At 42.4% G+C, this 42,781-nt stretch carries 51 protein-coding genes, 1 pseudogene and 1 riboswitch; of the genes and pseudogenes, 36 read left to right on the plus strand and 16 right to left on the minus strand.

What is annotated here, in order from left to right:
- The coding region (locus CVP04_RS09845) for a virulence RhuM family protein (RefSeq protein WP_100297346.1) at positions 1–802 on the plus strand (802 nt) is incomplete at its 5' end.
- A gap of 79 nt (positions 803–881) precedes the next feature.
- On the opposite strand, the gene CVP04_RS09850 is transcribed toward CVP04_RS09845, so the two are convergent.
- A complete protein-coding gene (locus CVP04_RS09850; protein WP_243385293.1) occupies positions 882–1,517 on the minus strand; it encodes a DsbA family protein in 636 nt (211 codons plus the stop codon).
- A gap of 275 nt (positions 1,518–1,792) precedes the next feature.
- On the opposite strand from CVP04_RS09850, the gene CVP04_RS09855 reads away from it, so the two are divergent.
- Positions 1,793–2,557: an NADPH-dependent oxidoreductase gene (locus CVP04_RS09855; protein ID WP_100297347.1), complete on the plus strand. Its 765-nt coding sequence runs from the start codon at positions 1,793–1,795 to the stop codon at positions 2,555–2,557.
- Between the two features lie 196 nt (positions 2,558–2,753).
- Here CVP04_RS09855 and CVP04_RS09860 read toward each other — a convergent pair whose 3' ends face one another.
- Positions 2,754–3,260, minus strand: a complete 507-nt coding sequence (locus CVP04_RS09860; protein ID WP_243385296.1) for an efflux RND transporter permease subunit — start codon at positions 3,258–3,260, stop codon at positions 2,754–2,756.
- 26 nt (positions 3,261–3,286) lie between these two features.
- Positions 3,287–3,820 carry a TetR/AcrR family transcriptional regulator gene (locus CVP04_RS09865; RefSeq protein ID WP_100297348.1) on the minus strand — a complete coding sequence of 178 codons (534 nt, stop codon included), beginning with the start codon at positions 3,818–3,820 and terminating at the stop codon, positions 3,287–3,289.
- Positions 3,821–3,963: 143 nt separating this feature from the next.
- Between CVP04_RS09865 and CVP04_RS09870 the strand changes: the two genes are divergently transcribed.
- Both CVP04_RS09870 and CVP04_RS09875 read left to right on the plus strand, forming a co-directional pair.
- The gene (locus tag CVP04_RS09870) at positions 3,964–4,188 is read left to right on the plus strand and encodes a glycine zipper domain-containing protein (RefSeq protein WP_100297349.1); all 225 of its coding nucleotides are present in this window, start codon (positions 3,964–3,966) and stop codon (positions 4,186–4,188) included.
- Between the two features lie 153 nt (positions 4,189–4,341).
- Positions 4,342–5,184 carry a poly(ethylene terephthalate) hydrolase family protein gene (locus tag CVP04_RS09875; RefSeq protein ID WP_100297350.1) on the plus strand — a complete coding sequence of 281 codons (843 nt, stop codon included), beginning with the start codon at positions 4,342–4,344 and terminating at the stop codon, positions 5,182–5,184.
- A gap of 47 nt (positions 5,185–5,231) precedes the next feature.
- Here the strand turns inward: CVP04_RS09875 and CVP04_RS12445 are convergent, their stop codons facing one another.
- From CVP04_RS12445 to CVP04_RS09885, 3 genes are read right to left on the minus strand one after another with little or no spacing between them, the layout of a single operon-like run.
- On the minus strand, positions 5,232–6,704 hold the full coding sequence (locus tag CVP04_RS12445) for an efflux RND transporter permease subunit (protein ID WP_207761639.1): 1,473 nt from the start codon (positions 6,702–6,704) through the stop codon (positions 5,232–5,234).
- An 11-nt stretch (positions 6,705–6,715) separates the two neighbouring features.
- Positions 6,716–8,344 carry an efflux RND transporter permease subunit gene (locus CVP04_RS12450; protein WP_207761640.1) on the minus strand — a complete coding sequence of 543 codons (1,629 nt, stop codon included), beginning with the start codon at positions 8,342–8,344 and terminating at the stop codon, positions 6,716–6,718.
- 3 nt (positions 8,345–8,347) lie between these two features.
- A complete protein-coding gene (locus CVP04_RS09885; protein WP_100297351.1) occupies positions 8,348–9,460 on the minus strand; it encodes an efflux RND transporter periplasmic adaptor subunit in 1,113 nt (370 codons plus the stop codon).
- 149 nt (positions 9,461–9,609) lie between these two features.
- Between CVP04_RS09885 and CVP04_RS09890 the strand changes: the two genes are divergently transcribed.
- Positions 9,610–10,071 carry a MarR family winged helix-turn-helix transcriptional regulator gene (locus CVP04_RS09890; protein WP_100297352.1) on the plus strand — a complete coding sequence of 154 codons (462 nt, stop codon included), beginning with the start codon at positions 9,610–9,612 and terminating at the stop codon, positions 10,069–10,071.
- Complete coding sequence (locus CVP04_RS09895; protein ID WP_100297353.1) at positions 10,055–10,912, plus strand: ABC transporter six-transmembrane domain-containing protein; 858 nt, start codon at positions 10,055–10,057, stop codon at positions 10,910–10,912. The genes CVP04_RS09890 and CVP04_RS09895 overlap by 17 nt, the downstream gene beginning before the upstream one ends.
- Before the next feature lie 136 nt (positions 10,913–11,048).
- Here CVP04_RS09895 and CVP04_RS09900 read toward each other — a convergent pair whose 3' ends face one another.
- Positions 11,049–11,489, minus strand: coding sequence for a winged helix-turn-helix transcriptional regulator (locus CVP04_RS09900; RefSeq protein ID WP_207761641.1), 441 nt, complete (start codon positions 11,487–11,489; stop codon positions 11,049–11,051).
- On the opposite strand from CVP04_RS09900, the gene CVP04_RS12270 reads away from it, so the two are divergent.
- Genes CVP04_RS12270 through CVP04_RS12275 form a run of 5 tightly spaced genes read left to right on the plus strand, consistent with a single transcriptional unit; the run spans position 11,467 to position 12,739 of the window.
- Positions 11,467–11,697, plus strand: a complete 231-nt coding sequence (locus CVP04_RS12270) for a hypothetical protein (RefSeq protein WP_100297355.1) — start codon at positions 11,467–11,469, stop codon at positions 11,695–11,697. The genes CVP04_RS09900 and CVP04_RS12270 overlap by 23 nt on opposite strands.
- An 11-nt stretch (positions 11,698–11,708) precedes the next feature.
- Positions 11,709–12,008, plus strand: coding sequence for a tautomerase family protein (locus tag CVP04_RS09910; RefSeq protein ID WP_207761642.1), 300 nt, complete (start codon positions 11,709–11,711; stop codon positions 12,006–12,008).
- Positions 12,009–12,037: 29 nt separating this feature from the next.
- On the plus strand, positions 12,038–12,304 hold the full coding sequence (locus tag CVP04_RS09915) for an alpha/beta fold hydrolase (protein WP_100297356.1): 267 nt from the start codon (positions 12,038–12,040) through the stop codon (positions 12,302–12,304).
- A gap of 14 nt (positions 12,305–12,318) precedes the next feature.
- The gene (locus CVP04_RS09920; RefSeq protein ID WP_100297357.1) at positions 12,319–12,615 is read left to right on the plus strand and encodes a hypothetical protein; all 297 of its coding nucleotides are present in this window, start codon (positions 12,319–12,321) and stop codon (positions 12,613–12,615) included.
- On the plus strand, positions 12,590–12,739 hold the full coding sequence (locus tag CVP04_RS12275) for a hypothetical protein (protein WP_165772791.1): 150 nt from the start codon (positions 12,590–12,592) through the stop codon (positions 12,737–12,739). Before CVP04_RS09920 ends, CVP04_RS12275 begins: the two co-directional genes overlap by 26 nt.
- A gap of 51 nt (positions 12,740–12,790) precedes the next feature.
- Here CVP04_RS12275 and rhuM read toward each other — a convergent pair whose 3' ends face one another.
- Positions 12,791–13,783, minus strand: a complete 993-nt coding sequence (gene rhuM, locus CVP04_RS09925; RefSeq protein ID WP_100297358.1) for a RhuM family protein — start codon at positions 13,781–13,783, stop codon at positions 12,791–12,793.
- A gap of 246 nt (positions 13,784–14,029) precedes the next feature.
- Here rhuM and CVP04_RS09930 point away from each other — a divergent pair.
- Together CVP04_RS09930 and CVP04_RS09935 are read left to right on the plus strand one after the other, a co-directional pair.
- Positions 14,030–14,269, plus strand: a pseudogene (locus CVP04_RS09930) (alpha/beta hydrolase); the annotation flags it as partial.
- Complete coding sequence (locus tag CVP04_RS09935) at positions 14,220–14,795, plus strand: carboxymuconolactone decarboxylase family protein (RefSeq protein WP_133118486.1); 576 nt, start codon at positions 14,220–14,222, stop codon at positions 14,793–14,795. The pseudogene CVP04_RS09930 and the gene CVP04_RS09935, both read left to right, overlap by 50 nt.
- A 34-nt stretch (positions 14,796–14,829) precedes the next feature.
- Here the strand turns inward: CVP04_RS09935 and CVP04_RS09940 are convergent, their stop codons facing one another.
- On the minus strand, positions 14,830–15,267 hold the full coding sequence (locus CVP04_RS09940) for a MarR family winged helix-turn-helix transcriptional regulator (RefSeq protein WP_100297360.1): 438 nt from the start codon (positions 15,265–15,267) through the stop codon (positions 14,830–14,832).
- Positions 15,257–16,678, minus strand: a complete 1,422-nt coding sequence (locus tag CVP04_RS09945) for an MFS transporter (RefSeq protein WP_100297361.1) — start codon at positions 16,676–16,678, stop codon at positions 15,257–15,259. The genes CVP04_RS09940 and CVP04_RS09945 overlap by 11 nt, the downstream gene beginning before the upstream one ends.
- Before the next feature lie 211 nt (positions 16,679–16,889).
- Between CVP04_RS09945 and gyrB the strand changes: the two genes are divergently transcribed.
- The 22 genes from gyrB to rplQ all read left to right on the plus strand — a co-directional run bounded on the left by gyrB (position 16,890) and on the right by rplQ (position 34,849).
- Positions 16,890–19,328 carry a DNA topoisomerase (ATP-hydrolyzing) subunit B gene (gene gyrB, locus CVP04_RS09950; protein ID WP_100297362.1) on the plus strand — a complete coding sequence of 813 codons (2,439 nt, stop codon included), beginning with the start codon at positions 16,890–16,892 and terminating at the stop codon, positions 19,326–19,328.
- A gap of 180 nt (positions 19,329–19,508) precedes the next feature.
- Positions 19,509–21,839 carry a TonB-dependent hemoglobin/transferrin/lactoferrin family receptor gene (locus tag CVP04_RS09955; protein ID WP_100297363.1) on the plus strand — a complete coding sequence of 777 codons (2,331 nt, stop codon included), beginning with the start codon at positions 19,509–19,511 and terminating at the stop codon, positions 21,837–21,839.
- 58 nt (positions 21,840–21,897) lie between these two features.
- Positions 21,898–23,643 (plus strand): ABC transporter ATP-binding protein/permease, encoded by a 1,746-nt coding sequence (locus CVP04_RS09960; RefSeq protein WP_100297364.1) that lies wholly within the window; start codon positions 21,898–21,900, stop codon positions 23,641–23,643.
- Positions 23,636–25,294 carry an amino acid ABC transporter ATP-binding/permease protein gene (locus CVP04_RS09965; RefSeq protein WP_100297365.1) on the plus strand — a complete coding sequence of 553 codons (1,659 nt, stop codon included), beginning with the start codon at positions 23,636–23,638 and terminating at the stop codon, positions 25,292–25,294. The genes CVP04_RS09960 and CVP04_RS09965 overlap by 8 nt, the downstream gene beginning before the upstream one ends.
- A gap of 198 nt (positions 25,295–25,492) precedes the next feature.
- Positions 25,493–26,113, plus strand: coding sequence for a PIN domain-containing protein (locus CVP04_RS09970; RefSeq protein ID WP_100297366.1), 621 nt, complete (start codon positions 25,493–25,495; stop codon positions 26,111–26,113).
- Positions 26,114–26,306: 193 nt separating this feature from the next.
- A complete protein-coding gene (gene rplN, locus CVP04_RS09975; RefSeq protein ID WP_100297367.1) occupies positions 26,307–26,678 on the plus strand; it encodes a 50S ribosomal protein L14 in 372 nt (123 codons plus the stop codon).
- 13 nt (positions 26,679–26,691) lie between these two features.
- Positions 26,692–27,003, plus strand: coding sequence for a 50S ribosomal protein L24 (rplX, locus tag CVP04_RS09980; protein WP_100297368.1), 312 nt, complete (start codon positions 26,692–26,694; stop codon positions 27,001–27,003).
- Positions 27,004–27,023: 20 nt separating this feature from the next.
- Positions 27,024–27,563 (plus strand): 50S ribosomal protein L5, encoded by a 540-nt coding sequence (gene rplE / locus CVP04_RS09985; protein WP_100297369.1) that lies wholly within the window; start codon positions 27,024–27,026, stop codon positions 27,561–27,563.
- Between the two features lie 12 nt (positions 27,564–27,575).
- A complete protein-coding gene (gene rpsN, locus CVP04_RS09990; protein ID WP_100297370.1) occupies positions 27,576–27,881 on the plus strand; it encodes a 30S ribosomal protein S14 in 306 nt (101 codons plus the stop codon).
- A 36-nt stretch (positions 27,882–27,917) separates the two neighbouring features.
- Positions 27,918–28,310: a 30S ribosomal protein S8 gene (gene rpsH, locus CVP04_RS09995; protein WP_077426960.1), complete on the plus strand. Its 393-nt coding sequence runs from the start codon at positions 27,918–27,920 to the stop codon at positions 28,308–28,310.
- Positions 28,311–28,325: 15 nt separating this feature from the next.
- Positions 28,326–28,859 carry a 50S ribosomal protein L6 gene (gene rplF / locus CVP04_RS10000; RefSeq protein ID WP_100297371.1) on the plus strand — a complete coding sequence of 178 codons (534 nt, stop codon included), beginning with the start codon at positions 28,326–28,328 and terminating at the stop codon, positions 28,857–28,859.
- Positions 28,860–28,872: 13 nt separating this feature from the next.
- Positions 28,873–29,226 (plus strand): 50S ribosomal protein L18, encoded by a 354-nt coding sequence (gene rplR, locus CVP04_RS10005; RefSeq protein ID WP_100297372.1) that lies wholly within the window; start codon positions 28,873–28,875, stop codon positions 29,224–29,226.
- Positions 29,227–29,241: 15 nt separating this feature from the next.
- Positions 29,242–29,742, plus strand: a complete 501-nt coding sequence (rpsE, locus tag CVP04_RS10010; RefSeq protein ID WP_100297373.1) for a 30S ribosomal protein S5 — start codon at positions 29,242–29,244, stop codon at positions 29,740–29,742.
- Positions 29,743–29,748: 6 nt separating this feature from the next.
- Positions 29,749–29,928 carry a 50S ribosomal protein L30 gene (rpmD, locus tag CVP04_RS10015; RefSeq protein ID WP_005543631.1) on the plus strand — a complete coding sequence of 60 codons (180 nt, stop codon included), beginning with the start codon at positions 29,749–29,751 and terminating at the stop codon, positions 29,926–29,928.
- A gap of 4 nt (positions 29,929–29,932) precedes the next feature.
- The gene (rplO, locus tag CVP04_RS10020) at positions 29,933–30,367 is read left to right on the plus strand and encodes a 50S ribosomal protein L15 (protein WP_100297374.1); all 435 of its coding nucleotides are present in this window, start codon (positions 29,933–29,935) and stop codon (positions 30,365–30,367) included.
- Positions 30,368–30,374: 7 nt separating this feature from the next.
- Positions 30,375–31,700, plus strand: a complete 1,326-nt coding sequence (gene secY, locus CVP04_RS10025) for a preprotein translocase subunit SecY (RefSeq protein ID WP_100297375.1) — start codon at positions 30,375–30,377, stop codon at positions 31,698–31,700.
- A gap of 27 nt (positions 31,701–31,727) precedes the next feature.
- Complete coding sequence (gene rpmJ, locus CVP04_RS10030) at positions 31,728–31,841, plus strand: 50S ribosomal protein L36 (RefSeq protein WP_005548767.1); 114 nt, start codon at positions 31,728–31,730, stop codon at positions 31,839–31,841.
- A 141-nt stretch (positions 31,842–31,982) separates the two neighbouring features.
- Positions 31,983–32,339 (plus strand): 30S ribosomal protein S13, encoded by a 357-nt coding sequence (rpsM, locus tag CVP04_RS10035; protein ID WP_077542385.1) that lies wholly within the window; start codon positions 31,983–31,985, stop codon positions 32,337–32,339.
- Between the two features lie 16 nt (positions 32,340–32,355).
- On the plus strand, positions 32,356–32,745 hold the full coding sequence (gene rpsK / locus CVP04_RS10040; RefSeq protein ID WP_005701868.1) for a 30S ribosomal protein S11: 390 nt from the start codon (positions 32,356–32,358) through the stop codon (positions 32,743–32,745).
- Between the two features lie 29 nt (positions 32,746–32,774).
- Positions 32,775–33,395 carry a 30S ribosomal protein S4 gene (rpsD, locus tag CVP04_RS10045; RefSeq protein ID WP_100297376.1) on the plus strand — a complete coding sequence of 207 codons (621 nt, stop codon included), beginning with the start codon at positions 32,775–32,777 and terminating at the stop codon, positions 33,393–33,395.
- Positions 33,396–33,427: 32 nt separating this feature from the next.
- Complete coding sequence (locus CVP04_RS10050) at positions 33,428–34,417, plus strand: DNA-directed RNA polymerase subunit alpha (RefSeq protein WP_100297377.1); 990 nt, start codon at positions 33,428–33,430, stop codon at positions 34,415–34,417.
- Positions 34,418–34,456: 39 nt separating this feature from the next.
- Positions 34,457–34,849: a 50S ribosomal protein L17 gene (rplQ, locus tag CVP04_RS10055; RefSeq protein WP_100297378.1), complete on the plus strand. Its 393-nt coding sequence runs from the start codon at positions 34,457–34,459 to the stop codon at positions 34,847–34,849.
- Positions 34,850–35,233: 384 nt separating this feature from the next.
- Here the strand turns inward: rplQ and CVP04_RS10060 are convergent, their stop codons facing one another.
- The 3 genes from CVP04_RS10060 to ubiK are packed head-to-tail and all read right to left on the minus strand — an operon-like array spanning position 35,234 to position 37,523.
- On the minus strand, positions 35,234–35,926 hold the full coding sequence (locus tag CVP04_RS10060; RefSeq protein ID WP_100297388.1) for a metallophosphoesterase family protein: 693 nt from the start codon (positions 35,924–35,926) through the stop codon (positions 35,234–35,236).
- Positions 35,927–35,931: 5 nt separating this feature from the next.
- Complete coding sequence (gene nadR, locus CVP04_RS10065; RefSeq protein WP_100297379.1) at positions 35,932–37,212, minus strand: multifunctional transcriptional regulator/nicotinamide-nucleotide adenylyltransferase/ribosylnicotinamide kinase NadR; 1,281 nt, start codon at positions 37,210–37,212, stop codon at positions 35,932–35,934.
- A 59-nt stretch (positions 37,213–37,271) separates the two neighbouring features.
- A complete protein-coding gene (gene ubiK / locus CVP04_RS10070) occupies positions 37,272–37,523 on the minus strand; it encodes a ubiquinone biosynthesis accessory factor UbiK (protein ID WP_100297380.1) in 252 nt (83 codons plus the stop codon).
- Between the two features lie 95 nt (positions 37,524–37,618).
- A riboswitch (FMN riboswitch) is annotated at positions 37,619–37,762 on the plus strand.
- Between the two features lie 166 nt (positions 37,763–37,928).
- Here ubiK and ribB point away from each other — a divergent pair.
- A complete protein-coding gene (gene ribB / locus CVP04_RS10075) occupies positions 37,929–38,573 on the plus strand; it encodes a 3,4-dihydroxy-2-butanone-4-phosphate synthase (protein ID WP_100297381.1) in 645 nt (214 codons plus the stop codon).
- A 56-nt stretch (positions 38,574–38,629) separates the two neighbouring features.
- Here ribB and CVP04_RS10080 read toward each other — a convergent pair whose 3' ends face one another.
- From CVP04_RS10080 to xylG, 3 genes are all read right to left on the minus strand, one after another.
- Positions 38,630–39,802 (minus strand): XylR family transcriptional regulator, encoded by a 1,173-nt coding sequence (locus tag CVP04_RS10080; RefSeq protein ID WP_100297382.1) that lies wholly within the window; start codon positions 39,800–39,802, stop codon positions 38,630–38,632.
- A gap of 169 nt (positions 39,803–39,971) precedes the next feature.
- Positions 39,972–41,099: a sugar ABC transporter permease gene (locus CVP04_RS10085; protein WP_100297383.1), complete on the minus strand. Its 1,128-nt coding sequence runs from the start codon at positions 41,097–41,099 to the stop codon at positions 39,972–39,974.
- A 3-nt stretch (positions 41,100–41,102) separates the two neighbouring features.
- On the minus strand, positions 41,103–42,617 hold the full coding sequence (xylG, locus tag CVP04_RS10090) for a D-xylose ABC transporter ATP-binding protein (protein WP_100297384.1): 1,515 nt from the start codon (positions 42,615–42,617) through the stop codon (positions 41,103–41,105).
- Between the last annotated feature and the right edge of the window lie 164 nt (positions 42,618–42,781).

Below are 42,781 nucleotides of genomic sequence, written 5' to 3' on the forward strand. Positions count from 1 at the left end.
CTGCTACATAATACCGTTAAATCGTCAACAATTATCCTCTTTGTTTGGTCGAGATACTAAAACCATAGGTAAGCATATTAACAATGTGTTTAGCGAAGGGGAGCTTGAAAAAAGTTCAACTGTCGCAAATTTTGCGATAGTTCAAAATGAAGGTGGTAGAAATGTAGAAAGACAAATTGAATTTTACAATCTTGATGTCATCATTTCCGTCGGTTATCGAGTAAAATCCAAGCAAGGCACGCAATTTCGCATTTGGGCAACACGCATTTTGCGAGATTATCTACTAAAAGGTTATTCCATCAATAACCGAATGAACCGTTTGGAAGATAATCTGGATAAGCTTAATAAAAAAGTGAATGAAATTGACTTACAAATCAATACCCATCTTATCCCAACCCAAGGCGTATTTTTTGACGGACAAATTTTTGATGCTTATGAATTAACGTCCAAAATTATCCGTTCAGCGAAAAAAGAAATTATCTTAATAGACAATTATGTCAATGAAACAACGCTTACCCATTTATCCAAAAAGCAAGCCAATATAAAAGCCATTATATTCACAGCAAAACTAACGAATGAGCTGAAATTAGACATTCAAAAAGCCAACGAACAATACGGCAATTTTGAGCTGAAATCCTTTGCCAAAAGCCACAACCGATTTTTAATTATTGATAATGAAGAAGTCTATCATTTGGGGGCATCGCTGAAAGATTTAGGCAAAAAATGGTTCGCTTTTTCTAAAATGGATAAAAATTCGGTGGCGGAAATTCTTAAGGCAGTAGCCTGTGAGAAATCATTGTGATTTATGACAATTCAAGGCAAATAAAAAACCGCTTGAAATTTCACTTTCAGGCGGTTTTCCGTTAAACGGACAATTATATTTATTTGCCAATCTCTTGAAGTGCGGTCAATAATTTCTCTGGATCTTGGTAGAGGAACTGGTTTGGAATAATGCCCTGTTCTTCGCCTTTATGCAAAATCACATTCGGCACGCCTTGCACTTGGTGAAGGCTTGCAAGCTGTTGCCCCTGTTCAATTTGTTGCTCAACCATTTGCTTGGTGGCTTCCGTTTGGCATAATTCTACTGCCTTGCCTAAACCAAGCATTTCCAGCACTTCAGTAATTACCGCAAAATCCGTGTTATCTCGTCCGCTGATATAACGCACTTCTTGCAACGCATTCAATGCCTTCATCTCTTGCTCAGGTGCAATTTGGCGAACCGCCGCTAAAGCAAGCAAGATGTTGTAACTGTCGAAATTGCTTTCTGTTTCTAAAATATTGTGCAGATAATCTTCGCTAAACTGCTGCCCTGTGAGTTTGTTAATGCGTTGATCGTTTGTCCACGCGTGGTGAGCAAACTCCGCCGTCATTTTGCGACCTGTTCCGCTAAATAAGCCTGTTGGTTGTAATACAAGCGGGTAGTTTTCCGCAATTTTTTGCAAAACCGGTGAAGCCCCATAACACCAACCGCAAAGGGGATCATAAAGGTAAGTGAATTGGATATTTTTGCTTTTCATTTTTATTCCTATTGGTAAATGTGGTTTGATATGGGGCTATTATAGAGAAACAATAATAGGGTCAAGGTAACAATTTAAGCCTAATCATATAGTACAAAATCTTAAATTTGTACTGTTATTGGGATTTTATAGATGACGTTGTCTGTTATCAAAACGGTTTTTTGACTATACTTTTGTTCATTGGCTCGTAGGGCGCACCGGTGTATGTCCGTTGAGGATATATTAATTCAGGCTGACACATCGATCCGCCTCTACATAAACATAAGGAAAAAACAATGAACCCAACAATCGAATTACAATTAAACCACCGCAGTATCCGCCGTTTTAAAGAGCAACCATTAACTCGGGAAGAAGTGGATTTATTGGTTAAAGTGGCGGCAAGTGCTTCAACCAGTAGCTATATGCAAGCCTGTTCGATTATCAGTATTACCGATCCGAAATTAAAACACGAGCTTCATCAAATTGGTGCGCAAGCCTTTGGTAAGCAAGAATATATTCGTGATAACGGGCATTTATTTGTGTTTGTGGCAGATACGGCACGTAATGCGGAAATTGCCGAAGAACAAGGGCAAGAGCCAATTTATCAAGGCAGTGCCGACCGTTTTTTAGCAGCGGTTTATGATGCAACGATTGCCAGCCAAAATTTAGTTGTTGCCGCAGAAAGTTTGGGAATGGGGGTTATCTATTTGGGCAGTATTTTGAATGATACGCAAAAAGTTGTAGAGTTATTACAGCTGCCAAAATACACCTTTCCCGTCTTTGCATTAGCAGTCGGTTATCCTGATCAAACACCGGACGCCAAACCACGTTTACCGGCAGCGATCACGCATATGGAAAACCGTTATGTGCCAATTCGTGAACGTAAAGCAGAATTAGCGGAATACGACCAACAATTAAGCGAATACTATCAAGCTCGTGGCGATAACGCCCGTGCGGAAACTTTCAGCCATATGGCAACGCAATACACCCGCAGCCAATTTGCCAAACGCCCGGATATCGCTAAGGTGATTAAAAGCCAAGGGTTTTTAGGGGAGATTTAGTCGCTGTCGGTTAAGAGCTACAAGTGTTTCATCTTAATTTTTCGATCAGCATCGAAAAAATAAAAAAGAGCGGTCGGATCTTAAAGAAATTTTGCAAATTTCCCTAAAAATCCAACCGCTTACCAACTTAGCGCTGTTCCGCCCTATCCCTATCTTCCTGCGTTACCGAAGTCAATTTCGCTAACTTTGGTGCTAGTCAAGTTTTTAGATCGTCCATTAAGGAATACATCACCGGCACAAAAATTAAGCTTAATAGCGTAGAAGCAATCAATCCGCAAATCACTGCCACCGCCATTGGTGCTCGAAACGCAGCGCCTGATCCGCCTGCAAATACGGCTGGCACCATACCTGCCACCATTGCGATGGTCGTCATAATAATCGGGCGGACACGTTCGCTGCCTGATTGGATTAGGGCGGTGAAACGCTCCATTCCTTGAGCTCGTTTTTCGATCACGAAGTCCACCAGTAAAATTGAGTTCTTAGTTACGATACCCATCAGCATTAAAATCCCAATTACAGACGACATATCCAACGCCGCACCGTAGGCGAGTAAGCCTAATGCCGCACCGCCGATAGAGAGCGGTAGTGCCATTAAAATCGTGAGCGGTTGTAGGAAATCACGGAACAGGATAATCAATACCATCAGCACCATTAAGATACCAAAGCCCATTGCGATTCCGAATTTTTCAAACATCTCGTTCATATATTCGCCGTCGTGCAGGTTTAGCCTTATATTCCCCTTTCCAAATCCCACTCACGCCCGATTTTTTGCACCAATTTCCCCACTTTCTCTGCCATTTCTTCCGCGCTTTCCACACGTCCACGGCGTATCCATTCATCTAACGCCCCAAATACAAAGCCCATAATCAGTGAATTATGATAAGCCGTTTGATTATCCAATTCAGGTTTTGCACCGCAACAAGCGTGAATATAGTTGAGAAAAATATGCGATAAATTATTTTTATATAGCAAATCCACCACATCACCTACTTGGTTGATGGAGTGAAATATCCCTAAAAAGATGTGGTGTGTGTTTTGTTTAATCGCTAATTTTTCTGCCACAAAAGGAAATGTTGTGACTTGCAAATAATCAATCAGCACCGCTTCTTTGCTTTCAAAATGGCGATAAAAAGAAATGCGGCCGACACCTGCCATCGCGGTAATTTCGCTGATGCTGATCTCATCAAATTTTTTGGTTTCAATCAATTTGATTAACGCACCTGCAATGCTTTCTCGCACCACGGTTTTGAGTTTTTTCTTCATAATGTTACAAAAACGCCTTTTTGTTTCAGTTTGGGAAAGGGGGGATTGTTTAATGAAATTCGGCTCTCTATAATGCGCCGCATTGTTACAGATGTAACATATTTTGGAAAGCATTTTTTCTTAACCATAGAAGGATTAACCTTATGAAAAATTTAGTTAAATTAGCGGGTATTAGTGCATTAGCATTTGCTGTAACGGCGTGTGGGCATATGGACAAACAAGAACGCCGTGTTGCAGCAGGGGCAGCAATCGGTGCAGTTGCAGGCTATGCGATTACAGGCGATGCAACAGGTGCAATGGCAGGTGCAGCTGTTGGTGGTGTAGCGGGTAATCAGTACGATCACCACAGAGAAAAGAAAAACCAGTAATATAAAGATAGCCGTTTAAACGATGGTGTTTAAACGGTTTTGTTATTTTCAGAAATGATTAAAAAAGGATCAACAATGAAAAAATGCCTTCTTATCGCTTTAGGCGTGATTACACTTGGTGGCTTAATCGCTTGCTAAGCCCTTGAAAAACTGTTGGCAATTACGGAAGAAAAAATCGCCCAAGTGCAAACCAATTCCCCGCTTGAAAAGCAATATAGCCAAATGGGGAAATATGCAGTTCTATCCGCTAAATTCCCTGCCAATGACAATATTGCTCAAACCTACACCGTGTATTATCCACAAAATGCAGGTAATTATCCGCTTGTGGTTATGGTAAACGGTTCGGGGACGCCTGTTTCCCGTTATGAAGCGGTATTGAAACATTTGGCAAGTTACGGTTTTGTCGTGATTGGCGATGAAAACGGTACAGCGTGGAGCGGTGCAACATCATCTAAAACTTTGGATTTTGCCCTTGCTCAAAATAAAGATAGCAACAGCGTGCTATTTAACAAAATTAACCCCAATAAAATCGGCACATCAGGGCATTCGCAAGGTGGTGTCGGCGTGGTGAATTTGGCAACTAATCAGCCAAACGGTCATTTAATCCGTTCCATTTATGGGGCAAGCACCACTAAATATGGTTTAGCAATGGGCTTAAAATGGCCTTATGATGTAAGCCTTATCAACGTGCCATATATGATGATTGCAGGCGGACACGAAAGCGATGCAGGCGATGGCAAAGACTACAACAAAGGCATTGCGCCGATTATGTCGCTACAAGAAAACTATGCGAAAGTGGCTGCCCCTGCTCTAATGGCTCAACGTAAAGATGTAGATCACGGCGGAATGCTTTGGCAACCAAACGGCTATATGGTAGCGTGGTTCTTATATACCCTAAATGGCGATAATCAGGCAAAACAAGTCTTTGTAGGGCAAAACGCCGAGATTAAGAAAAATGCAAATTGGCAAAATGTGCAGAGTAAAGGCTTGAATTAATGATTAAAAACGCTGTTTTCTGAATGTTAAGAAAACAGCGTTTTTTATTAGCCTTCTTCCGCCCTATCCCTATCTTCCTGCGTAACCGAAGTCAATTTCGCTAACTTCGGTGCAAGCCAGTTGCGTAGGTCGTCCATTAAGGAATACATCACAGGCACGAAGATCAAACTTAATAAGGTTGAAGCTATCAATCCACAAATTACTGCTACCGCCATTGGTGCTCGGAATGCGGCGCCTGATCCGCCAGCAAATACCGCTGGTAACATACCTGCCACCATTGCGATGGTCGTCATAATAATCGGGCGGACACGTTCTGAGCCTGATTGGATTAAGGCTTTGGCACGTTCCATTCCTTGCGCACGTTTTTCAATCACGAAATCCACCAGCAAGATCGAGTTTTTGGTCACGATGCCCATCAACATTAAAATTCCAATCACCGACGACATATCCAGCGCCGCACCGTAGGCGAGTAAGCCTAATGCCGCACCGCCGATAGAGAGCGGTAGTGCCATTAAAATCGTAAGCGGCTGTAGGAAATCACGGAACAGGATAATCAATACCATCAGCACCATTAAAATGCCGAACCCCATTGCCATTCCGAATTTTTCAAACATCTCATTCATATATTCGCCGTCGCCGTAGTCGGGCATACGCACGCCGTCGGGCAGGTTTTGCAAGATCGGCAGTTCGTTTACTTGGCTTAATGCCGTACCCACCGTGTAGCCTGTGGCTAAATCCGCTTCAATGGCGATGCGGCGTTCTCGGTCGAAACGCTCTAAACTTGCCGACCCTTCGCTAAAGGATAACTTCGCCACGGCATTGAGCGGTACGGTTGTGCCGTTGTTGGTTGCCACTTGCAGATGTTGCAACACGTTTAAGTCGTTGCGTTCTTGCTCGCTTAACAACACACGCACAGGCACTTGGCGGTCGGCAAAGGTAAAGCGTGCGCTGTTGCCGTCGGTGTCGCCCATTGTGGCAATGCGAAGTACGTTGCCCACCGCTTGCGGTGTTACGCCTAGGCGTGCGGCTTCTTCAGGCAAGAGCGTAACTTGCAATTCCGATTTAACAAGCGGTGCTTTTACTTGTATATTTTCCAACCCTGCAATGCTTTGCATTTGCGTTTTGAGTTGCTGGGCGACTTCGTTGAGTTTAACAGGGTCATTACCTGTTAATAACACCGACACATCACGTTGCGCCATTGAATTGCGGAAGGCAAAACGCATATCGGAAAATTGTGCCAATTCCGACCGCACTTTGTCTTCAAACTCTTTTTGCGTAATACTGCGTTCACTGTGCGGTTTTAGGCGGATTAACACTTCCGCTTTCGACGGCTCGCCACCGCCACCAATGGTTGTGAAGACAAGTGCGACTTCATCGTGGGCACGCAAAGTGCGGTCGATTTTTTGCAAATATTCATCGGTTTGTGCAAGCGTGGTGCTTGGCGGTAATTCGATGTCAATTTGGCTCGCCCCTGTATCGCCTTTCGGCATAAAGCCTGTTGGTAAGAGTGGTACAATCACCACAGAAGCCGCTAGGAATCCCCCCCAATTATCATCGTCGTTTTACGAAAACGCAGGGCTTTTTCCAATAAATTCAAATAAGCCTGTTTTAAGCGACTGGTTTTCTCTACGTTGTCCGCTTTCGGTTTATGCGGTTGCATAATGTAGGCGGCAAGCAACGGTGTAGCAAGGCGTGCCACCAATAACGATGCCAATACTGCCGCTGAAACGGTAATACCGAATTGGGTGAAGTACATTCCTGTTGTCCCACCCACAAAGCTCACAGGTAGGAACACCGCCACAATGGTGAGCGTAATCGCCAACACCGCAAAACCGATAGCATCTGATGCGTCAAGAGCCGCTTGGAACGGGCGTTTGCCTTGGTGCAAATGCTGTTCGATATTCTCAATTTCTACAATGGCATCGTCCACCAAAATCCCGATTACAAGGGTAATGGCTAGTAATGAAATAGCGTTGAGTGTGTAATCCAGCAGATACATCACCGCAAAGGTCGGCAAAATCGACAACGGCAACGCAATCGCCGCAACCAGCGTCGCTCGCCAATTTCGCAGGAAGAAGAACACCACCAATACGGTTAAAAACGCCCCTTCCAGTAAGGTGCTGATTGCCACATCATAGTTCTCTTTTGTGGCATCTACGCTGTTATGCACTTCTTGAATATGCACGTCTGGATATTGCTCGTTCAAACTTTGCACCGCACTTTGCACCCGCTCGGCAACTGCCGTATCGCTGGTGCCTTTGGCACGGAAAACGCTAAAGCCCAACACTTCACGCCCGTTTAATCGGGTACGGCTACGCACTTCGCTATGGCTGTCTTTAATGGTCGCAATTTCAGAGAGTTTCACCTTACGCCCATCAGAAAGCGAAATCGGCAAGTTCGTTAAATCCGCCACCGCTTGACGACTGCCCACCACCCGAATAGATTGCTCTAAGCCGTTTAACTGGGTGCGACCTGCCGGTAAATTGGCGTGGGTTTGTGCCAGTTGCTGACTGACTTGCTCGGCAGTAATGCCCAACGCATTTAAACGACTGACTTGCTCGGCAGTAATGCCCAACGCATTTAAACGGTCGGCTTTCAATTCCACACGGATTTCCTGCTTTTCACCGCCCAAACGTTTCACCTGTTGCACGCCGGGAAGCGCCAACAGCTGACGGCTCACGGTTTCATCAATAAACCACGCCAGTTCCGTTTGATCCCTATTCGGCGACTGCACCGCATAATAGGCAAGCGCACCGCCTTCAACGTCCACCCGTTCCACCACAGGATTAGTAATGCTTTGTGGCAGATCATCACGAATTTGGGTAATGGCGTTACGCACATCGTTCACCGCACGGTCGGTATCTACACCCAGCTGAAATTCCACCATCGTAGTGGAAGAGCCTTCGGTGATGGTCGAAGTAATATGACGCACGCCAGCCATTCCCGACACTGCATTTTCCACACGGCGAGTAACGGAATTTTCCAGCTCATCAGGCGATGCCCCCGATTGCGACACCGACACATTGACAATCGGAAAGCTCACGTTCGGGTTGGCGTTAATCGGCAATTTTTGGAAGGCAAAAATCCCCATCACCGTCAGCACAATAAACAACACAATGGTTGGAATAGGACGGCGAATAGCCCAAGAAGATAACTGCATTTTTTATTCCTTATCCTTAACTAATTGCGGTGAAACCACATCACCCACATCTAAAAATGCGCCTGCTTGTTTAACGAGCTGATCGTTGTGATCCACGCCTGAACGCACTTCCACCCAACTTTGATATTGCGAACCCACAGTAACGGCACGGCGTTCCACCTTGCCTTGCCCGTTAACCACCATTACGCTACTTTGCCCGTCTTTAAACGACACCGCAGAAAACGGCACGGCAAAGGCGACATTCTGCTTAGGCAGAGCAATTTCCACTTCGCCAAACGCCCCAATCGGCATTTGGGCATCTTTATCAAAAGCCACACGGATTTTGCCTAAACGGCTTTTCGCATCAATTTCGGGAAAAATCAAACGGATCTGACCGCTTGCGTGCGTGCTGTCTTTCAAACTCGCCGTTAATCCTGTTGCTAACGGCACTAATTCATCGGTTGTGGCATCGACTTCCAATTCCGTTACGCCATCTTTGGCAAGATGAAATAGAGCGTTGCTGCCCGTTAAAGATCCTACTTCCGCTGTGCGTTTAGTAATCACGCCATCAAAAGGTGCAATAATTTCCGCTTTTCCCCGTTGGTGACGACTGTCTTCAAGCTGTGCCTGAATTTGAGCGATTTCCGCTTTCGCCGCTTGCACGCTTGCTTTTGCGCTATCCGCTTTTGCTTTTTGTTGATCTAGCTCTTGATGGCTTACCGCATCGGATTTAATTAACGCTTGATAACGTTTTAAAGTGGCATTTGCTTCTTTCAACGCACTTTCTTGTGCGTTCAAATTGGCTTTAGCACGAGTAAGACTTGCTTGATTTTGTTGCAGTTGCGACTGCACATTGGTGTTCTCTAACGTCGCCAGCACCTGCCCTTTTTTCACATTTGCGCCTACGTCTACCAACACCGACAAAATTTGTTGCCCCTGCAACGCCGTGCTAATCGCAATTTCATCTCTCGCCACCCAAGAACCTGAAAGTTGCAAAGTTCTGGCAAATTCTATTGATTGCGGTTGTATTACATTGACTTTCATTGCCGAAGTCGTTGTTTTATTTTCTTCCATATTTTCGTTACACGCAGTTAAAAGCACCGCCGATAAAGCTAATGCTAAAATCTTTTTTCTCATTTATTAGTCCTAAAATTAACTTTAATAGCGGCGAATTATAGTTATTTTTAAGACTAAATCAAGTAAATTTTAAGACTAATTTATCTTGCCTTTTCAAAAAATATCATTAAAATACACCGCACTTTTAAGTCAAAAATAGGAATATTGAAATGAGTTTGTTTGAAGAATTTGAACAACACATTATGAAGATAGAAAGCAATATAGACAGTTGGATTAGTAAACTCGGCTTAAGTTACAACCACTTTGCCGTGCTTTATTCATTAATGTATAGCGAAGAGAAAAATGATCTTTGTACCCAAAAGAAAATCTGTGATGAGTGGTATATCCCAAAACAAACTGTTTTCAACATTTGCAAAGAATATCGTGAAAAAGGCTGGATTGAATTTGCCGAAAGTGCACAAGATAAACGGGAAAAAATCCTGCGTTTAACCGACATCGGCAGAGAGTACGCTAAGCCGATTTATCAGATGAGTTCGCAATTAAGCGATAAAATCTTTGCCAAATTCGGCAAACGTAAAACCGCACAGTTATTTGCTCTTTTAACGGAATTAGACGAACTGTGTAAAACAGAAATTGATAAAATTGAAAGAAAGAATGAAAACCCAATCTAATTTATTTATTACACTTAAAAATATCGCTGTGACGCACCGCAAAAAGTTGTTTTATACCTTTTCGTTGGTCGGTGTCGAAAATCTTTCCTTAATGCTTTATCCGGTGATTGCTGGGGTGGCGATTAATGCTGTCGTGGCAGGCGAAGTGTGGAAAACCTTGATTTATGTGCTGCTCGTGCTCGTTGTCTGGGGAGTCGGTTCGGCTCGCCGTGCGGTAGATACCCGCACTTTCGTGCGAATTTATGCCGAACTTGTTGTGCCGGTGATTATGAACGAACGTCAAAATAACGGTTCAACTTCAACAACAACCGCTCGTGTGGCGTTATCGCGTGAGTTCGTCAATTTCTTTGAACAGCATTTACCGACCTTTATCACCGCCTTTTTCTCTATTATCGGCTCGGTAGTAATGCTGCTGGCGATTGAGTTTTGGTCGGGCGTGATCGCATTGATTATTTTAGCGGTGTTCGGGGCTTTAATGCCGAAATATATCAAAGCGAACGATCATTTATATTTCAGGCTGAATAACCGCTTAGAAAAAGAAGTGGACTTAATCGAACGTACAAAGCAAAGTGAATTGCTTAAACATTATGATGTGGTTTCTCGCCTGCGTATTGCTATTTCCAACCGCGAAGCTTTTAGTTTTCTCGCGATTGGCTTGGCGGTAGCGGTATTATTCGGCGTAACGCTGACGATGATGACCCTTAAAGGCTATGGTAGTGCAGGGCATATTTACGCGGTGATTACCTATATGTGGACATTCGCTATCAGTCTTGATGATATGCCTCGCTTGGTGGAGGAGTATTCGCAGCTGAAGGATATTGGGAATAGGATTGATGTGTAAAAGTGCGGTGGTTTTTTGAGATTTTTTTATTTGCTACGTTCACGATATTATCACTGTCGGCATAGCCATTGTGCAACGCAATCCTTTGTGAAAATTGCAAAAAACTTAAGAAAATTCCACCGCACTTTTGTTCATCTTACGCTTTCCTTACTGCGCTAATCTCATCTAGCCCGATTTCTTCTCCGGTATCTTCGTCTAATAGTGTCAATCGTATAGGATTTCCCGTCGCTTTATTGACAAAATGCAACGGGACATTTTCCCAGCCGGATAAATTCCATTTTGTGCCGATTTTCGCCATCGCTAGCACCAGCCACGCCATATCTTTTCCTTGTTCGGTAAGCTGATATTCATAGCGGTCAGGGCGGGTTTGGTAAAGTTGTTTTTCTACTAATCCATTGTTTTCCAACTCTTTTAAGCGAGAAGTGAGCGTGGCGTTGGTGATGTTGCTGGATTTTTGTAAATCGCTGTAACGGTTGATGCCGAGCAGTAAATCCCGTAACAGCAAGCCCGTCCATTTGTCGCCCAATACGCCGAGCACATCGGCAACGGGGCAGGTGAAAACCGAATTTTTCGACAACAAAAAAGTGCCGTTCCCTGAAACGTCATTTATGAGCGCTGAAACCTTGGTAGATATCACCCTTGCGGCACTCGATCAACAAGAGTGGATCTGCTACCCGAACCTAGAAGACTACGGTTTATGGGAACAATTTGATGCTGCTCGTGGCAACTTAGCCAAAGTCGTTTCTGTCAGCGGACAGTCAGTAACCTGTTATCAATCTAAATAAGGAAAATTATTATGCCAATGTGGAAAATTTATCACCCGAAAAATGCGTTCGGCGAGCAAGACAAACGTGAAATTGCCAATAAAATCACCGCAGTTTATGCGATTTTTTTACCATATTTTTATGTAAACGTGTTTTTCGGTCCGATTGATGCGGAAGATTGTTACATAGGCGGCAAGCCGAATGGCGATTTTGTGCGTGTGACAATTAATCATATCGCGAAATCCATTAAAGATCCGGAAGAGAAAAAGCTGTTTCTCAATGCGTGCAACCGTATTCTTGACCCTTATGTCGCATTCTGCTCAACCATTTAACCGGTGTTTTGGAAGATTGAGAGCCACGAGTGGTTGATGGGCTTGCGAGCCAACATCACGTGGTCATTTTCGATAACCGTGGTGTCGACGGCTCGGGCGGCGTAACGCCGAATAGCGTAGGCGAAATGACAGACGATGCGGCGACGTTTATTGATACATTCGGCTTTACCAAAGTTAATCTGCTCGGTTTTTCGCTCGACGGCTGCGTAGCACAAGCCTTAGTGCTACAACGCCCTGAATTAGTCGAACGCTTAATTTTAGCCGGTACAGCCCCGCAGGCTGTGGCGCAGACGTAGACGGCAAGGGCACTATGGGGCAGCTATTTATGGAAGCGGTAACCCAAGCTACTCAACAGCAAAAACACCCGAAACAGTTGTTGTTTTTTACCCAAACTGAAAAGGGTCAAACGGTAGCAGGGGCGTATTTAAAATGCTTGCAAGAACGCACGGAAGAATGTGATTTAGCTATCAGCCGAGAAAATGTGCAAGCACAAATCACCGCCCTTGTCCATTGGGGAATGGAAGAGAAAGCAGATCTTTCAAACATCAGCATTCCAACTTTTATCGCCAACGGCGACCGTGATGTTCCCAACTTCTGCATCCTTTGAGTTGTTGCAACGTCTTCCGAATACACAACTTGCCATTTACCCGGATGCAGGACTCGGCGGGATTTTTCAGTATGACGAATTGTTTGTTGAACAAACGTTGGCGTTTTTAGCGGATAGATTTTAAGGAAAAGTGCGGTGGATTTTGTAAATTTTTTGCAGGATCTCACCGCTTGCATCAACGATATTTAACCGCTTGATTTAATTCTTCCAATTCATTCAGGTCAGCAACTTCCGCCTGTTTAAGCAGCCATTCTCCGCGTTTTTGTTGGAAGAGATCATATTGCTGATAGGCGATTTGTTCCATTTGCTTATGGGTTCGTTCGCCTTTGCCAATCAACACATTAAAACCGTTATCTTCAATAATGCTATCAACCCGATTTCGCCAAAAGCTAAGCGTTAAATCTTGGCGATTTTTGGCTCGTAACTCACCGCTTTCTAAGAAAATTACAGTGAGACGGTTTAAAGTATCAATTTCATCACTGGTTAAATAATTTTTTGCCACAATTACATCGCCCTTGCGTACCGTTGCTCCTTTCCACGTGGTTAAGCCCATATTCGGTAATGCGGCATTTGCTCTGGAAATAATAAGCTCGGCAGCGGTTTGTTGTGTAACGGCATAAATCAATTTGTTTTGTGTTTCGGCGAAAAACATTTGAGTGGCTTTGTCGGTTTTATCGTAATCGCTGGAAAGCTGAAATAAGGCACGCACTTTTTGATAAAACCGCATTTCACTGGCTCGAATATCTCGAATTTGCTCAAGCAATTCATCAAAATAATCGGGGCGACCTTGCGGATTTTTTAAGCGGTCGCTATCCATTACATAGCCTTTTTCTAAATAGGTTTGTAGATGATTATTTGCCCAACGGCGAAATTGCACGCCACGTTTAGATCGCACTCGAAAGCCAATAGCTAAAATCATTGCAAGGGAATAATGTTTTACTTGATATTGCTTGCCATCAGAAGCAGTTACTAAGAAATCCTTAGTAACTGAACTTTCATATAACTCATTGTCATTAAAGATATTTTTAATGTGAGTGATTATATTTTCAACAGAGGTGTCAAAAAGGTTAGCAAGCTGTTTTTGACTAAGCCAAATATCATTATGCTGAACCAATAACTCTACTTTGGTTTTGCCGTCATCGGTATTGTAGATAATCAGATTATCCATAAATTATTTCCTGTGGTTATATTTCAAACATCTTCGCGATGTCACAAAATAATGTGTTTATATACAGTTATTATTGTACGCCTTATAACCAATTTATTCAAACTTGAGTTGCTTTGAATTTCTCTATTATTGAACAAAATTCACAACCCCTTTTCGATTTCCCTATCTAATCACAACAATCACTTCCCGTTATACTGCTTGCCATTGAAACAAATACAACATTTGAAACATATTTAGGAGAGCAAAATGTTTAAAAAAACCTTATTAGCAACCTTACTTTTTATCGGCACAACAGGAGCGACGATGGCGGCAGATTACACAAAAAATCCGTTTACCTTAACTTACGACAATGCGATTACCGAAAACGTGCAAGGTAAGGTCAATATTCACCCTGTGAAATACACCCAAGCACAAACAGGTATTGAAGTGGTGGCGAATGTTTATACACCGGCGAATTTCGACCCGAATAAAAAATACCCGACAATCTAGCGAATCGGATCAATCGCAACCAAGCGTACAATGGCAAGAGTGTGCGGAATTAACGGAAAGCAAAAAAGCCGTATTGGAAAAACAGAGCGAACAGCCTTTAACCAAAGGGCAATTATTGCTTATCCACATTGCAGGCTTGACTGCCAAAGGCGATGTCACCCAGCTGAAATCCGCTTTGTATTATCAACAGGGTGTCGAAACGCTCGCTACCTTAACCAACGCCCCGACCCAACGTCCGATTTTCGACTTTGCACCGGCGTTAGATTATTCCATCAAATCGCACCTATATGGCTACCTATTCAGCCGCACGGATTTATTAAGTGCGGTGGATAGAGAGCTGGTCACCATCGGCGCATTATCCGAACTCGGCGGCGTAAACGGACAGCTTCGCTCGCATCTAACCGCGGTGAAAAACTTAGGCTTTAATCTACAACATTTTGAGCAAGTGATCAGCACCGTTTCTGAAACATTCAGTCAAGAAAGTGGCAAAAATGTGGCGAATATGTTGAAGGAAGTGAAGTAATTCGAAGATAAATCGGGCGATTGCCCGATTTTGACTATTCTCCCATCTGTTCCCTAAACAACCGACTTATCTCAATAAACTCCCGCAACAAATTTTCACTCCGCTCCTTGCCGAATTGGGTGAAAACGTGGTTTTCTATTTCATCTAAACCTTGCACAATCGGCTTGGCAAAGGCTCTGCCTTGCTCGGTTAGCGAAAGCAATTTTTCGCGTTTATCTTCCGTTTCGGTGTAACTTAAAATTCCATCGGCTAAATATTGCTTGCAGATGGTGGAAATCGTCTGTTTTGGGAGCGCCCATTCATCGCAAATCTGCTTTTGTGTACGTTGTGAATGACGACTAAGCGAATGTAACACCGCAAGCTGATTGTAATTAATGCCTTGTTTTCTTGCCCACGTTTGATAATAGTGAGCAATGGCAGAAAACAGTTGCCCGAATTGATCAGCTTGAGTTGCTTGTGATTTAGTGTCCATTTTTCTCTCCGTTAAGATCGTATAAGGTGCGAATTTTGGTGGCTAAAAACAGCACGATAAACGCAAAAATCACCGAAATGCCTATCGACAGTTGTACTCCGTCGAGCATTGTTAAAAGTGCGGTCGGTTTTGTGGAAATTTGTTCACCGATTTGGACAACGCCAATAAAAAACGCCACGCCCAGTGCGCCCGAAATCGGCATAATCATTCCGGCAATGGCTGTGCCGTGCGGATTTTGTGCTTTGCTTAAATGGTTTAATCCGTGCGTTTCGCCCGTTGCCGCCGCAGAAACCGATACGGCAAACAAGGCAAAAATACAGGCAAGCACAGCTTCTGCGGTGTTTTCTGTTATCAATAACCAAAGTAAGCTCATTGCCAAGCTCATCACAACACCACTAATCAGCAACACAGGGCGACCGCCTTTTTTATCTAAAATCGTGCCAAAGATTGGTGCAAAAACGGCTTCTGCTATACTTGCCGGCATTAGCACAAATCCTGTCACCGTTGCAGAAAAGAGCAATACTTGCTGCATATACATCGGCAGTAAAAATTCCAGCCCCATAAAAAGTGCATAAGCGAAGAAGACAATGATCATCGAATAGCGAAATTGCGCTACTTTGAATACTCGCAAGTCTAACAATGGCGTTCCTAGGCTAAATTGGCGTTTTGCAAAAAATGCGATAAAACTGACCGCTAGCACCAATAATCCCACAAACTGCCAAAGCGCAAGTTGGGTAAATTGGCTGGTGGTATAGACAAGGCTGCCGAAACCGATAAAAGATTGCAGCACGGAGATGACATCAATTTTCGGGCGAGTTTGCTCCATTAAATTGTGTTTGAGCGTGAAGGCAATCATCAACATTGCCAACAATACAAAAGGCACGGTCGCTAAGAAGAGATAACGCCAACCGAGTGTATCCACGATAATGCCCGAAAGGGTTGGACCAATCGCAGGAGCAACGGTAAAAATCACCATCACTAAACTCATCGCACGCCCACGTTTTTCAGGCGGGAAAATAGCGAGTATCGCATTGATTAACAACGGCACGGCACAAGCGGCGGATAAGGCTTGAATTAAACGCCCGCCCAGCAGCATCGGGAAATTAACGGCAAAAGCACAAATCAGCGAACCGAGCAGAAAAATTCCTAGCGTTAGCAACGCCATTGTTTTGGTTTTAAACCACAGCAAAATACTGGCGGTTAAAGGTGTGAAAGCGCCCATTACCAAAAAGAAACCTGTGGTCATCCACTGAATACTTTGTTTGGAAACCGCAAATTCGTGCATTAACGTAGTTAAAGCCACATTCAGCAAGGTTTCGTTGAGATAACCTAAAAAGGCGGCGATAAATAGCGCACTGACAACGGTTTTAGTCGGGAAATTCGGATCTTGTGAGAAATAGTGTTGAGTCATAAATAGTCCTGAGTAATACTAAGTTGTAAATTTTAGTCGTGTTTAGGACTAAAAGCAAGGTGAAATAAATGCTAATTTTATCTCGCTAAGCGCATAAGCGTTTTACTTCGTTAAAACATTGCGAAATTTAACCGCACTTTATCTTTAGCCAAAAGCGCAAAAATTTGCTATAATCCGCTCAATTTTTATTAATAAAAAACAGAGAAATTTTATGTCAGACAATACTCCTGAAAACTATGGTGCGAATAGTATAAAAGTCTTAAAAGGGCTTGACGCGGTGCGTAAACGTCCGGGAATGTACATCGGCGATACCGATGACGGAACCGGTTTACATCATATGGTCTTTGAAGTGGTGGATAACGCAATCGACGAAGCGCTGGCGGGCTATTGTAAGGATATTATCGTGACGATTCATTCCGACAATTCGGTCTCCGTGCAAGACGACGGTCGGGGCATTCCGGTGGATATTCACCCGGAGGAAGGTGTGTCCGCAGCGGAAGTGATTATGACGGTGTTGCACGCCGGCGGTAAATTTGACGATAACTCATACAAAGTCTCAGGCGGATTGCACGGCGTGGGGGTTTCGGTGGTAAATGCGTTATCCGATAAATTGCAATTAACCGTGCGTCGCCAAGGGCACGTTCACGAACAATTTTATCATTTGGGCGAACCGCAAGCGCCGTTGGCGGTGATCGGCGAAACGGAACAAACCGGTACGACGGTACGTTTTTGGCCGAGTCCGCAAATTTTCACCAACATCGAATTTGAATACGATATTTTGGCGAAACGTCTGCGCGAATTGTCTTTCTTAAATTCGGGCGTGTCGATCAAATTGTTTGATAAACGTTCCGATAAACAAGATCATTTCCATTACGAAGGCGGAATCCAAGCGTTCGTTGAATATTTGAATAAAAATAAAAATCCGATTCACCAAAAACCGTTTTATTTCTCGACGGAAAAAGATTCTATCGGTGTGGAAGTTGCGTTGCAGTGGAACGAAGGCTATCAATCGGAAAACATTCATTGTTTTACCAACAATATTCCGCAACGCGACGGCGGAACGCATTTAGCCGGTTTCCGCGGTGCGCTTACCCGAACTTTGAATGCTTATATGGAGAAATCCGGCTTAAATAAAAAAGGCAAAAGTGATAAAGATAAAGTAGAAACTTCCGGTGACGATGCCCGCGAAGGCTTGGTGGCGATTATTTCCGTAAAAGTGCCGGATCCGAAATTTTCTTCGCAAACGAAAGATAAATTGGTGTCATCCGAAGTTAAAGGTGCGGTTGAATCGGCGATGAACGAACGCTTACAAGAATATTTGGAAGAGAACCCGAACGACGCGAAAATTATCGCTACGAAAATTGTGGATGCGGCGCGTGCGCGTGAAGCGGCTCGTAAAGCGCGCGAAATGACGCGGCGCAAAGGTGCTTTAGATATTGCCGGTTTACCGGGTAAACTTGCCGATTGTCAGGAACGCGATCCTGCTTTATCCGAACTTTACCTCGTGGAAGGGGATTCTGCGGGCGGTTCGGCAAAACAAGGACGAAACCGCAAAAATCAGGCAATTTTGCCGTTAAAAGGGAAAATTCTGAACGTTGAAAAAGCGCGTTTTGACAAAATGCTTTCCTCGCAAGAAGTGGGAACGCTGATTACTGCGCTCGGTTGCGGTATCGGACGCGATGAATATAATCCGGACAAATTGCGTTATCACAGCATTATTATTATGACCGATGCGGACGTGGACGGCGCGCATATCAGCACGTTATTACTGACATTCTTCTATCGCCAAATGCCGGAGTTAATCGAACGCGGACACATTTATATTGCGCAGCCGCCGCTATATAAAGTGAAAAAAGGCAAAAACGAAGAATACATTAAAGATGATGAAGCGATGGCGCAATACGAATTGAATATCGCTTTGGACGGTGCCTCGTTACATATTAATGAAAACGCACCGGCAATGGGCGGAGAGGCGTTGGAAAAACTGGTCGCCGAATATAATTCGGTGCAGAAAATGATCGCACGCTTAGCCCGTCATTATCCGGAAAGTTTATTAAAAGAATTGATTTATCAGCCCGTATTAACGACCGAACTAATGCAAAGCGAAAGTGCGGTGGAATTTTGGGCGAAATCTTTAACGGATAAGTTGGTGGAGAAAGAAACCAGCGGTAATCATTACGCTTATCGCATCCAATTTAATAGCGAACGCCACTTATATGAAGTGGTGTTAACTGTGCGTACCCACGGTATTGATACCGACTATTGGCTCAACTTCCAATTCGCCAACGGCAATGAATATGCGTGCATTGTCAAATTAGGCGCGCAGTTAAACGGCTTGTTGGAAGAAGGTGCTTATGTGGCGCGCGGTGAACGTCGTCAGCCGGTCGTATCTTTTGAACAAGCGGTCGAATGGTTGGTGAAAGAATCGCGCCGCGGTTTAATGGTACAACGTTATAAAGGGTTAGGCGAAATGAATCCGGAACAACTTTGGGAAACCACAATGGATCCGGAAGCCAGAACAATGCTAAAAGTCACCATTAAAGATGCGGTTGCCGCCGACCAATTATTCACCACACTAATGGGCGATGAAGTCGAACCTCGCCGTGAATTTATCGAAGCAAACGCGTTAAGAGCGAATTTGGACGTATAATTTTCATCGACTGACAAAAACCACCGATTTGTGTGAACAAACGGTGGTTTTTTTATATCATTTAAAATTGATAATAATTATCATTTGATTTATTGAGATTTCTCTTTATAATTAATTTTCAACGAAAAATAACAATATGCTGCGGGAATTTCATCCGCATTAATTTTTAGGAGATCTTAAATGTCTGAAAAATTCGCTGTTTTAGCGATTTCATTGATTGGCTTCGCCTTCTGCGCGAACAGTTCGGCGAATACGCCTTTGCCGCAAGAGAGTTTAAACGAAATTTCCGTGGTGTCGGAAACGGAACAAAAACCGGCGGTTATTCAAAAAAATCATAAAACGATTCAACACGAAATGATTCGCGATGTACGCGATTTGGTTCGTTACACTGCCGATGTGGGCATTAGTGACAACGGGCGATTTTTGAAAGGATTTTCAATGCGCGGCGTGGAAGGTAATCGCGTGGGTATTAGCATTGACGGCGTAAACTTACCGGACAGTGAAGAAAATACATTATATGCGCGCTACGGCAATTTTAACGCTTCGCGTTTAAGTATCGATACGGAATTAGTCAAAAATATCGATATTGTCCGCGGGGCGGATTCTTTTCGATCCGGCAGCGGCGCCTTGGGTGGTACGGTTAATTACCAAACCTTAGAAGCGTCGGATTTAGTCAAAGCCGGTAAGCGGTTCGGTGCGTTATTGCGCACCGGTTATGCAAGTAAAAACAGCGAATGGGTTCGAACGTTGGGGGCGGCTTATACGGGAGAAAAATTCGATGCTATTTTTCTTTATTCGCAACGTACTGGACACGAAATGAAAAGCAACGGTCACGGGCCGGAAACGCAATCTTCTTCCAGCCAACATCCCGATCCGTCCACTCACCGCTTTCATAGCTATTTAGCGAAATTCGGCTATCAAATTAACGAACGACATCGAATCGGTTTAGGCGTGAACGGGCAAATCGGCAATCGTTACACCGATGAACGAAGTTATGCGTTATTCGGCAGCCAATGGCGCGAAGCGGATGATGAAACGAAGCGTATTAATGCGAATTTGCACTACATTTATACGCCGTTATCGGATTATATCGCGTTTTTCAAAGCCGACTGGGATTATCAAAAAACAGATTTAGCGGCAGTGAATTATAAAGGCGGATTACATTGGCAAACAAAAGAAAAGCAGTTAGACGAAATTTTTGATCGCCGAATGAAAACCGAATTTAAGCGATTTACACTGAGTTCGGAAAGCTTGCCGTTGTCTTTCCTTGGCGGTGAGCATATTTTCAGCGCTAATACCGCAGTATCCGAACGAGAATTTAAAAATATCAATCACGACACCAACCGTTTCGGGCTGGATAGCCGCTACACCATTCAACGTCCGGTAAAAACCGTGCAATATCATATCGGGCTAAAAGACGATGCGACTTGGTCGCCGGTTTTTGCAAGCGGTTGGTCACCGATTTTCGCCGCACACCTTGGTTTGGGTTATGATTATATTCAAGTCAAACCGCAAGCCTTAAATGCCCAATGCAGTAATGCTTGTCTTGCCGAAGGCGAGCCGAAGTCAAATCGATTTTCCAATTTCTCCTTTTTACTGGGAACGGATGTGCAATTTAATCCGACTTGGCAAGCGGGTTATCAGCTCGCTAGCGGTTATCGCGTGCCGACCGCTTCGGAAATGTATTTCACTTTCACTAATGCATACGGCACGTGGAAATCCAATCCGAATCTAACATCGGAACGTAGCCTGAATCATACGCTGTTTATTCGTGCCCAAAATGATCTGGGGAGATTGGAATTGAACCTCTATCACAGCCGTTACAAAGATTTTTTATTCGAACAAGAAAGTATTATCGAACAAACCCTTTACGGACGGACTTATCAAACACCGATGCAACAATCGGTCAACCTTGATCGCGCGCATATTAACGGTCTCGAATTGAACGGCGACGTGCATTTGAATCGTCTTACGACTTTGATTCCTTCCGGCTTCAAACTATACGGCGCCTTGGGTTACAGTAAGGGAAAATTATCCAATGCCGCGAGTTTATTATCCATTCAACCGCTTAAAGCCGTCATCGGTTTGGATTATCTGGAACCGAACGGAAAATGGGGCATTTTCAGCCGGTTAACTTATTTAGGCGGTAAAAAAGCCAAGGATGCGCGAACCTTTGAAAACAAAACGCGTTGTTTGGTATGGGAATTCGACGCGTGGTTCGGTCAGGATATTTGTATGAAAGAAGAACTTTATCAAACGATCGAAACCTATAAATATCTAAATAAATCTGCATATGTGTTTGATTTATTCGGCTTTTATCATCTTACCGACGACATTACCTTAAGAGCGGGGGTTTATAACTTGTTTAATCGTCAATATCACACTTGGGACGCATTGCGCGGAATCAATGCACACAGCACCACCAATAGTGTGGATCGCAACGGTGTCGGGTTAGCGCGTTTTTATGCGCCGGGACGTAATTACAGCGCTTCGTTGGAAATTCGCTTTTAACTGCATTATATCGAGGTTTTAGTTATAACATATTGAATAGTAAGGAGTAATTTATTCAATGATGATTGATAAACGGTTAATCAATACCGTTCCCGACAGCAAAAAGTACATTGCGCAAACCGTATTATGGAACTGGATATCCCTCTTTTGCGCCGTTATTAGTGCGATTGTCTTTGCCGAAAGTTTACAACTGGCTTGGCGGCAAGCTCTCACGCCGCAAAGTGCGGTGATTTTTTTAGCAGTTTTAATTTTCGCATTAATTATGCGCGTTATCGCCGGCAAGAAAGCCGTGCAAGCGTCTTATTACGCCAGCCGAGAAGTGAAACACCGATTACGTCGCTTAATTTATCGCAAATTGTCGGCAATGCCTTTAGCGCAAGCAAATCGGCAATCCACTGCGTCGTTGATTCAAATTGCGTCGGAAGGGGTTGAACAGATAGAAATTTATTTCGGTCGTTATTTGCCGCAACTGTTTTACAGTTTGTTAGCACCGATGACATTATTTGCATTTTTAGTCGGTTTTAATGCACCGACAGCCTTGATTTTATTGGGTTGCGTGCCCTTAATCCCGATGTCGATAATTGCGGTAAATAAAATCGCAAAACGGCTTTTGCATAAATATTGGTCGATTTACGTCGGATTAGGCAGCAGTTTTCTTGATAATTTGCAGGGATTGGTGACGTTGAAAATTTATCAAGATGACGCTTACAAAGCCAAGCAAATGGACATTGAAGCGGAGAATTTTCGCACGATCACAATGAAAGTGCTGACAATGCAGCTTAATTCCGTTTCCATTATGGATTTGCTTGCTTACGGTGGTGCGGCGCTCGGAATTTGCACCGCACTTTTACGTTATCAAGCAGGCGAATTAGATGTATTCGGTGTCATTTTGTTTATTTTATTGTCCGCCGAGTTTTTTATTCCGTTGCGTTTGCTGGGATCTTTTTTCCACGTTGCGATGAACGGCAAAGCGGCATCGGAGAAAATTTTCACCCTATTGGATACGCCGATTGAAGAGGTTGAAAGTGCGGTGGGTTTTTCTGCGGAAAATCCTGTCCGAGTTGAAATTCAGCAGCTACATTTTGCTTATGACACGGAAAAAACGGTGATTAACGACTTAACGCTTTCGATTGAACCGCAACAATTAACCGTTTTTGTTGGCAAAAGCGGTTGTGGAAAATCCACCTTGGTTTCACTGTTAATGGGCTTTTATCAAGCCGAGCGCGGGCAAATTCTATTTAACGGACAGTCTTTGTCACAACTGGATCGTCGAGATTTTTATCGTCACGTTTCGCTGGTCAGTCACAGCAGTTATATTTTTAAAGGCAGCTTGCGCGAAAATATGCAAATGGCAGATTTGAACGCAACGGACGAGCAAATGTATCACTGCCTTGAGCAAGTTAATTTGGCAAATTTTGTTCGAGAAAATGGCGGATTAGATATGTTACTACTGAGCCGCGGAAGCAATTTATCCGGCGGACAAATTCAACGTTTAGCCCTAGCTCGCGCATTATTGCACGATGCGTCGTTATATATTTTTGATGAAGCGACCAGTAATATTGATGTAGAAAGCGAAGAAATTATTTTGCGTTTGATTCAACGCCTCAAAGCGACAAAAACCATCATAATGATTTCCCACCGCCTCGCTAATGCAGTAACAGCGGATCGGATTTATGTCTTAGAACAAGGTCGATTAATCGAACAAGGTTCACACGCCGAATTAATGGCGCAAAACGGAAGCTATTGCGAGATGTTTAATCAACAAAAAAATCTAGAAACTATTCGGGAGATAAATAATGCGTAGAAACGGATTTGTTGTAATGTGGCACTTGCTCAAATTGGTGCTGCCCTTAGCGCATATTATGAGTTTTACCGTCATTATGGGGGTATTTGGCTTTTTATCTGCCATTTTCATTATGGTCTTCGGCGCAATGGGATTGATGAATTTATTGGATTTCCCGATGCATTTCACTTTTTCGCAAATTTTGACCGCACTTATCATACTTGCCGTGGCGCGCGGCGGTTTGCGTTATCTTGAACAAATGTCCGGGCATTACATCGCCTTCAAATTATTGGCATTATTACGGGATAAAGTCTTTGGCAGTTTACGTAAGTTAGCCTTTGTCAAATTGCAGGGCAAGCAAGCCGGTCAACTGCTATCCCTTGTTACCAACGACATCGAATTATTGGAAGTGTTTTATGCGCATACCATTGCGCCGATATTAATCGCTGTGTTGACTTCGGCGATTTTATTACTCGGATTTTGGCATATTTCCGGCTGGTTTGCGTTGGTCGCTTTAGCGGCATATTTCACGATCGGATTGATCTTACCCACAATCACCACCAAACAAGGACGCGATGACGGGCGGCATTATCGAGAATTAGTCGGTGAAATGAACGACTATTTTCTGGATAGTATTCGCGGAATGAAAGAAATTCGCTTATTCGGGTTTGAAACCGCTCGCCTAACGGAAATCAATCGACGCAGTGAAGATATTGATCGTGCTTTCTTAAAAATAAAAGCGCAAGAAACAAATGTGCGAACCTATACGGAAATTGCCGTATCGCTTTTCAATATTCTCATCGTAGCGACCGGTTTAGTGCAGTTTTATTACCAACAAATCAGCTTTGCCGGCTTAATCATTAGCGTCATACTATTAATGTCAAGTTACGGACCTGTTATTGCATTAAGCAATTTATCCAATAATTTGCTGCAAACCCTCGCAAGCGGAGAGCGTGTGTTAACATTGTTAAACGAAAAGCCCGAATTGGCAGAGGTTGCCGACGGCGAACGACTTGAACATATTGATGAAATCGTCGTTCAAGATCTTGACTTCTCTTATGGTGAAAGCCACGTGTTATCAAATATAAATTTCCGCTTGGCAAAGGGCAATATCCTCGGTATTCACGGACGAAGCGGCAGCGGCAAAAGCACATTACTCAAATTGCTTATGCGTTTTTATGATCCGCAACAAGGCGAAATCCGAATTAACGGCATTAACCTAAAAGCGATTAATACGCAAAATTTACGTGATAATATGGCCTATATCACTCAACAAACCTATATTTTCAATGAAAGCATTTATGAAAATATCATAATGGCAAACCGCAACGCCAGCAAAGAACAAGTGATTAACGCTGCAAAACAAGCGTCTATCCACGAATTTATTATGAGTTTACCGAACGGCTATGAAACTAAGGTGACAGAATTAGGTAATAGCCTATCGGACGGTGAAAAACAACGTATCGGTATTGCCCGCGCTTTTTTACATAACGCCCCGATTATTTTACTCGATGAACCTACCAGTAATCTGGACAGTTTAAATGAAGCCATAATTTTACAATCGCTACTAAACGCCAAAGCGGAAAAGCTCATCATCCTCGTCAGCCACCGTACCTCGACAATGGCAATCTGCGATCACATAATCAAAATCGAAAATGGCAGAATGTCATAATATAAAAGGTGAGTAAAAAAGACCGCACTTTTGAGGAAATTGAGAACATTTATTTTAATTCTCAAACACAACGCAAAGTGCGGTCATTTTTATTGGAATTTTTTCAATTTTGCGATCCGGAGCGAAAAATTGAGTGGTTTTTGTTGATAAACTGTGATTGAGAGAGCAATTTCATCTTCTCTTATCAATGAGGAAGATATGCATCATTTTTTAATTGATTATGACAATTTAAAACCGGTTAATTTCAATAAACTCAATAAAGAAAACTGTGCGGTGTGGCTATTTGTCGGATATTCACAAGCGCACTTACCGGTTTCTCTTGTGAGTTCGTTGTTAGATTTTGGCAATCGCGCGCACTTGATTCAAAGTGAGAAAGGTGGAAAGAATGCACTGGATTTTGTTTTGGTCGATGAAATGGCGAAAATTTCATTGCAGAATGCGGCAGATGAAATAACGATTGTTTCTGCGGATACGGGGTTTGATATTGTCGTGCAGAAATATCGGGCAGAAAGTCGAATAAAGCGAATTCAGCGCGTTTCGGATTTGAATCTGTTACAAACAATGCAAAATACGATGCCTGCTTCAAAGCAAGATGTTTCTCAAAAAATTGTGATTGAACCGGATTGGATCAAATTCGCGGAGACCTTAGTGCAAAAAATGGATCAAAAAAATCTGCCGAATAAGATTACCTCACAGTGCAATTTTATTGAAAACAGTTTGCACAAATTTTTACTTGCGCATAGCACGGAGCAGCGAAAAGTAATTTGTCGAAAAGTAGCTGTTATTTTGAGGCAAAAGAAGAAATTACCACAAACATAATATAGAAAGCAGGTGCATTTTTTGCGCTTTAATAGGATTCGATAAAGCAAAAACTCGTTTTTTGATAAATCCGTAAATCGGTTAAAATTCAGTTGATTTTGTCGGTTGACCTGCGATATAATTGCCGACCTATTTACATAGGGTAAATAGGCTCGTCCCGAAAGGGTGTTATTAATTTTAGCGGAGTACTAAGATGATCCAAGAACAGACTATGCTCGACGTAGCTGATAACTCAGGCGCTCGCAGTGTAATGTGTATCAAGGTTCTAGGTGGATCGCACCGTCGTTACGCTGCTATTGGTGACATCATCAAAGTTACCGTGAAAGAAGCAATTCCTCGCGGTAAAGTGAAAAAAGGTGATGTTTTAAAAGCAGTTGTTGTGCGCACCAAGAAGGGTGTTCGTCGCCCAGACGGATCAGTCATTCGTTTCGATGGTAACGCTTGTGTTATGTTAAACAATAACTCTGAGCAACCAATCGGTACTCGTATTTTTGGACCGGTGACTCGTGAACTTCGTTCTGAGAAGTTTATGAAGATCATTTCTTTGGCACCAGAAGTACTGTAAGGAGAAGTGAGAAATGGCTGCAAAAATTCGTCAAAATGATGAAGTAATTGTCCTTGCCGGAAAAAGCAAAGGCAAACGTGGTAAGGTAACTCAAGTGTTACCAAACGGTAAAGTGGTTGTTGAAGGTGTAAATGTTATCACTAAACACGAAAAACCTGTTCCTGCATTAGGAAAAGAAGGTGGTTTAGTGAAGAAAGAAGCGCCGATTGATGCGTCAAACGTTGCGATCTTTAACCCGAAAACAAATAAAGCTGACCGTGTAGGATTTAGATTTGAAGACGGTAAGAAAGTCCGTTTCTTTAAATCTAATAATGAAATTATTTAATAGTAAACTGGAGTAATGCGATGGCGAAACTGCATGATTACTACAGAGATCAAGTAGTGAATGAATTGAAATCAAAATTCAACTACACATCTGTCATGCAAGTCCCACGAATCGAAAAGATTACCCTGAATATGGGTGTGGGTGAAGCATTGACCGATAAGAAGTTATTAGATAACGCAGTAGCGGATCTAGCAGCGATTAGCGGTCAGAAACCTTTAGTAACTAAAGCACGCAAATCTGTTGCTGGCTTTAAAATCCGTCAGGGATATCCAATCGGTTGTAAAGTGACACTACGCGGTGAGCGTATGTGGGAGTTCTTTGAACGTTTAATTACAATTGCTGTTCCTCGTATTCGTGACTTCCGCGGTCTAAGCGCGAAATCATTTGATGGTCGTGGTAATTACAGCATGGGTGTGCGTGAGCAAATCATCTTCCCTGAAATCGACTATGATAAAGTAGATCGTGTACGTGGTTTGGATATTACTATCACAACTACGGCTAAGAGTGATGAAGAAGGTCAAGCACTATTAGCTGCCTTTAATTTCCCATTCCGTAAGTAAGGCAGGTTACAAATGGCTAAACAATCAATGAAAGCACGCGATGTAAAACGCGTCAAATTGGCTGAAAAATTCTATGCAAAACGTGTAGAGTTAAAGAAAATCATCGCTGATGTAAATTCTTCTGATGAAGATCGTTGGGATGCCGTGTTAAAGTTACAAACTTTACCGCGTGATTCAAGCCCAAGCCGCCAACGTAACCGCTGCCGCCAAACCGGACGTCCTCACGGCGTTTTGCGTAAGTTTGGTTTAAGCCGTATTAAAGTTCGCGAAGCAGCAATGCGTGGCGAAATCCCAGGCCTTAAAAAAGCAAGTTGGTAATTTACCACTTTATTTTGGAATCGGAGTAAAAGCACAATGAGTATGCAAGATCCAATCGCAGATATGTTGACCCGTATTCGTAACGGTCAAGCTGCGAACAAAGTTGCGATCAGTATGCCTTCATCCAAGCTAAAAGTGGCTATTGCCAATGTATTAGCAGCGGAAGGTTATATTGAGAGCGTCAAAGTTTTAGACGGTGCAAAGCCTGAATTGGAAATTACATTAAAATATTTCCAAGGCAAACCGGTTGTAGAAAGCATCCAGCGCGTTAGCCGCCCGGGTTTACGTATTTATAAACGTAAAGACGAATTACCAAAGGTAATGGGTGGTTTAGGTGTTGCAGTAGTTTCTACATCTAAAGGTGTGATGACTGACCGTGCGGCTCGTCAAGCGGGCTTAGGCGGCGAAATCATCTGTTATGTAGCTTAATAGAGAGGTAGGAAAATGTCTCGTGTTGCAAAAGCACCTGTTAATATTCCTGCCGGTGTTGAGGTAAAACTTAACGGTCAGCTATTAACAGTAAAAGGTAAGAATGGCGAGTTATCTCGCAACATTCATAACTCAGTTGAAGTTAAACAAGATAATAATGAATTGACATTCGCTCCTCGTGAGGGAATTGTTGGTGCTGACGCACAGGCGGGTACAGCACGCGCATTAGTTAATGCGATGGTTATCGGTGTTACTGAAGGCTTCACTAAGAAGTTACAATTGGTGGGTGTTGGTTATAGAGCACAAATGAAAGGCAACGTAGTTGCATTAAGTTTAGGTTTTTCACACCCTGTTGAGCACACTTTACCTGCGGGTATTACTGCTGAATGTCCATCTCAAACAGAAATCGTTTTGAAAGGTGCGGACAAACAGTTAATCGGTCAAGTCGCCGCAGATATTCGTGCTTATCGCCGTCCTGAACCTTATAAAGGTAAAGGTGTACGTTACGCTGATGAAGTTGTGCGTACAAAAGAGGCTAAGAAGAAATAATTAAGGTAACACTATGGATAAGAAATCAGCTCGTATCCGTCGTGCAGCTCGTGCACGCCATATGATGAAAGAGCAAGGTGTAACTCGTTTAGTTATTCACCGCACTCCTCGTCATATTTATGCACAGGTTATTGCACCGAACGGTTCAGAAGTGCTTGCCGCTGCTTCTACAGTTGAAAAAGCAATTAGTGAGCAAGTGAAATATACCGGAAATAAAGATGCTGCAGCAGTAGTTGGTAAAGTTGTTGCTGAAAGAGCATTGGCGAAAGGCGTTAAAGCTGTTGCCTTCGATCGTTCCGGTTTTAAATATCATGGTCGTGTCCAATCTTTAGCGGACGCTGCCCGTGAAGCTGGTCTACAGTTCTAATAGAGGTAATTTTAGATGGCACACATCGAAAAACAAGCTGGTGAACTGCAAGAGAAGCTAATCGCGGTAAACCGTGTATCAAAAACTGTAAAAGGTGGTCGTATTATGAGCTTTACTGCATTAACTGTAGTAGGCGATGGTAACGGTCGTGTAGGTTTTGGTTATGGTAAAGCGCGCGAAGTTCCGGCAGCGATCCAAAAAGCGATGGAAAAAGCACGTCGCAATATGATTACTGTGGCTTTAAATGAAGGCACATTACAACATCCGATTAAAGGTACTCACACTGGTTCTCGCGTATTTATGCAACCTGCAAGTGAAGGTACGGGTATCATCGCAGGCGGTGCAATGCGTGCGGTGCTAGAAGTTGCCGGTGTTCGTAACGTTCTTTCAAAAGCATACGGTTCAACCAACCCAATTAACGTTGTTCGCGCAACAATCGATGCGCTTGCAAATATGAAATCACCAGAAATGGTTGCCGCTAAACGTGGTAAAACCGTTGATGAAATTTTGGGGTAATTGATAATGGCAAAAACTATTAAAGTAACACAAGTTCGTAGCTCAATCGCTCGTTTACCGAAGCATAAAGCTACACTCCGTGGTCTTGGTCTTCGCCATATGCACCATACCGTTGAGTTAATCGACACTCCTGCTGTACGCGGTATGATTAACCAAGTTTCATATATGGTTAAAGTGGAGGAGTAAGAGAATGCGTTTAAATACTCTATCTCCGGCTGAAGGTGCTAAGCACAGTGCGAAACGCCTAGGTCGTGGTATCGGTTCAGGTTTAGGTAAAACCGGCGGACGTGGTCATAAAGGTCAAAAATCTCGTACAGGCGGCGGTGTTCGTCGTGGTTTCGAGGGTGGTCAAATGCCTTTATACCGTCGTTTACCGAAATTCGGTTTCACTTCAATGAAAGCTGCTGTTACAGCGGAAGTTCGTTTGAATGATTTAACCAAAGTTGAAGGTAACATCGTCACTTTAGAAGCATTAAAAGCGGCTAACGTATTAACTAAAGACATTCAATTCGCTAAAGTTATTCTTGCAGGCGAAGTGAAAGGTGCAGTGGTTGTTCGTGGTTTGCGTGTGACTAAAGGTGCTAAAGTAGCGATTGAAGCTGCTGGCGGTTCAGTTGAGGAATAATTGACAGATGGCTAAGCAACCGGGTTATCAAACTAGAAGTACTCAAAGCGGTACGGGTGAACTAAAAAGCAGATTGTTATTTGTCTTAGGTGCGCTCATTGTTTTCCGTATTGGGTCCTTTATTCCGGTTCCTGGTATCGATGCGGCCGTATTAGCTCAATTACTTGAACAACAAAAAGGCACCATCATTGATATGTTTAATATGTTCTCTGGTGGTGCGTTGAGTCGTGCGTCAATTTTTGCATTAGGGATTATGCCTTATATTTCGGCATCCATTATTATTCAATTATTGACCACGGTTCACCCGGCATTAGCCGAATTGAAGAAAGAAGGCGAAGCGGGACGTCGTAAAATTAGCAAATATACACGCTATTCGACTTTAGTCCTTGCTACCGTTCAGGCGATCGGTATTTCAACTGGTTTGCCTAATATGTTACCCGGATTAGTCCCGAATCTTGGATTCGGTTTTTATTTTACGGCGGTAATCAGCCTTGTTACGGGAACAATGTTCCTAATGTGGCTGGGTGAACAGATTACAGAACGTGGAATCGGTAACGGTATTTCTTTGATTATTTTTGCAGGGATTGTTGCAGGGCTTCCTTCGGCAATAGGTCAGACTATTGAACAAGCTCGTCAAGGGCAAATGCATCTGTTAGTGCTTTTACTGATCGCAGTCATTGTTTTTGCGGTGACTTATTTTGTCGTCTTTGTAGAAAGAGGACAAAGAAGAATCAAAGTAGAATATGCCAAACGCCAACAAGGTCGTCAAATTTTAGGCGGTCACTCCACACATTTACCGCTTAAAGTAAATATGGCAGGCGTTATTCCGGCAATTTTTGCATCAAGTATCATCTTGTTCCCGGCAACATTAACATCTTGGTTCGGACAAGGTTCAAGTTTAGAATGGTTAACTGATCTGTCGATGTTGTTGCATCCGGGTCAGCCTTTGTACTTGATCGTATATGCGGTTGCAATCATCTTCTTTAGTTTCTTTTATACCGCAATGCAATATAATCCGCGTGATACAGCAGATAATTTGAAAAAGTCTGGCGCATTTATACCCGGAATTAGACCAGGTGAACAAACATCACGTTATATTGATAAAATTATGACTCGTCTGACTCTGATCGGCGGTTTATATATCACATTCGTGTGTTTGGTTCCTTATATTATGACATCAGCTTGGAACGTTCAGTTCTATTTCGGCGGTACGTCTTTACTGATTGTCGTAGTGGTAATTATGGATTTCATCGTTCAGGTTCAAAGTCACTTAATGTCGACAAAATATGAATCTGCGCTGAAAAAAGCAAACCTAAAAGGTTTTGGACAATAACTGTCCTTATAGATAAAGGGATAAGCAATGAAAGTTCGTGCTTCCGTTAAGAAATTATGTCGTAACTGTAAAATTGTTAAACGTGAAGGTGTTGTGCGTGTTTTATGCAGTGACCCTAAACATAAACAACGTCAAGGTTAATTGACATTTTTTCTTGCAAAGAACCGGCTGGGCATATATAATGCTCAGCTCATTTATGTCCTTGACATACTGTTTGAGTATCCTGAAAACGGGCTTTTCAAGATCAGTATGTCAAATTAGTTAAATTAATAGGAGTGCATAGTGGCCCGTATTGCAGGCATTAACATTCCTGATCACAAACACGCTGTAATCGCTTTAACTGCAATTTACGGTATCGGTAGAACTCGTTCAAAAGCCATTTGTGCTGCTGCGGGCATTGCCGAAGATGTTAAGATCAGAGAATTGTCTGAAGAGCAGATTGATAAACTGCGTGACGAAGTTGGTAAATTTACCGTTGAAGGTGACTTACGCCGTGAAGTAACACTTAACATTAAACGCCTATTGGATTTAGGTTGTTATCGTGGTTTACGTCATCGTCGTAGTTTACCGGTGCGTGGTCAACGTACTAAAACTAATGCGCGTACCCGTAAGGGTCCTCGTAAGCCGATCAAGAAATAAGTCGGGGTAAATTTAAATGGCAAAAACACCAGTTCGTGCACGTAAACGTGTAAAAAAACAAGTAGTAGATGGCGTAGCTCACATTCACGCATCTTTCAATAATACAATCGTTACCATTACTGACCGTCAAGGTAACGCCCTAGCTTGGGCGACTGCGGGTGGTTCAGGTTTCCGTGGTTCTCGTAAATCTACCCCGTTTGCAGCACAAGTTGCGGCTGAACGTTGTGCCGAAGTCGTAAAAGAATTCGGATTAAAGAACTTGGAAGTTATGGTTAAAGGGCCGGGTCCTGGTCGTGAATCTACAATCCGTGCATTAAATGCAGCGGGTTTCCGTATCACGAACATTACTGATGTGACTCCGATTCCTCATAACGGTTGTCGTCCACCGAAAAAACGTCGTGTTTAATGGCGTCATAGGATAGTTGGAGAAAGAAAATGGCAAGATATTTGGGTCCTAAACTCAAGCTAAGCCGTCGTGAAGGCACTGACTTATTCCTTAAGTCAGGTGTACGCGCGATTGATTCAAAATGTAAAATTGATACGGCACCCGGTCAACACGGTGCTCGTAAACCGCGTTTGTCAGACTATGGTAGTCAATTACGGGAAAAACAAAAAGTTCGTCGCATCTATGGTATTTTAGAGCGTCAATTCCGTAACTATTATACTGAAGCAAACCGCTTAAAAGGTAATACCGGGGAAAATTTACTGGTATTATTAGAAGGTCGATTGGATAACGTTGTTTATCGCATGGGCTTTGCTGCAACTCGTGCTGAGGCTCGCCAATTAGTGAGTCACAAAGCGATTGTTGTAAATGGTCGTGTAGTTAATATCCCATCTTTCCAAGTTTCAGTTGATGATGTAGTGGCTGTTCGTGAAAAATCTAAGAAACAAGCGCGTATTAAAGCATCATTAGAGTTAGCAGAACAAAGAGAAAAACCGACTTGGTTAGAAGTTGATGCTGCTAAAATGGAAGGTGTGTTCAAACGTGTTCCTGAACGTTCTGATTTATCAGCAGACATTAACGAACATCTGATCGTTGAGCTTTACTCTAAATAATAGTTAAAGCTTCGTAGCAAAGAGAGGATAAAATGCAGGGTTCTGTTACAGAATTTTTAAAACCACGTTTAGTTGATATCGAACAAATCAGTTCGACTCACGCTAAAGTGATCTTAGAACCGTTAGAGCGTGGCTTCGGTCATACTCTAGGTAATGCATTACGTCGTATTCTTCTATCTTCAATGCCGGGTTGTGCCGTCACTGAAGTGGAAATTGACGGTGTATTGCATGAATACAGTAGTAAAGAAGGTGTTCAAGAAGATATTATTGAGGTTCTTCTAAACTTAAAAGGCCTAGCGGTTAAAGTACAGAATAAAGATAATGTTTTTCTGACACTAAGCAAGTCTGGAATTGGCCCTGTTGTTGCAGCTGACATCACCCACGATGGTGATGTTGAAATCGTAAATCCTGATCATATCATTTGTCACTTAACAGACGAAAATGCATCTATTAATATGCGAATTCGTGTTCAACGTGGTAGAGGATATGTTCCGGCCTCAGCAAGAGTTCACTCTCAAGATGAGGAACGTCCTATTGGTCGTTTATTAGTAGATGCTTGTTATAGTCCGGTTGACCGCATTGCTTACAACGTAGAAGCGGCGCGTGTCGAACAACGTACCGACTTAGATAAGTTGGTTATCGAATTGGAAACTAACGGCACTATTGATCCGGAAGAAGCGATTCGTCGTGCAGCAACAATTTTAGCAGAGCAACTTGATGCATTCGTTGATTTGCGAGATGTTCGTCAACCTGAAGTTAAGGAAGAAAAACCGGAATTTGATCCGATTTTACTACGTCCTGTTGATGACTTAGAGTTGACAGTTCGTTCTGCTAACTGTTTGAAAGCAGAAACAATTCACTATATCGGTGATTTAGTACAGCGTACCGAAGTTGAGTTATTAAAAACGCCTAATCTTGGTAAGAAATCTCTTACAGAGATTAAAGACGTGCTTGCTTCACGCGGCTTGTCACTTGGTATGCGCCTTGAAAATTGGCCACCGGCAAGTATTGCCGAAGATTAATGGTCATTAGGTTAAGATTTTTCTGAGAAGGATAAGGTCATGCGCCATCGTAAGAGTGGACGTCAACTAAATCGTAATAGTAGCCATCGTCAGGCACTATTCCGTAATTTAGCTAGTGCATTAGTTAGTCACGAAATTATTAAGACTACATTGCCAAAAGCAAAAGAATTACGTCGTGTAGTTGAGCCGTTAATTACATTAGCAAAAGTAGATAGCGTTGCAAATCGCCGTTTAGCTTTTGCTCGTACACGCAACATTGAAACTGTTGCAAAATTATTCAATGAATTAGGACCACGTTTTGCACAACGTGCAGGCGGTTATACCCGTATCTTAAAATGTGGTTTCCGTGCAGGTGACAATGCGCCAATGGCATACATTGAGCTAGTTGATCGTCCTGAAGTTGCAGCTGAAGAAGTTGTAGCAGCAGAATAATTTACTAAGTTAAAGAAAAAAGCCCACATTAGTGGGCTTTTTTATTGTTTTCATAATATAGCATATTATTTTATCTTCTTTTTTTACAACTTATTTCTTGCTAGATCGCCTGAAAGTTAGATATTGAAGTCGTTTAGCATCCTCTTTTTTAAAAATAATCATCACTCTCAATGAAAAATCTTCGTCTTTATTAATGCAATTTTATAAATATCTAAATAGGCTGGATGGTGCTGATTGCAGCGCTAATATCTGGACTAAATTCTTCGCCGAATTTTTGGGAAACCAATCAAAGTGCGGTTAATTTTCGAAAAATTTTTTAGTGAGAACGGCGATATTTTGCATACCGCCGTTTTAATAAGAATTGAGTGAAATAATAATCTCTGTTTATTTCTTTTCTCGATCATCCACGCCAATCAACAAATAATTTCCGTTAATATCTGCGACACTTCTGAATCCTACATTAGTAATACGGTAAGGGTTACAATGCTCAAGCGGTTGGTAATCGAAACTTTCGTGGTGATGTCCATGAAAGATATGCTTGATATGCATTTTCTCGGCGAGTTGATTAATTGCGTGAAAGCCGGAAGGATGTGGTTTCGGTGCTTCGTGACAAATTAAAATGTCCGCTTGTTGTGTTTCCAGCGTTTCGATATCCGAAGGAAAAATGGACGTTCGGTGGCGTAGAGGGATGCCCCCACGCCAAATCTTTTCTTGTGGACAATATTGGCAATAATGAATTGGATCAAAAAAGAGCGGTTTACTCGGTGGCATCCAAATTTGTCCGCGAAATACACCGCCCAAACCAGCAATGCGCACGCCTTGAATATCGGCAACTCTCGCGTGTAAATTTCGCTCACGCCATTGGCTTCCCCACAAGGCTTCAAATGCAGCAACGGTTTTGCTATCGTGATTGCCGTGGATAAACCAAAGATCGCAATAAGCAGCAAGCGCGTCCAGTTCATTTGCTGAAGTCAGCTGTAAATCGCCGAGTATAATAAGCGAAACATTTTCTTGTTCACGGACAATGGGATATAAATGCGCAAAACTACCGTGCGGATCGCCCGCAAATAAAATCATCGGCATTACTCCTCAAAAAGTGAATGTGCGCCGTGATCGGAATGTAACTCGGAGAGTTCTTCTTCGTTCAGAATCTTTTCCACAATGGCTTTCACTTGATTATAGCGCTCCAAATAACTCGGCGATTCAATCTCAATATAAGGAATATTATATTTATCCAATAATTTTTTTAGTAATTGTTGAAAACGTTGCCGCTGTTTATGGTTACCTAAGCTACGCAAACCGTCATCGACCCACTTCGTATTATTATTTAACAGGATAGTGACATCGAACGGATATTCCTTGATCATTGAATCTAAAAACGGATGCGCTTTGCCTTCGTATTGAATACAAAATGCCTGCGTAGTAATAAAATCCGTATCGACAATGGCGATTTTATGTGCGTGACGTAATGCATAATCAATATAACGCTGATGTCCCAATGCCATTTGCGGGTAATCGGAATATTGCATTGCTTGTTCATCACCACCTAGTTTTTCAAAGACAAACTCGCGACCGTATTCCCACGCCGAGGTTGTGTTAAAAACGGTTGCCAATTTATTTACCAACACGGTTTTACCGCTACTTTCACCGCCTAAGATGGCGACGGTTTTAGCAAAGAACGGACGCACTTCTTTCGGAATAAATTTCCAGTAATGGAACGGATTATTTCGAATTTTCGTTGCGGAAACATTAAAAAACTGACGTTGCGGATCAACCAATTCGACCTGTAAATTCAGATATTTCTCGTAAGGTGCTTTGTCTTGAATTTCACTGCTAAACACAACACTCGGATTAACATTTTTTTCTTTAAAAAGTAGTTTTACCTGCTGCGCCCAAGCTTCCCAACCGTTCGGATAGCTCGGAATTCCATCCTCGACAAGATGATGAATAAAAATCTGATTTTTCTGATATTTAAAAATCTGTTGCATCCAACGTAACCGATCTTGCACCGTCGGCATCCGTTTCATCTTGCTATCATAGAATAATTTCAAATCCCGTTCGGTATCGCTGCACACAATAACGTGCACTTCATCCACTTTACTGAACGCCTCATAGATCATATTAATATGTCCGGTATGGACCGGATAGAATTTACCGAAGATCACACCGACTTTTTTATTATTTTGTTCGGTAATTTGAAGAACCTTATGTAACGCGCTGAGTTTAGTCGCGCTTGGATTTTTAATTTTACCGCTGACTAATTGATTGAAATAGGCGCGTGTAATATTTGCCTGCTCGCAAACATCATTCACTTTCAAGTTTAATTGCTTACGTTTTTGCTGTAAGTAGGCAAAATTCGACATAAAATTTATCCTTTATGATTCAAAAATAAATAAAAATCAGACCGCACTTTTGAGAAAAATTAATGATTTTCCTGTTGCGCTAAAATTTGTTCAAGACGTTTTTCCAACTCGGTAAGTTTTTCACGCGTGCGCATCAACACCTGTGTTTGCACGTCGAATTCTTCACGAGTCACCAAGTCTAATTTGGCTAATTGAGCTTGCAGCGTTTGTTTAACCTTCGCTTCGGCATCTTGTCCCAGATCTTTAACGCCTTGCGGTAATACATCTTGAATTTGTTGTATGATTTGTTCTATTTTTTTCGGATTAAGCATAACAACCTCACATTTTGTTTATATTGTGTGTATTGTATGCAATCTTGCTACAAATAAAAACATTTTTTCTCTCGGAAGTTTGCGCTATACTATGCGGGCATTCTCAGGGCAGGGCGAAATTCCCTACCGGTGGTAAATGTACAAACATAAGCCCACGAGCGTTTACTGATTCAGTAAAGTCAGCAGATTTGGTGAAATTCCAAAGCCGACAGTCACAGTCTGGATGAAAGAGAATAAGCAGGTTTTCCTGTCAGTTGTTGATTAATTTTGTCGGGTGGATATTCATCCGCCGTTATTATTATTTTCTGGCGGATTGTGTCCGTCCTACGATAATGTTTTTCACCAATCAGCTTTTTCTATCAGCCCTGATTCAAGTATCTATTAATTTATTTAAAGGAATTTACTATGAATCAGTCATTATTATCCCAATTCGGCAGTGCCGAAGAACGCGTCAAAAAAGCCCTCGAAGCCTTTAAGCAAGGCAACGGTGTACTTGTTTTAGACGATGAAGATCGTGAAAACGAAGGTGATCTCATTTTTCCGGCAGAAACCATTACGCCGGAACAAATGGCAAAACTCATCCGTTATGGTAGCGGAATCGTTTGTTTATGTATTACGGACGAATTATGCCGACAACTGGATCTCCCGCCAATGGTGCAAGACAACACCAGCAAAAACAAAACTGCATTCACCGTTACCATTGAAGCCGCAGAAGGCGTCTCAACCGGCGTATCCGCCCAAGATCGCGTCACAACCGTCAAAACAGCCATCAAAGACGGCGCAAAACCGCAAGATTTGAATAGACCGGGACACGTTTTCCCGTTGAGAGCGGCTGAAAACGGCGTGTTAAAACGCCGTGGTCACACCGAAGCCGCCGTGGATTTAACTCGCCTAGCGGGTTATAAATCAGCGGGTGTAATTTGTGAAATCACCAATGATGACGGTACAATGGCGCGCGCACCAGAAATTATCGCCTTTTCCAGTAAATTCGGTTATCCAATCGTGACAATCGAAGATTTAGTTGCATACCGTTTGAAATATTCTGTTTAGTTTTTAATAGTGCGGTTGAAATTGCGTTTAATTTACACCGCACTTTTTACTCATCCCTAATTCTGCTCACGGAATTCCTTTGGTGTTTGATTTTGTTCTTTTTTAAAGACGGAATAGAAATATTGCAGAGAAGGATAGCCGCAAACTTCCGAAATTTCTTGAATAGAAATATTGGTAAAACGTAATAAATCTAACGCACGATTCATTTTTTGCTCGTGAATCACTTGATGAACGGTTCGATTTAGTTCCGCTTTAAATCTTAATTTCAAATTTGATCTTGAAGTTCTTAAGTGATCCAACACTTGTTCGACCTTAATGCCCTGACAAGCACGGTGGCGAATATAATGCATAGCCTGAATAACCAAGGGATCTTTTAACGAACGATAATCCGTTGAGGCGCGTTCTTCCACCTTGCGTGGCGGTACTAAGATCGGTTTATGGCTGACATTATGACCGTTTAATCGTTGATGTAATAACTTCGCGGCTTGATAGCCGATTTGTTTTGTGCCTTGCGAAACGGAAGAAAGTGACACTCTGGATAAATATTGAATGAGTTCTTCATTATCGATTCCGATGACGCAAAGCTGTTCCGGCACGGCGATTTTTAAATATTCGCAAGCTTGCAATAAATGCCGCGCTCTGGCATCCGTTACGGCGATAATGCCCGTGTTCGGCGGCAGCGTTTTAATCCATTCGCCAAGTTTGGATTGGGCGGTTAGCCAGTTCTGCGAATTGGTTTGTTCGCCTTGATATATTCTGACCGGATATTCATATTTCGCCATCAACTCAATAAACGCGTTTTGTCGTTCTATCGACCAATGTTTTTGTTCGCAAGGCGTCGGCTGCCCGTAAAAAGCAAAATGAGAAATACCCTTTTGCTTTAAGTGTAAAAACGCCGTTTCCACAAGGGCGTAGTTATCCGTAGCGACATAAGGTAAATCCGGATAGAACTGCGCATTTTTATACGAACCGCCTACGGCAATAATCGGTACATTAATCGAACCGAGCAATTCCGCCGTTTCGGGATCATCAAAATCGGCAATAATACCGTCGATAGAAAGGCTTTCGATGCTTTCTTTGTGATAAATAAAATCGTCTTCAATAAAAATGTCCCAAGTACATTGAGACGCTTGCAAATATTGCCCGACACCCTCCACAACTTGCCGGTCATACACTTTGTTTGCATTAAAGAGTAAGGCAATACGGTAATATTTTTGTTGTGCGGTCATTATTTTCATTCCTTGATACGGCTAAAGAAAATCTTAGGATACTGAAAAACGGGAATGGATGCTGAGATTTATTTGAAGTTTGTGATTGAATTCAAAGAATTGAGGGAAAGTGCGGTGGGTTTTGAAAACTTTTCTAAAAATCACCGCACTTTTATTAATTAAAACGGAATTACATTTTTTTCTTGCTCATTGTATCCACCCAAACGGCAAGTAGAAGAATTGAACCTTTGACGATATATTGCCAGAAAGTCGGCACATCGAGCATACTCATTCCGTTATCCAGTAAAGCTATAATAAATGCGCCGATCACCACACCGTAAACCGTACCGATACCGCCGGCAAGGCTTGCTCCACCAATAACACAGGCAGCGATAGCATCTAGTTCGGCATTCTGTCCGGCTGATGGTGAACCGGCACCTAGTCTCGCACTTAAAATCAAACCGGCAATCGCTACCATTAAACCGTTAATGGCAAAAATGGACATTTTAATTTTTTCTACATTAATACCGGACAGACAAGCTGCATCAATGTTTCCGCCGATAGCATAAACTTGGCGACCGAAAGCGGTTTTTTTCGCTATAAACATACCGATAGCAGCAAGTAAGGCGAGTAATAAAACTGGGAAAGGGATACCACGATAATCATTTAATAAGTAAATTGCCCCTAAAACCACAATAGCAAATACGCCGTATTTTAGTGTTTCTTTGCCCGCATTAGGGACTTGAAGTTGTAATTTTTGACGTGCTTTGCGTTGATAACCTCCCCATAATACGAAGATAGCAATGGCAATAAAGCCGATGAGCATACCTGTTATATCGGAAAGATAACCCTGCCCGATTAAGGTCATATCACGACTAATCGGCGAAACCGTTGTACCGTCGGTTAAACCGATTAACGCACCACGGAAAGCCAACATTCCGGCAAGGGTCACAATAAAAGAAGGAACTTTGCGATAAGCGACCCACCAGCCATTCCAAGCACCAATCATTAAACCGAGAATCAGTGTCACAATAATGGTAGCAGGCAATGACCATCCCCACCAGACATTTGTAATTGCCGCAAAACCACCGAGCAAGCCCATTAATGAACCGACGGACAGATCAATTTCTGCCGAAATAATCACAAATACCATACCAATCGCCAAAATACCGGTAATAGAAGTTTGGCGAAGCAAGTTCGATACATTTCTCGCACTTAAATAGGCGCCATCCGTTGCCACAGAAAAAAACAACATAATGACAATAATGGCGATGAACATAATATAAACTTGTAGATTAATTGATTTTAATTTAGACATAAGTTACTCCTTCAATGCCGCTTCCATCACTTTTTCTTGAGTTAATCCTTGATTAATTAAATCAGCTTTAATTTTGCCTTGGTGCATAACCAACACTCTATCGCTTATCCCTAACACTTCCGGTAATTCGGATGAAATGACAATAATTGCCATACCTTCTTTTGCTAATTGATTGATTAATTTATAAATTTCATATTTTGCACCCACATCAATGCCCCTTGTGGGTTCGTCAAGAATAAGTATTTTAGGTTTAAGTAATAGGCATTTGGCTAGTATGGCTTTTTGTTGATTACCGCCGCTCAAACGCCCTATCGCTAATTCAGGCGAAGATGTTTTTACGGTTAGTTTTTTAATGGATTGTTCAATCACCGTTTCTTCTAGAGCTTCATTGATAACGGTTTTGCCGAAACAAAATTGTTTTAAGGCGGATAAAGTAATATTTTTACCAACCCCCATAATCGGTACGATACCGTGTTTTTTACGATCTTCCGGTACCATCACTAAATTATGTGCAATCGCTTGAGTGCAGTTTTTGATTTTGACGGCTTGATTATGGATAAAAATATCGCCTTGATATTTGCCTTGATAAGAACCGAACAAGCATTGCGCCATTTCCGTACGTCCTGATCCCACAAGTCCGGCAACGCCTAAAATTTCGCCTTGGTGTAAACGGAAAGAGGCATTATCCACGCGTTTGATATGCGTATTAATCGGATGATAAGCAGTGAGATTTTCAACGCGTAAAATCTCTTCACCAATATGATGTTCTTCGTGCGGATAAAGTGAGGTAATTTCACGACCTACCATCATTGTGATGATGTCATCTTCAGTCATTCCTTGTGCAGCTTGCGTGCCGATATGTTCACCATCTCGAATAACGCAGATTTTGTCGGAGATTTCTTTGACTTCGTTAAGTTTATGAGAAATGTAAATACAGGAAATATTATGTTCACGCAGATCTTTCACTAAATTAAGCAAAATTGCCGTTTCTTTTTCAGTTAAAGAAGCCGTTGGTTCATCTAAAATAAGCAACCGCACTTGTTTATTTAAAGCTTTGGCAATTTCCACTAATTGTTGTTGTCCTAACCCAAGTTCACCAACTTTCGTATTCGGATCAATATCCAGTTGTACTTGCTGTAAAATGGTTTTGCAACGTAAGTACATTTGGTTGTCATCCGTCACACCGCCTTGGGTAATTTCATTGCCTAAAAACATATTTTCCAGCACAGTCATATTTTTCACTAAGGTCAATTCTTGGTGAATAATTGAGATGCCTTTTTCTTCTGTTTCCTTAATATTTTTCGATTGTAATTGTTCACCGGCAAAATAAATTTCACCGCTATAATCCCCATAAGGATAAATTCCGCACAGCACTTTCATTAAGGTGGATTTACCCGAACCGTTCTCGCCGCAAAGAGAGAGAATTTCACCGGCTTCAAGGTTTATGGAAATATTATTTAATGCCACTACATCACCGAATTTTTTCGTGATATTACGCATTTCAAGTAATTGTGCCATATTCCATTTCTCCTTTACCTAGCACGACAAAGTCGTACTAGGTTACTCATAAGTGAGCGACTTTGTCGCTCTTTTTGAAGGTGGCAAAGCCACCTACTTATCATTAACCGATTGCGACCAAAGGTCGCTGTCGGATACAAAACTAAGGGGCTGTATTAGATTAG

The sequence above is a fragment of the Caviibacterium pharyngocola genome, assembly GCF_002795405.1.
GTDB lineage: Bacteria > Pseudomonadota > Gammaproteobacteria > Enterobacterales > Pasteurellaceae > Caviibacterium > Caviibacterium pharyngocola.

What these genes read in the sequence shown, in the direction of transcription:
- ubiK (WP_100297380.1), bottom strand. Translation starts at nt 37,523, where the DNA reads ATGCTTAATCCGAAAAAAATAGAACAAATCATACAACAAATTCAAGAT.
- rpsH (WP_077426960.1), top strand. Translation starts at nt 27,918, where the DNA reads ATGAGTATGCAAGATCCAATCGCAGATATGTTGACCCGTATTCGTAAC.
- CVP04_RS09855 (WP_100297347.1), top strand. Translation starts at nt 1,793, where the DNA reads ATGAACCCAACAATCGAATTACAATTAAACCACCGCAGTATCCGCCGT.
- rplQ (WP_100297378.1), top strand. Translation starts at nt 34,457, where the DNA reads ATGCGCCATCGTAAGAGTGGACGTCAACTAAATCGTAATAGTAGCCAT.
- rhuM (WP_100297358.1), bottom strand. Translation starts at nt 13,783, where the DNA reads ATGGATAATCTGATTATCTACAATACCGATGACGGCAAAACCAAAGTA.
- CVP04_RS10080 (WP_100297382.1), bottom strand. Translation starts at nt 39,802, where the DNA reads ATGACCGCACAACAAAAATATTACCGTATTGCCTTACTCTTTAATGCA.
- CVP04_RS10060 (WP_100297388.1), bottom strand. Translation starts at nt 35,926, where the DNA reads ATGATTTTATTTGCGGGCGATCCGCACGGTAGTTTTGCGCATTTATAT.
- CVP04_RS09850 (WP_243385293.1), bottom strand. Translation starts at nt 1,517, where the DNA reads ATGAAAAGCAAAAATATCCAATTCACTTACCTTTATGATCCCCTTTGC.
- rplR (WP_100297372.1), top strand. Translation starts at nt 28,873, where the DNA reads ATGGATAAGAAATCAGCTCGTATCCGTCGTGCAGCTCGTGCACGCCAT.
- CVP04_RS09910 (WP_207761642.1), top strand. Translation starts at nt 11,709, where the DNA reads ATGCCAATGTGGAAAATTTATCACCCGAAAAATGCGTTCGGCGAGCAA.
- CVP04_RS09920 (WP_100297357.1), top strand. Translation starts at nt 12,319, where the DNA reads ATGGGGCAGCTATTTATGGAAGCGGTAACCCAAGCTACTCAACAGCAA.
- rpmD (WP_005543631.1), top strand. Translation starts at nt 29,749, where the DNA reads ATGGCAAAAACTATTAAAGTAACACAAGTTCGTAGCTCAATCGCTCGT.
- CVP04_RS09885 (WP_100297351.1), bottom strand. Translation starts at nt 9,460, where the DNA reads ATGAGAAAAAAGATTTTAGCATTAGCTTTATCGGCGGTGCTTTTAACT.
- rplE (WP_100297369.1), top strand. Translation starts at nt 27,024, where the DNA reads ATGGCGAAACTGCATGATTACTACAGAGATCAAGTAGTGAATGAATTG.
- rpsK (WP_005701868.1), top strand. Translation starts at nt 32,356, where the DNA reads ATGGCAAAAACACCAGTTCGTGCACGTAAACGTGTAAAAAAACAAGTA.
- secY (WP_100297375.1), top strand. Translation starts at nt 30,375, where the DNA reads ATGGCTAAGCAACCGGGTTATCAAACTAGAAGTACTCAAAGCGGTACG.
- CVP04_RS09940 (WP_100297360.1), bottom strand. Translation starts at nt 15,267, where the DNA reads ATGGACACTAAATCACAAGCAACTCAAGCTGATCAATTCGGGCAACTG.
- CVP04_RS09895 (WP_100297353.1), top strand. Translation starts at nt 10,055, where the DNA reads ATGAAAACCCAATCTAATTTATTTATTACACTTAAAAATATCGCTGTG.
- CVP04_RS09935 (WP_133118486.1), top strand. Translation starts at nt 14,220, where the DNA reads ATGTTTATACACCGGCGAATTTCGACCCGAATAAAAAATACCCGACAA.
- CVP04_RS12450 (WP_207761640.1), bottom strand. Translation starts at nt 8,344, where the DNA reads ATGCAGTTATCTTCTTGGGCTATTCGCCGTCCTATTCCAACCATTGTG.
- rpsD (WP_100297376.1), top strand. Translation starts at nt 32,775, where the DNA reads ATGGCAAGATATTTGGGTCCTAAACTCAAGCTAAGCCGTCGTGAAGGC.
- CVP04_RS09870 (WP_100297349.1), top strand. Translation starts at nt 3,964, where the DNA reads ATGAAAAATTTAGTTAAATTAGCGGGTATTAGTGCATTAGCATTTGCT.
- CVP04_RS09955 (WP_100297363.1), top strand. Translation starts at nt 19,509, where the DNA reads ATGTCTGAAAAATTCGCTGTTTTAGCGATTTCATTGATTGGCTTCGCC.
- CVP04_RS09945 (WP_100297361.1), bottom strand. Translation starts at nt 16,678, where the DNA reads ATGACTCAACACTATTTCTCACAAGATCCGAATTTCCCGACTAAAACC.
- gyrB (WP_100297362.1), top strand. Translation starts at nt 16,890, where the DNA reads ATGTCAGACAATACTCCTGAAAACTATGGTGCGAATAGTATAAAAGTC.
- ribB (WP_100297381.1), top strand. Translation starts at nt 37,929, where the DNA reads ATGAATCAGTCATTATTATCCCAATTCGGCAGTGCCGAAGAACGCGTC.
- rpsE (WP_100297373.1), top strand. Translation starts at nt 29,242, where the DNA reads ATGGCACACATCGAAAAACAAGCTGGTGAACTGCAAGAGAAGCTAATC.
- rplX (WP_100297368.1), top strand. Translation starts at nt 26,692, where the DNA reads ATGGCTGCAAAAATTCGTCAAAATGATGAAGTAATTGTCCTTGCCGGA.
- rplO (WP_100297374.1), top strand. Translation starts at nt 29,933, where the DNA reads ATGCGTTTAAATACTCTATCTCCGGCTGAAGGTGCTAAGCACAGTGCG.
- CVP04_RS10085 (WP_100297383.1), bottom strand. Translation starts at nt 41,099, where the DNA reads ATGTCTAAATTAAAATCAATTAATCTACAAGTTTATATTATGTTCATC.
- CVP04_RS09865 (WP_100297348.1), bottom strand. Translation starts at nt 3,820, where the DNA reads ATGAAGAAAAAACTCAAAACCGTGGTGCGAGAAAGCATTGCAGGTGCG.
- CVP04_RS12275 (WP_165772791.1), top strand. Translation starts at nt 12,590, where the DNA reads ATGTTCCCAACTTCTGCATCCTTTGAGTTGTTGCAACGTCTTCCGAAT.
- CVP04_RS09970 (WP_100297366.1), top strand. Translation starts at nt 25,493, where the DNA reads ATGCATCATTTTTTAATTGATTATGACAATTTAAAACCGGTTAATTTC.
- CVP04_RS10050 (WP_100297377.1), top strand. Translation starts at nt 33,428, where the DNA reads ATGCAGGGTTCTGTTACAGAATTTTTAAAACCACGTTTAGTTGATATC.
- CVP04_RS09890 (WP_100297352.1), top strand. Translation starts at nt 9,610, where the DNA reads ATGAGTTTGTTTGAAGAATTTGAACAACACATTATGAAGATAGAAAGC.
- rplN (WP_100297367.1), top strand. Translation starts at nt 26,307, where the DNA reads ATGATCCAAGAACAGACTATGCTCGACGTAGCTGATAACTCAGGCGCT.
- rpmJ (WP_005548767.1), top strand. Translation starts at nt 31,728, where the DNA reads ATGAAAGTTCGTGCTTCCGTTAAGAAATTATGTCGTAACTGTAAAATT.
- rplF (WP_100297371.1), top strand. Translation starts at nt 28,326, where the DNA reads ATGTCTCGTGTTGCAAAAGCACCTGTTAATATTCCTGCCGGTGTTGAG.
- CVP04_RS09965 (WP_100297365.1), top strand. Translation starts at nt 23,636, where the DNA reads ATGCGTAGAAACGGATTTGTTGTAATGTGGCACTTGCTCAAATTGGTG.
- nadR (WP_100297379.1), bottom strand. Translation starts at nt 37,212, where the DNA reads ATGTCGAATTTTGCCTACTTACAGCAAAAACGTAAGCAATTAAACTTG.
- rpsN (WP_100297370.1), top strand. Translation starts at nt 27,576, where the DNA reads ATGGCTAAACAATCAATGAAAGCACGCGATGTAAAACGCGTCAAATTG.
- xylG (WP_100297384.1), bottom strand. Translation starts at nt 42,617, where the DNA reads ATGGCACAATTACTTGAAATGCGTAATATCACGAAAAAATTCGGTGAT.
- CVP04_RS09860 (WP_243385296.1), bottom strand. Translation starts at nt 3,260, where the DNA reads ATGAACGAGATGTTTGAAAAATTCGGAATCGCAATGGGCTTTGGTATC.
- CVP04_RS09960 (WP_100297364.1), top strand. Translation starts at nt 21,898, where the DNA reads ATGATGATTGATAAACGGTTAATCAATACCGTTCCCGACAGCAAAAAG.